The sequence below is a fragment of the Kitasatospora sp. NPDC048286 genome, from assembly GCF_043201735.1.
Classification (GTDB): Bacteria; Actinomycetota; Actinomycetes; order Streptomycetales; family Streptomycetaceae; genus Kitasatospora.
In genome coordinates this window covers 225160-281785 of the sequence record NZ_JBICZE010000012.1, presented here as the reverse complement: position 1 = coordinate 281785, position 56626 = coordinate 225160, and the positions used below count along the sequence as shown (strand labels likewise).

General features: G+C 72.7%; 51 protein-coding genes and 1 pseudogene (1 of these 52 cut by a window edge). 36 read left to right on the top strand and 16 right to left on the bottom strand.

What is annotated here, in order from left to right:
• A protein-coding gene (locus ACGF13_RS28235; protein ID WP_392880295.1) for an ArsR/SmtB family transcription factor crosses the window boundary here: on the bottom strand, nt 1-4 show its 5' end (the start). 659 nt of this gene lie to the left of the window's left edge; 4 of the gene's 663 nt are visible here — the first part of the coding sequence; the start codon lies at nt 2-4; the stop codon falls past the left edge of the window.
• Nucleotides 5-159: 155 nt separating this feature from the next.
• Between ACGF13_RS28235 and ACGF13_RS28230 the strand changes: the two genes are divergently transcribed.
• From ACGF13_RS28230 to ACGF13_RS28205, 6 genes are all read left to right on the top strand, one after another.
• Nucleotides 160-1434 carry an MFS transporter gene (locus tag ACGF13_RS28230; protein WP_392880228.1) on the top strand — a complete coding sequence of 425 codons (1275 nt, stop codon included), beginning with the start codon at nt 160-162 and terminating at the stop codon, nt 1432-1434.
• 107 nt (nt 1435-1541) lie between these two features.
• Nucleotides 1542-1703: a twin-arginine translocation signal domain-containing protein gene (locus tag ACGF13_RS28225; protein ID WP_392880226.1), complete on the top strand. Its 162-nt coding sequence runs from the start codon at nt 1542-1544 to the stop codon at nt 1701-1703.
• Entirely contained in the window at nt 1691-2824 is a 1134-nt protein-coding gene (locus ACGF13_RS28220; RefSeq protein ID WP_392880223.1) for a metallophosphoesterase, read from the top strand. The genes ACGF13_RS28225 and ACGF13_RS28220 overlap by 13 nt, the downstream gene beginning before the upstream one ends.
• Nucleotides 2825-2925: 101 nt before the next feature.
• On the top strand, nt 2926-3573 hold the full coding sequence (locus tag ACGF13_RS28215; protein ID WP_392880220.1) for a lysophospholipid acyltransferase family protein: 648 nt from the start codon (nt 2926-2928) through the stop codon (nt 3571-3573).
• A gap of 34 nt (nt 3574-3607) precedes the next feature.
• Nucleotides 3608-4528 carry a phosphorothioated DNA-binding restriction endonuclease gene (locus ACGF13_RS28210; RefSeq protein ID WP_392880218.1) on the top strand — a complete coding sequence of 307 codons (921 nt, stop codon included), beginning with the start codon at nt 3608-3610 and terminating at the stop codon, nt 4526-4528.
• Between the two features lie 55 nt (nt 4529-4583).
• Nucleotides 4584-5681, top strand: coding sequence for a tetratricopeptide repeat protein (locus ACGF13_RS28205; protein WP_392880216.1), 1098 nt, complete (start codon nt 4584-4586; stop codon nt 5679-5681).
• A gap of 29 nt (nt 5682-5710) precedes the next feature.
• On the opposite strand, the gene ACGF13_RS28200 is transcribed toward ACGF13_RS28205, so the two are convergent.
• A complete protein-coding gene (locus ACGF13_RS28200; RefSeq protein WP_392880213.1) occupies nt 5711-6064 on the bottom strand; it encodes a hypothetical protein in 354 nt (117 codons plus the stop codon).
• Nucleotides 6065-6252: 188 nt separating this feature from the next.
• On the opposite strand from ACGF13_RS28200, the gene ACGF13_RS28195 reads away from it, so the two are divergent.
• Both ACGF13_RS28195 and ACGF13_RS28190 read left to right on the top strand, forming a co-directional pair.
• Nucleotides 6253-7104, top strand: coding sequence for a helix-turn-helix domain-containing protein (locus ACGF13_RS28195; protein WP_392880211.1), 852 nt, complete (start codon nt 6253-6255; stop codon nt 7102-7104).
• Nucleotides 7105-7116: 12 nt separating this feature from the next.
• Nucleotides 7117-7314 carry a DUF397 domain-containing protein gene (locus ACGF13_RS28190; protein WP_392880208.1) on the top strand — a complete coding sequence of 66 codons (198 nt, stop codon included), beginning with the start codon at nt 7117-7119 and terminating at the stop codon, nt 7312-7314.
• Between the two features lie 9 nt (nt 7315-7323).
• On the opposite strand, the gene ACGF13_RS28185 is transcribed toward ACGF13_RS28190, so the two are convergent.
• Nucleotides 7324-7932 (bottom strand): TetR/AcrR family transcriptional regulator, encoded by a 609-nt coding sequence (locus tag ACGF13_RS28185; protein WP_392880206.1) that lies wholly within the window; start codon nt 7930-7932, stop codon nt 7324-7326.
• 59 nt (nt 7933-7991) lie between these two features.
• Between ACGF13_RS28185 and ACGF13_RS28180 the strand changes: the two genes are divergently transcribed.
• Nucleotides 7992-8894, top strand: a complete 903-nt coding sequence (locus tag ACGF13_RS28180) for an alpha/beta fold hydrolase (RefSeq protein ID WP_392880203.1) — start codon at nt 7992-7994, stop codon at nt 8892-8894.
• A gap of 68 nt (nt 8895-8962) precedes the next feature.
• Here the strand turns inward: ACGF13_RS28180 and ACGF13_RS28175 are convergent, their stop codons facing one another.
• Nucleotides 8963-9376, bottom strand: a complete 414-nt coding sequence (locus ACGF13_RS28175) for a peptidase inhibitor family I36 protein (protein ID WP_392880200.1) — start codon at nt 9374-9376, stop codon at nt 8963-8965.
• A 191-nt stretch (nt 9377-9567) separates the two neighbouring features.
• Entirely contained in the window at nt 9568-10908 is a 1341-nt protein-coding gene (locus ACGF13_RS28170) for an aspartate aminotransferase family protein (RefSeq protein WP_392880197.1), read from the bottom strand.
• A 90-nt stretch (nt 10909-10998) separates the two neighbouring features.
• Here ACGF13_RS28170 and ACGF13_RS28165 point away from each other — a divergent pair, with 90 nt between their 5' ends.
• Nucleotides 10999-11748: an SDR family oxidoreductase gene (locus ACGF13_RS28165; protein ID WP_392880194.1), complete on the top strand. Its 750-nt coding sequence runs from the start codon at nt 10999-11001 to the stop codon at nt 11746-11748.
• Nucleotides 11749-11960: 212 nt separating this feature from the next.
• On the opposite strand, the gene ACGF13_RS28160 is transcribed toward ACGF13_RS28165, so the two are convergent.
• The gene (locus ACGF13_RS28160) at nt 11961-12656 is read right to left on the bottom strand and encodes a sirohydrochlorin chelatase (protein ID WP_392880191.1); all 696 of its coding nucleotides are present in this window, start codon (nt 12654-12656) and stop codon (nt 11961-11963) included.
• Complete coding sequence (locus tag ACGF13_RS28155; RefSeq protein WP_392880189.1) at nt 12656-13795, bottom strand: uroporphyrinogen-III synthase; 1140 nt, start codon at nt 13793-13795, stop codon at nt 12656-12658. The genes ACGF13_RS28160 and ACGF13_RS28155 overlap by 1 nt, the downstream gene beginning before the upstream one ends.
• A gap of 191 nt (nt 13796-13986) precedes the next feature.
• Here ACGF13_RS28155 and ACGF13_RS28150 point away from each other — a divergent pair, with 191 nt between their 5' ends.
• The 9 genes from ACGF13_RS28150 (at nt 13987) to ACGF13_RS28110 (ending at nt 27458) form a co-directional block, all read left to right on the top strand.
• Complete coding sequence (locus ACGF13_RS28150; protein WP_392880186.1) at nt 13987-16155, top strand: molybdopterin oxidoreductase family protein; 2169 nt, start codon at nt 13987-13989, stop codon at nt 16153-16155.
• Nucleotides 16152-17390, top strand: coding sequence for an NAD(P)/FAD-dependent oxidoreductase (locus tag ACGF13_RS28145; RefSeq protein WP_392880184.1), 1239 nt, complete (start codon nt 16152-16154; stop codon nt 17388-17390). The genes ACGF13_RS28150 and ACGF13_RS28145 overlap by 4 nt, the downstream gene beginning before the upstream one ends.
• 65 nt (nt 17391-17455) lie before the next feature.
• A complete protein-coding gene (gene nirB, locus ACGF13_RS28140; protein ID WP_392880293.1) occupies nt 17456-20086 on the top strand; it encodes a nitrite reductase large subunit NirB in 2631 nt (876 codons plus the stop codon).
• The gene (gene nirD, locus ACGF13_RS28135; RefSeq protein WP_392880182.1) at nt 20083-20571 is read left to right on the top strand and encodes a nitrite reductase small subunit NirD; all 489 of its coding nucleotides are present in this window, start codon (nt 20083-20085) and stop codon (nt 20569-20571) included. The genes nirB and nirD overlap by 4 nt, the downstream gene beginning before the upstream one ends.
• Nucleotides 20568-21905 (top strand): nitrate/nitrite transporter, encoded by a 1338-nt coding sequence (locus ACGF13_RS28130; RefSeq protein ID WP_392880180.1) that lies wholly within the window; start codon nt 20568-20570, stop codon nt 21903-21905. The genes nirD and ACGF13_RS28130 overlap by 4 nt, the downstream gene beginning before the upstream one ends.
• Before the next feature lie 138 nt (nt 21906-22043).
• Nucleotides 22044-22481, top strand: a complete 438-nt coding sequence (locus ACGF13_RS28125) for a hypothetical protein (RefSeq protein WP_392880178.1) — start codon at nt 22044-22046, stop codon at nt 22479-22481.
• Entirely contained in the window at nt 22481-22909 is a 429-nt protein-coding gene (locus ACGF13_RS28120; RefSeq protein ID WP_392880177.1) for a cupredoxin domain-containing protein, read from the top strand. The genes ACGF13_RS28125 and ACGF13_RS28120 overlap by 1 nt, the downstream gene beginning before the upstream one ends.
• Before the next feature lie 49 nt (nt 22910-22958).
• Complete coding sequence (locus ACGF13_RS28115) at nt 22959-26741, top strand: ATP-binding protein (protein WP_392880175.1); 3783 nt, start codon at nt 22959-22961, stop codon at nt 26739-26741.
• A gap of 93 nt (nt 26742-26834) precedes the next feature.
• Complete coding sequence (locus tag ACGF13_RS28110) at nt 26835-27458, top strand: hypothetical protein (RefSeq protein WP_392880172.1); 624 nt, start codon at nt 26835-26837, stop codon at nt 27456-27458.
• Here the strand turns inward: ACGF13_RS28110 and ACGF13_RS28105 are convergent.
• Nucleotides 27446-27910, bottom strand: a complete 465-nt coding sequence (locus tag ACGF13_RS28105; RefSeq protein WP_392880170.1) for a hypothetical protein — start codon at nt 27908-27910, stop codon at nt 27446-27448. The genes ACGF13_RS28110 and ACGF13_RS28105 overlap by 13 nt on opposite strands.
• Before the next feature lie 431 nt (nt 27911-28341).
• On the opposite strand from ACGF13_RS28105, the gene ACGF13_RS28100 reads away from it, so the two are divergent.
• The gene (locus ACGF13_RS28100; protein ID WP_392880167.1) at nt 28342-29529 is read left to right on the top strand and encodes an alpha/beta hydrolase; all 1188 of its coding nucleotides are present in this window, start codon (nt 28342-28344) and stop codon (nt 29527-29529) included.
• Nucleotides 29530-29558: 29 nt separating this feature from the next.
• On the opposite strand, the gene ACGF13_RS28095 is transcribed toward ACGF13_RS28100, so the two are convergent.
• Nucleotides 29559-30359: an STAS domain-containing protein gene (locus tag ACGF13_RS28095; protein ID WP_392880164.1), complete on the bottom strand. Its 801-nt coding sequence runs from the start codon at nt 30357-30359 to the stop codon at nt 29559-29561.
• A 269-nt stretch (nt 30360-30628) separates the two neighbouring features.
• Here ACGF13_RS28095 and ACGF13_RS28090 point away from each other — a divergent pair, with 269 nt between their 5' ends.
• Nucleotides 30629-30829 (top strand): hypothetical protein, encoded by a 201-nt coding sequence (locus ACGF13_RS28090; protein WP_392880162.1) that lies wholly within the window; start codon nt 30629-30631, stop codon nt 30827-30829.
• Nucleotides 30830-30883: 54 nt separating this feature from the next.
• On the opposite strand, the gene ACGF13_RS28085 is transcribed toward ACGF13_RS28090, so the two are convergent.
• Nucleotides 30884-31369, bottom strand: coding sequence for a universal stress protein (locus ACGF13_RS28085; RefSeq protein WP_392880159.1), 486 nt, complete (start codon nt 31367-31369; stop codon nt 30884-30886).
• A gap of 215 nt (nt 31370-31584) precedes the next feature.
• On the bottom strand, nt 31585-33780 hold the full coding sequence (kdpB, locus tag ACGF13_RS28080) for a potassium-transporting ATPase subunit KdpB (protein ID WP_392880157.1): 2196 nt from the start codon (nt 33778-33780) through the stop codon (nt 31585-31587).
• Between the two features lie 302 nt (nt 33781-34082).
• Between kdpB and ACGF13_RS28075 the strand changes: the two genes are divergently transcribed.
• From ACGF13_RS28075 to ACGF13_RS28060, 4 genes are all read left to right on the top strand, one after another.
• Complete coding sequence (locus ACGF13_RS28075) at nt 34083-34274, top strand: hypothetical protein (protein ID WP_392880155.1); 192 nt, start codon at nt 34083-34085, stop codon at nt 34272-34274.
• 50 nt (nt 34275-34324) lie between these two features.
• Nucleotides 34325-35674, top strand: a complete 1350-nt coding sequence (gene lysA, locus ACGF13_RS28070) for a diaminopimelate decarboxylase (protein ID WP_392880153.1) — start codon at nt 34325-34327, stop codon at nt 35672-35674.
• Nucleotides 35675-35846: 172 nt separating this feature from the next.
• Nucleotides 35847-37403: a phosphatidylinositol-specific phospholipase C domain-containing protein gene (locus tag ACGF13_RS28065; protein WP_392880150.1), complete on the top strand. Its 1557-nt coding sequence runs from the start codon at nt 35847-35849 to the stop codon at nt 37401-37403.
• Nucleotides 37404-37533: 130 nt separating this feature from the next.
• A complete protein-coding gene (locus ACGF13_RS28060; RefSeq protein WP_392880148.1) occupies nt 37534-38325 on the top strand; it encodes a DUF2785 domain-containing protein in 792 nt (263 codons plus the stop codon).
• 25 nt (nt 38326-38350) lie between these two features.
• On the opposite strand, the gene ACGF13_RS28055 is transcribed toward ACGF13_RS28060, so the two are convergent.
• Nucleotides 38351-39142, bottom strand: a complete 792-nt coding sequence (locus ACGF13_RS28055; protein ID WP_392880146.1) for a class I SAM-dependent methyltransferase — start codon at nt 39140-39142, stop codon at nt 38351-38353.
• Nucleotides 39143-39517: 375 nt separating this feature from the next.
• Between ACGF13_RS28055 and ACGF13_RS28050 the strand changes: the two genes are divergently transcribed.
• From ACGF13_RS28050 to ACGF13_RS28020, 7 genes are all read left to right on the top strand, one after another.
• Nucleotides 39518-40252 carry a hypothetical protein gene (locus tag ACGF13_RS28050; RefSeq protein ID WP_392880143.1) on the top strand — a complete coding sequence of 245 codons (735 nt, stop codon included), beginning with the start codon at nt 39518-39520 and terminating at the stop codon, nt 40250-40252.
• 76 nt (nt 40253-40328) lie between these two features.
• A complete protein-coding gene (locus ACGF13_RS28045; RefSeq protein ID WP_392880141.1) occupies nt 40329-41555 on the top strand; it encodes a radical SAM protein in 1227 nt (408 codons plus the stop codon).
• A gap of 279 nt (nt 41556-41834) precedes the next feature.
• Nucleotides 41835-43181 carry an extracellular solute-binding protein gene (locus ACGF13_RS28040; protein ID WP_392880139.1) on the top strand — a complete coding sequence of 449 codons (1347 nt, stop codon included), beginning with the start codon at nt 41835-41837 and terminating at the stop codon, nt 43179-43181.
• The gene (locus ACGF13_RS28035; protein WP_392880136.1) at nt 43178-44125 is read left to right on the top strand and encodes a carbohydrate ABC transporter permease; all 948 of its coding nucleotides are present in this window, start codon (nt 43178-43180) and stop codon (nt 44123-44125) included. The genes ACGF13_RS28040 and ACGF13_RS28035 overlap by 4 nt, the downstream gene beginning before the upstream one ends.
• Nucleotides 44122-45057 carry a carbohydrate ABC transporter permease gene (locus ACGF13_RS28030; protein ID WP_392880134.1) on the top strand — a complete coding sequence of 312 codons (936 nt, stop codon included), beginning with the start codon at nt 44122-44124 and terminating at the stop codon, nt 45055-45057. Before ACGF13_RS28035 ends, ACGF13_RS28030 begins: the two co-directional genes overlap by 4 nt.
• 2 nt (nt 45058-45059) lie before the next feature.
• Nucleotides 45060-46805 (top strand): glycoside hydrolase family 36 protein, encoded by a 1746-nt coding sequence (locus ACGF13_RS28025; RefSeq protein ID WP_392880132.1) that lies wholly within the window; start codon nt 45060-45062, stop codon nt 46803-46805.
• A 100-nt stretch (nt 46806-46905) separates the two neighbouring features.
• Nucleotides 46906-48003, top strand: coding sequence for a LacI family DNA-binding transcriptional regulator (locus tag ACGF13_RS28020; RefSeq protein WP_392880130.1), 1098 nt, complete (start codon nt 46906-46908; stop codon nt 48001-48003).
• A gap of 39 nt (nt 48004-48042) precedes the next feature.
• On the opposite strand, the gene ACGF13_RS28015 is transcribed toward ACGF13_RS28020, so the two are convergent.
• Nucleotides 48043-48870, bottom strand: coding sequence for a DeoR/GlpR family DNA-binding transcription regulator (locus tag ACGF13_RS28015; RefSeq protein ID WP_392880128.1), 828 nt, complete (start codon nt 48868-48870; stop codon nt 48043-48045).
• 153 nt (nt 48871-49023) lie between these two features.
• Between ACGF13_RS28015 and galT the strand changes: the two genes are divergently transcribed.
• Together galT and galK are read left to right on the top strand one after the other, a co-directional pair.
• Complete coding sequence (gene galT, locus ACGF13_RS28010) at nt 49024-50136, top strand: galactose-1-phosphate uridylyltransferase (RefSeq protein WP_392880126.1); 1113 nt, start codon at nt 49024-49026, stop codon at nt 50134-50136.
• On the top strand, nt 50133-51260 hold the full coding sequence (gene galK, locus ACGF13_RS28005) for a galactokinase (RefSeq protein ID WP_392880124.1): 1128 nt from the start codon (nt 50133-50135) through the stop codon (nt 51258-51260). The genes galT and galK overlap by 4 nt, the downstream gene beginning before the upstream one ends.
• A gap of 96 nt (nt 51261-51356) precedes the next feature.
• Here the strand turns inward: galK and ACGF13_RS28000 are convergent, their stop codons facing one another.
• Nucleotides 51357-52019 carry an NADPH-dependent F420 reductase gene (locus ACGF13_RS28000; protein WP_392880122.1) on the bottom strand — a complete coding sequence of 221 codons (663 nt, stop codon included), beginning with the start codon at nt 52017-52019 and terminating at the stop codon, nt 51357-51359.
• Nucleotides 52020-52174: 155 nt separating this feature from the next.
• Between ACGF13_RS28000 and ACGF13_RS27995 the strand changes: the two genes are divergently transcribed.
• Both ACGF13_RS27995 and ACGF13_RS27990 read left to right on the top strand, forming a co-directional pair.
• Entirely contained in the window at nt 52175-52945 is a 771-nt protein-coding gene (locus ACGF13_RS27995) for an SDR family NAD(P)-dependent oxidoreductase (RefSeq protein ID WP_392880120.1), read from the top strand.
• Nucleotides 52946-53037: 92 nt separating this feature from the next.
• Nucleotides 53038-53877, top strand: a complete 840-nt coding sequence (locus ACGF13_RS27990) for a helix-turn-helix domain-containing protein (RefSeq protein ID WP_392880118.1) — start codon at nt 53038-53040, stop codon at nt 53875-53877.
• Here the strand turns inward: ACGF13_RS27990 and ACGF13_RS27985 are convergent.
• Both ACGF13_RS27985 and ACGF13_RS27980 read right to left on the bottom strand, forming a co-directional pair.
• On the bottom strand, nt 53805-55889 hold the full coding sequence (locus tag ACGF13_RS27985) for a tetratricopeptide repeat protein (protein WP_392880116.1): 2085 nt from the start codon (nt 55887-55889) through the stop codon (nt 53805-53807). The genes ACGF13_RS27990 and ACGF13_RS27985 overlap by 73 nt on opposite strands.
• Before the next feature lie 116 nt (nt 55890-56005).
• Nucleotides 56006-56626 (bottom strand): annotated as a pseudogene (locus ACGF13_RS27980) (hypothetical protein); the annotation flags it as partial.

Sequence of the window (56626 nt, the reverse complement as noted above, 5' to 3'; positions counted from 1 at the left end):
CCATCTTGGTCACCGCTTCCTCCAGAGTTCCATGGAGTATTGTACCGAGGCCTTTATCCATAAATCCATGGAATATTGTTGACGCTGCCGGTCGCTGCGACCGAGCACACGACGCACACCGGAAGCACCCGTCATCGACGGACTCACGCAGGAGAACCGATGAGCACCACGACCCCCGAAGCGCCCGCCCGGGTGGCCGCCCGACCGGTCCGGCTGGGCCTGCGGGAGAACCGGCTCCAGTTCTCCCTGCTGGTCGTGGTCACCGCCACCGTCGGCGGCCTGGTCGGGCTGGAGCGCACCACCGTGCCGCTGATCGGCTCCGAGGTCTTCCACCTCACCAGCGACCTCGCGGTCTTCTCCTTCATCATCGCGTTCGGCGTCACCAAGGCCCTCACCAACCTCGCCGCCGGCGCCCTGACCGCCCGCTTCCGCCGCAAGCAGCTGCTCGTCGCGGGCTGGCTCATCGGCGTCCCCGTCCCGTTCGCCCTCGCCTGGGCACCCTCCTGGGGCTGGATCGTGGCCGCCAACGTGCTGCTCGGCATCAACCAGGGCCTCACCTGGTCGATGACCGTCAACATGAAGATCGACCTGGTCGGCCCGGCCCGGCGCGGACTCGCCACCGGCCTCAACGAGGCGGCCGGCTACGCCTCGCTCGGCGCGACGGCCCTGGTCACCGGCTACCTCGCCACCTCGTACGGGCTGCGGCCGACGCCCGAGCTGATCGGCGCCGTCTTCGTCGTCGCCGGCCTCGCGCTCTCCCTGGCCGTCCGCGACACGGCGGCGCACGTCGCGCTGGAACTCGCCCGGCACCCCACGCCCGACGGTGACGGACCGCGCCCCGGCCTCTGGCAGACCTTCGCGCACACCTCCTGGCGGGACCGCTCGCTGCGCGGCGCCAGCCAGGCCGGCCTGGTCAACAACCTCAACGACGGCCTCACCTGGGGCGTCTTCCCGCTGCTGTTCACCGACCACGGGCTCGGCCTGGCCGCGGTCGGCCTGATCAAGGGGCTCTACCCGCTGCTCTGGGGCTTCGGCCAGATCCCCACCGGCCACCTGGCCGACCGGATCGGCCGCAAGCCGCTGATCGTCGCCGGCATGCTGGTGCAGGCCGCCGGCCTCGCCCTGGCCCTGGTGCTGCTCGACCGTCCGCTGCTGGCCGGCATCGTCTCGGCGGTGCTGCTCGGGCTCGGCACCGCCATGGTCTACCCGGCGCTGATCGCCGCCGTCTCCGACCACGCCCACCCGAGCCGCCGGGCCAACGCGCTCGGCACCTACCGGTTCTGGCGCGACATCGGCTACGCGGCCGGCGCCCTGCTCGCCGGAGTGCTCGCCGACGCGCTCGGCCTGAGCGCCACCATCGTGGCGGCGGCCGTCCTCACGGCGGCCTCCGGGCTGCTCGCCGCCCGGCTGATCCGCGAGCGGGCCGCACACTGATGCGCAATCCCGGGGCCAACTTCCGTTTGCCAAAAGCGAATTCGATCGCGAAATCGAGGACATCGGGCCTCTTGTCAAAGGTTAGGGAAGTTTCCTAACTTGATGTCATGTCCGAGACCGAGACTCCACGGCACTCCCGGCGTGACCTCCTCCGAGTCGGAGCGGCGGGCGGAGCGACCCTCGCGACCGGCGGCCTCCTGCTGCCAGGTACCGCCCTCGCCGCCCCGCCCGTCCCCGTCACCACCTGCACGCGCGGTTGGACCAGCTGATCCCGGACACCACCTACTACTACGTCGTGGGCCGCCAGGGCCACGACCCGGCCGGCCAGGGCACCCGCCTCGGCGACGTGGGGAGCTTCCGCACCGCGCCCGCTCCCGGCCGCGGCGCCGGGTTCACCTTCACCGCCTTCGGCGACCAGGGCATCGGCTACAACGCGGCCGCCACCGGCAACCTGATCGCCGGCCTCGACCCCGCCTTCCACCTCCACATGGGCGACCTCTCGTACGCCAACGCCGGTGGCAGCGGCAAGACCGGCGACGCGTACGACGCCCGGCTGTGGGACTCCTTCTTCGTGCAGAACGACCCCGTCGCCTCCCGGACCCCGTGGATGCCGGCGATCGGCAACCACGAGATGGAGCCGTGGTACGGGGCCGACGGCTACGGGGGCATGCGCGCCCGGTTCACGACTCCCGACAACGCCTGGAACCAGTCCACGGGCATCTACTCCTGGCGGTACCAGAACGTCGGCCTGATCAGCCTCGACGGCAACGACGTCTGCTACAACACCCCGGCCAACCTCGACTACACCAAGGGCAAGCAGAAGAAGTGGCTGGAGAGCCGGCTCGCCGCGCTCCGCGCCGACACCGGCATCGACTTCGTCGTCGTCTACCTGCACCAGTGCACCTACTCCACCTGCCACGACAACGGAGCCGAACTCGGCGCGCAGCAGGACTGGGCCCCCTTGTTCGACAAGTACCAGGTGGACCTGGTGCTCAGCGGCCACAACCACGTCTACGAGCGGACCGACCCCATCCGGGCCGGCAAGGCCACCCGCAAGGTCGCCTCCGGTGACACCGTCGACCCGGTGAAGGACGGCACCACCTACGTCGTCGCGGGCGGCGGTGGCGGCGGGCTCTACTCCTTCCCGGCGGCCGACACCTACCTCGGGCACGAGACCGCCAACGACAAGTCCGTCCCGATGGTGGTCTCCGACCGCAGCGGGCACAACCAGACCGTCAAGGTCACCTGGTCCAGGGTCCGCTACACCGGCTACTGCCTGGTCGCGGTCGACGTGACCCCCGCCGTCGCGGGCAGGCCCGCCCGGATGGAGGTGCGCTCCCTCATGGAGGACGGCACGGCGGTGGACCGGGTCACCGTGCAGCGGAGCTGACCGCCGGCCCGGACCGGTTGAGTACTCCTACTCAGGCGGCCGGCGGTGCTACCCGGCGAGCATGGAGGCGTCGCCTCGCCGAAGTCCACGAAGGAACCGCCATGCTCAGCCGGATCGCCGGCACCCTGGTGCCCGTCCTCGGCCGCCTGTCCGTCACCTCCGAGGTGCCGGGCCCGATCGCCCCGGGCAGCATCGTCGTCGCCAACCACAGCTCGCTCGCCGACCCGGGCGTCGTGCTGGCCGCCCTGCGCCGGCTGGGCACCGAACCGGTCGTGATGGCGACCGCCGGGCTGTGGCGGGTGCCGGTGCTCGGCGCGGTGCTGCGGGCCGGCGGGCACATCCCCGTCCACCGCGGGACGGCCCGGGCGGCCACCGCCCTCGACCCGGCCGCCGCGGCGCTCGCGGCCGGCCGGGTCGTCCTGATCTACGGCGAGGGTGGCCTGCCGCGGCGCCGGGACTCCGGCGACACGGCACCGGGCGCCTTCCGCACCGGCCTGGCCCGGCTCGCGGCGGCCGGCGGCGCCCCGGTCGTACCGCTCGGCCAGTGCGGCGCCCGCCGCCTCAGCTCCGGCGGCACCGCCAAACAGCTCGCCGGGTTCGTCACCGCCCCCCTGCGCCGCCCCGCCCTGCACGTCCACCTCGGCACCCCGCTCCACCTGCCCGCCGACATCGCCGACGCCATGGCCGCCGCCCACCGCGCCGTCACCGCCGCCTGGCACACCGCCCAGCAGCGGTGCGGCCGGCGCTGATCCCGGCGCCGGGGCGCCAACTACGCTGGCGGGCATGGACTGGCTCGATCGGGTGGCACGGCTGAGGCGCTGGACGAACAACGGTGTGCGGGCGCCGCACAAGCCGCTGCTGCTGCTCTACGCCCTCGGCAGCCACCAGCAGGACGCGGACGGTGAACTCCGGTACAGCGCCGTCGAGGAGGAGCTGAAGCGGCTGCTGGCGGAGTACGGGCCGTCGCATCCGACGACTCCCGCGTACCCGTTCCACCACCTGGTCAGCGACGGAGTGTGGGAGGTCCGGACCGACCAGGGGGCGGGAAGCCCCGGCAGCGGAGTCGGGATCCTCCGGTCGAGCGGGGCCACCGGCAGGCTCGCGCCCGCCCTTCGGGTGGCACTCGGGCAGGATCCGGCGCTGCTCGGACGGATGGCCAGGGTGTTGCTGGACGCGCACTTCCCGACCTCCCTGCACGCCGATCTCTGCGAGGCGGTCGGCCTCGACCTGGAGCAGGCCGAGGCCGGGACGGTGCGAGGGGCCGAGGCGGCGGCCAGGCGGCAACGGAACCGGCGGATGCGCGAACTGATACTCACCGCTTACGAGTTCCAGTGCGCGTTCTGCGGTTACGACGGTGCCCTCGGGGCGAGCGCGGTGGGACTGGAGGCCGCGCACGTCCGGTGGTGGTCGCACGACGGGCCGGACGAGGCCGACAACGGGCTGTGCCTGTGCTCGCTGCACCACAAGTTGTTCGACAAGGGGGTGTTGGGGCTGGGCGAGGGCCATCGCATCCTCGTCTCCGAACGCTTCGTCGGTCGCAGCGAGGCCAGCCGGCGGCAGGTGCTCGCGCTGTCCGGGCGTCCCGTCATCGGCCCGCAGCCGGGCCGCCCGCCGGTCGCGGACCGGCACCGGGAGTGGCACGCGCGGCAGGTGTTCCACGGCGCGCCGCGCCAACCGGCGGAAGGGCTTGTCGGTGCGGGGTGAGACGGTGGGGAACCCGGGTGCGCCACCCGGGGGACAGGCGACCGGGGAGGCGAATGTGAGCGGGGAACCGTCCATCGACTGGCAGCCGCAGTACCGGGGGAACGGCACGCGCCTCGAAGTCCTGGTGTGCTTCGAGCAGGTCATCAACGAACCGGACGGGGCGAAGCTGACCGCCCTGAGGGAGATGGTCCTGGCGGTCGACCCGCTGCCGGGGGACCTGCACGCGCTGGCGTCCGTCTACCTGCTGACCGGGCAATTCGCCGAGGCGGTACCGCTGTTGGAGGTCGTGGCCGACATGGGGCCGGAGGATCCGGCCGTGCGGTGCGACCTCGCCAGTGCCTACGTCCTGATCGGCAGCGTGGACCGGGCGGCGCGGGAGCTGGAGCGCATCCTCGCGGTCCACCCCGGATGTGTGCCGGCCGAGAGCCAACTCGCCGAGGCCCGGGCATGGTTGGAGTGGCACGAGGCCGGCGTGGGATTCCTGCGGCAGCAGGTCGGCCTGCTCTCCGGGCTGGCCGCCGACGCCACCGCCGGCCCGACCGAGCACCTCGCCCTGGCCAGGGTGCTGTACCAGCTGGCCGCCGTCCCGCGCAGCGGCGTGGACTGGCCGGACGTGGTGAGCGTCCTGGAGCGGGCCCACCACCTCGACCGCGGTCACGAGCAGGTGCTGGAACTCCTGGTGGCGGCGGCGCACAACGCGGGCGTCGAGGGGCCGTGGCGGTCGGCGCTGTTGGAGCTGGAGCGGGTCGCGCCGGGGTCCGAACACCTCGACCACTGGCGCTCGGCGCCGCCCGCGGTCGAGCCGAACCCCGACCGGCTGCTCGCCGTGGCCGCAGACCCGGAGGAGGTGCACGGCGCCGTCCGGGAGCTCCGGGCGCTGTACCGGAGGAGTCCCAACAACCTGGACGCGCTGCGCTGCGTGGTGCAGGCGGAGGTCGGCCTCGGGAACGTGGCCGAGGCGTTGTGGCTGGCCGAGAGCCTGGCCGCCGTCGAGGGGCTCGACTTCTACGGGCACGGCGCCCTGGCGATGGTCTACGGGTTGATTGGGGACGACCGGATGCGGCACCACATCGTCATGGCAATGGAGTTGGCTCCGGAGGAGGAGGAACGGGCCTATTTCCAGGATCAGTTGGACGGCCTGAATGAGGGCTGACGCCGATTGCGAGCAGTGCTGGGAGGGCGTCAGGCGGCTGCGGCCCGGTCCGTCGCGGCGGCGGTCGGCGGGGCGAGCCAGACCAGTCGTGCGGTGATGTCCGGCCGGCGGGAGAAGTGGCGGACGGCTCGCTCGGGGGAGGGGAGGGTCAGTCGCGTCCGCCCGTCGACGCCGATGACGTGCGTCGACCCGGCGGCGTCGGCGAATCCCCAGGCCGCGACCCACCCGTCGGCGTCCGCGAGACCGAGGCTGCACACCTGGACGACGGCGAACAGCCGGGGCGCGGTGTCGAGCACGAGGTCGCAGAGCTCCTGGTCGAAGGACGCGTCGGCCGACGGCAGAGGCGTGACCGGGCTGGAGTTTTGCAGGGGCGCAGCAGCCATGGAATTCTCCTACGTGAAGGGGAGTTGGACGCGGCGCTGCCATCACCACGGGCAGCGATCGGCCCTGACGCAGGATCAAAAATAGCCAGTCGGTAGTATGTAGTCCACCGCTCCTTGGGGATTCATTGCGCCTCCACCCCAACGAGTGAACGGCGCCGGCCACGACCGGCGAGGGAAGGAAGCAGCGGATGCCGCCCAGCAAGATTCCGCCGAGCATCCGGCAGCGGCGACTCGGCGCGGAGCTGCGCCGGCTGCGCGAGCAGGCGGGCCTGTCGGTCACGCGCGCCGGGGAACTACACGGCACGACGCAGTCCCGCATCAGCAATATCGAGTCCGGCGGGTATCCGGTGAGCGCCGATCGAGTTCGGGCCCTGGCGCGTCTCTACGGCTGCGCGGACGAGGCCCTGATCGAGGCGCTGACCCGCATGACCGGCGGCCGCGCGCGGGGCTGGTGGGAGGAGTACCGCGAGATCCTTCCGGCCGGCGCGCTCGACCTGGCAGAAGTCGAGCATCATGCGCGATCGATGCGGATCGCCTCGGTGGTTCACATCCCTGGTCTTCTCCAGACTCCTGAGCATGCTCGCGCGCTCTTTCGGGATGTAGTTCCACCCCTGTCGCCGCCCGAGGTGGAGCACCTTGTTTCTCATCGCATCAAGCGACAATCGGTGCTTTACGGCGAGCAGCCGATGCCGCTGTCGGCGATAGTCCATGAGACCGCCTTGCGCATGGGCTTCGGTGGTCCGGAGGTCGCCCGTGATCAGCTGGATTATCTGCTGACCATGAGCGCGCATCCTCACATCGACCTGCGGGTGATCCCGTTCGGTACCGGCAGCTACCCCAGCTCCGGCGCCGGAATCGTGTACATCCATGCCGAGGTTGCACGGTTGGACACTGTCCAGGTCGATGGGGATCGATTCGAGTTCATTGACGCCGAGCCGCAGCTGATCAAGTATCGAGCCGTGTTGGATCGGCTGGAGGCGACTGCGCTCGAGCCCGAGGCGTCCCGCGACGTCATCCGCTGTATCGCCCGAAGCATGTGAGACGGGGAGACCGTGATCGTTCAGACCTGGCAGAAGTCCTCATTCAGCGGCGACACCGCCAACTGCATCTACGTCGCGGCGGTGCCTGGTGAGGGCGTCAAGCTTCGCGAGAGTGATGACCCGGATGTCGTCATCACCATGCCGCCCGCTGTGCTCGGCGCCCTCCTGTGCGGCGTCAAGGCTGGAGAGTTCGACCAACTGGGAGGGTAGCCAGCTCCCTCACCCGCGGCCGGGAAGGATCCGGCCCAGGTGGTAGTGCAGCACGGCGGTCGCCTCCTCTGGCGTCCGCTGGTTGAGCAGCACGCTGAGGCCGAGGCCGGCGGAGACGGCCAGCAGCACGACGGCCTCCTGGCGGGGGTCCAGGCCGGGGGCGGCGTCCCCGGCCTGTTGGGCCGCCGTCAGCTGGGCGGCCAGGAAGGTCTCCATCTCGTTCGGCGCGGCCAGGAACGGCTGCCCGCCGAGCCCGGGATCGGTGACGGAGAGCACCGCGTACTCGGTGTAGATCAGGTGGAACGCCCGGCTCTCCTCATCGGTCGGCACCGCCTCCAGCAGCACCGTCTCGATGATGCCGCGCGGGTCACCGGCCGCCCCGCTCTCGCGTGCGCGGCGTTGGACGCGCTCGCCCATGCGGGTCGCCAGGCGGGTCATGGCGGCGAGCAGCAACTGTTCCTTGGTGTCGAAGTAGTACTGGACCAGCCGCACCGAGACACCGGCCTCGACCGCCACCGACCGCATGGTGACGGCGTGCAGTCCGCTGCTCGCCGCCGATCGCAGCAGGGCGTCGATGATGTGCGCCCGCCGTTCCTCGTGATCCACCAGCTTCGGCATCAGGTTCCTTCCGGATATTTTTGTGATACAACCGTACCATCATCAAAGGGAGGGCGATCATGACCAGGACCACCGTCGGACACTTCGTCACCGAGTCGGCCCGGGCGAAGTTCCTCGCGGCCTACGACCGGGCGATGGAACTCTGGCCGAGCCCGCGCCAGGAGCTGGACGTCGAGACCGCCTACGGCAGCGTCCACGTCCACCGCTACGGCCCGGCCACCGGCGACCCGATCGTGCTGCTGCACGGCCACGCCGGGCACCCGTCCAACTGGTACCCGCAGATCGCCGCCCTCGGCGAACACCACCCCGTCTACGCGATCGACACCCTGGACGACCCCGGCCGCAGCGTCCAGCGCGCCGTCGCGGCCGGATCGCCGGAGAACGCGGCCTGGCTGGGGGAGGTGCTGGCCGGACTCGCCTTGGAGCGGGTGCACCTGGTCGGAGCCTCGTACGGTGGCTGGCTGGCGCTCAACCAGGCCGTCCACGCCCCCGAGCGGCTGGCCTCCGTCGCGCCGCTCGACCCGGGCGGGATCGAGAAGGTGCCCGCACGCTTCTACGTCCACCTGGTCGCAGGCCTGTTCGGCATGCTCGCCCCGCGCCCGCTGCGTCCGGCGGTCGCCCGGCTGCTGGCCAACCCTGCGCTGAGCGCGCCGCGTGAGATGACCGCGCCGCTGATGCTCGCGCTGCGGAGCTACAAGCCGAGCGGCCGCCCGCCGGTCCGGACGTTCACGGACGAGGAGTTGGCGTCGATCCGGGTGCCGGTACTCGTCCTGGTGGGCAGGCGCAGTGCGCTGCTGCGGCCGCACCGGGTGGTGGAGCGGGTCACCCGGCTGATCCCCGGAGTGCGGGCCGAGATCCTGGAGCGGGCCGGCCACGGGCTCAACCTGGAGCAGCCCGAGACGGTGAACGAGCGGCTGCTGGGCTTCATCGGCGGGGTCGGGCGGGAGCGGCGGGCCGCGTAGCCGGGCGGTGCCCCGAAGGGCCCCGCCACCGGGCGGGGCCCTTCGAAGCGACCTGCGGCGCCGGTGTGTCAGGAGAACAGGCGGGCGTCGTTGTTCGCCGCGCTGTTGAGCGATCCCGCGTACCCCGCCGGGTAGGAGATCCAGAAGCCGTCGCTGATCTGGCTGACGTACACCGTGTGGCCGGTGTTGTTGACGATCGAGGCGGCGTTGCCGTACATCGTCACCCCGTACCCGGAGCCGTTCGCGTAGCGGGCGAACGTGTAGTTGTGCAGGTCGAGGTTCTGGTTCGGCGAGAAGTTGTCGAACGATCCCCAGCCGACTCCAGGCGAGTTGTAGTACAGGCAGACGCTGCCGCTGGGGCACGCCTCCGCCCCGCCCGGGCCCGCCGCATGGGCGCTCCCGGTGGCCATGGCCACCGTGCCCGCCGTCAACGCCGCCACCGCCGCGATCTTGGCCGCGCGCTGTCCGAACTTGATGCGCATTCCGTACTCCCGTCCCAGTCGACAGTGCAGGAAGGCCGGGCAGGCCGGGTCCCTTGTGGACCGTCGCCCCCGAGGCCTCGAACAGGCTGGCACGTCCGCCCCACCGGCGCCACGGTTTCGTGCCGTTCCGGTTGTGCATACATGTGAAGGTGCCGGTCCCGGTCCTGCGGCCCGCGCGACGCCGGCGCGGTTCAGCGGGACAGGGCGTCGAAGGACTGCTCGACGGCCTCGCAGGTGGCCGCCAGGTTGTCCGCGGTGACGGCGGCGGAGACGAACCAGCAGGCCAGGCCGTAGGCGTTGACGTGGACGCCCCGTTTGAGCAGTTCGTGCCGGAAGGCCGCGTAACGGGAGCTGTCGGCGTCGAGGAGGTCCCGGTACCGGGTGGTGGGCGTGGTCCGGTCCGTGAACACCACCTGGAACATGGCTCCGACGCCCTGGACCAGACAGGGCACGCGGCGGTCGTGGGCGGCCCGCCGGATGGCCTCCATGATCCGGCGGCCGGTCGCGTCGATGTGCTCGGTGACCTCCGGACGGCCCAGCTCCCGCAGGGTGGCGAGGGCCGCGGTCGCGCACAGCGGGGAGGAGTTGTAGGTGCCGCCGTGTTTGACGTGGCCTTCGGCGAGGGGTTCCATCACCTCGCGGCGGCCGGCGAAGGCGGCGATGGGCAGGCCGCCGCCCAGCGCCTTGGCGTAGGTGGCGAGGTCGGGGACCACCCCGAAGAGGCTCTGCGCGCCTCCCGGGCCGGTGCGGAATCCGGTGCAGATCTCGTCGAAGATCAGGACGATGCCGCGGTCCGTGCACTCCTGCCGCAGCGTCTCCAGGAAGCCGGGGACCGGCATGGTGCAGGCGTTGTTCGCGACGATCGGTTCGCAGATGACGGCGGCCAGTTCGCCGCGGTGGGCGTCGAGCACGGCCCGCAGGGCGTGCGGGTCGTTCCACGGGCAGACCACCACGTCCGAGACGACCCCGTCCGGGATGCCGGGGGAGTGCGGAACGCGGTTCGGCCGGTCGTAGGGTCCGGCCTCGCTCGCGTCGGGCCGGTTGGAGACCGCCAGGACGTCGGTCCAGCCGTGGTAGTGGCCCTCGAACTTGAGGACCTTGGTGCGTCCGGTGTGGCCACGGGCGGCGCGGACGGCGCCCTGGACGGCCTCGCTGCCGGAGTTGGCGAACCGCACGAGGTCCGCGCACGGGACCGACCGGCAGATGAGTTCCGCGAGTTCGACCTCGGCGGTGTTGCAGGTTCCGAACATGGTGCCGCCGTGCAGCACGGGAGTCAGTGCCTTGGTGAGGACGTCCGGCGCGTGTCCGAGGACGGCGCTGCCGTAGGCGGCGAGGTAGTCGAGGTACTCGTTGCCGTCGACGTCCCGGATCCGCGCGCCGGTGCCGGATGCCATGTAGAGCGGGTAGGGGTGCGGGCCGGTCGACGTGAGCCGGGCCGAGGAGCTGATGCCGCCGGCGAGGGACCGCCGCGCCCGCTCGTGCCACGCGCGGCTTCCGTCCGTCGCGCCCGGCGTGTCGATGTCGCCAATCATGTGCTGCTCCTGGTTCGAGGGTGGGTCGGAGGGGCACGCTCGGATGACGGGCGTGCCCGAGGTGGGCCGCGGGGCGGGAAAGGGGACCCGATGATCGAACGGACGGCGGTCGTGACGGGAGCGGGCAGCGGCATCGGGCGGGCCAGTGCGCTGGGCCTGCTGGCCGACGGCTGGACGGTGGTGCTCGTCGGTCGCCGGATCGAGTCGCTGGAGAAGACCGCAGCCCTCGCACCGGCCGATCTGCGCGACCGTGCCGTTCCCGTGCCCGCCGACATCACGGACCCCGCTGCGGTGGACGCCCTGTTCGGTGAGGTGGCGGACCGCTTCGGCCGGCTCGACCTGCTGTTCAACAACGCCGCCGACACCATGCCGTACGTCCCGGTCGAGGAGGTGGACGTGGCGGACTGGCACCGTGTCATGGAGTCGATCGCCACCGGCACCTTCCTGTGCTCCCAGGCCGCGTTCCGGCTGATGATGCGGCAGGAGCCGCGCGGGGGGCGGATCATCAACAACGGCGCCCCGTCCTCCCAGGCGCCCCGCCCGGACTCGATCGCATTCACCGCGGCCAAGCACGCGGTGGCCGGAATGACCCGCTCGCTGTCCCTCGACGGCCGGCGCTACGACATCTCCTGCGGGCAGATCGACATCGGCAACGTGACTCCCGAGGACCGGCCCCAGCCGGCGGTGCGGCAGGCGGACGGGTCACTGCGGGTGGAGCCGACCATGGACGTGCGGCACGTCGTGGACATGGTCCGGGCCATGGCCGCCCTCCCGCTCGGGGTGAACATCCAGTCGGTCCTGGTGATGCCGAGCTCCATGCCGTACGTCGGCCGCGGGTGACGGCTTCCCGTCGTGGCGCGGGACGGGAGGCACTCGCACCCGCACGTCGGCGGCCTGCAGGTCGGCGGCCTGGACCTCGATCACGGGCTGGACCACTCCTCGCGTTCACTCGGGCGACGCACCGCGGATACCACGGCGCAGGTGTGTGTCTGTCCAGCTGTCGAACGCGTCATGTCTGCCCGGGTGGCACCTGGCCGGAAACGGCCGTTCGTTCAGGCGGCGGAGCGCAGCGCGGTGGCCGCCCTCGCCTCGTCGTAGCGCCGCAGCACCAGGCGGGCGACGGCCGGGTGGGCGCCCAGTGGGGCGCTGGTCCAGGCGGCGGGAGCGGTGGCGGCGCGGCGGGCGAAGAAGCCGGGGGAGAGCAGGTAGGTGGCGAGGGCGACCTCGGGGTGGCCGGCGGCCTGCAGCTCGGCGACCGCCTGGTGCGGGGTGGGGGCGGCGGCCGAGAGGTGGGCGGGGGTGACCGTCCGTCCGAGGCGGGCGGCCAGCAGGGACGCCATCCGGGCGGTGTCGGCGAGGGCGGTGGGGTCGGAGGAGCCGGCGCCGGCCAGTACCACGGCGGCGTGCGGCGGGGCACCGGCCTCGGTGAGGCGGTCCGCGAGGGCCTCGGCGAGCAGCGGGTGCGGGCCGAGCGCGCGGGCGAGGTGGGATTCCGGGAGGCCGGCGGTGGCGAGTGCGGCGGGGAGGTCGACCCGCAGGTGGTAGCCGGTGCCGAGGAGGAGCGGCACCAGCACCGGTCGCCGGTCGGCGAATCGGGCGAGCGCCTGGCTGAGCGACGGGCGGGCGAGGTCCAGGAAGCAGCAGCGGACGGTCAGTTCGGGCCGCAGCAGGCGAACCGCCTTCACCAGGGCGCGAGTCGACGTGCTCGCCGCCTCGTCGCGACTCCCGTGCGCGAGGGCGAGCAGCATCAGCCCGCCGCCAGTCGGTAGCCGCGCTTGGGGACGGTCCTGATCAGTGCCGCGTGCGGCCCGAGCGCCGTCCGCAGCCGGCCGACCGCCGCCTCCACCGCGTGTTCGTCGGCGCTCGCGTCCGGCCAGGCGGCGCGCAGGAGTTCGGCGCGGCTGAGCACCCGGCCGGGTTGTTCGGCGAGTGCCCGTAGGACGGCGGCGCCGAGCGGACTGAGCCAGTGGCTCTCCCCGTCCACCACGGCGGCGTTTCCCTGGATCGTCAACGTCCCCAACGGTGACGGGACTTCGTGCCGGGAGCGGCCCGGCAGGGTGTCCTCCAGCAGTCGGACCAGGGTGCCGAGCCGGCCGCGTTCCGGGTAGCGGGCGGGCAGGCCGAGTTCGGTGAGCGGGCGGGCGCAGAGCGCGCCGACGCAGACCGCCAGGACGTCCCCGCGCAGGGCGTCGAGCAGTGCCTCGCGCAGGCCCTCGCTCTCCGCCGCGGCGAGCAGGGCGCTGATCGCGGGGGCGCTGGTGAAGGTGAGCGCGTGCACGTGGCGCCGTACGGTCTGGTCGAGCAGCCGGTGCACCGCCCCCCGGTCCTCCGGCGGTGCCCAGCGGTACACCGGGACGGAGATCACCTCGGCGCCGCGCTCGCGCAGCGCCGCCGCGAAGGCGTCCAGCCGGACCCCGTGCTCCTGGACGGCGATCCGCCGCCCGGCCAGCGGGCGGGCGAGCAGCCAGGCGAGCAGTCCGTCGGTGGTCTCGGTGGTGGGGGACCAGCCCTCGTCCAGTCCGCTGGCCCGGACCGCCCCGGTCGCCTTGGGGCCGCGGCTGAGCATCAGCGCGCCCCGGCAGGCCTCGGTGAGGGCGGCGCCCCGGCCCCAGCCCTCGGCGGCGCTCATCCAGCCGCGCCAGCCGACGCCGGTGGTGGCCACCACGTAGTCGAGCGGGGCGGCCAGGCAGCGGTCGGTGGCCTCGCGCAGGGCGTGGTCGTCGGCGAGCGGTAGGATCCGCAGCGTCGGTGCCTCGATGACCTGGGCGCCGCGTCGGGTGAGCAGAGCGGTCAGCTCCTCCCTGCGGCGCGCGGCGGTGACGCCGACGGTGTAGCCGGTCAGCGGCCCTGCGCCGGTGAGCGGCCGTGCTGGTGGAACGGTTGCCATGCCGGTCAGCCTCCGCCCAGCCTGTTACGGGAGTATTTCCCGGCCGTCACCCGCGGGTTAGCGAAACTGCCGTTGCGGTTACGCCGGATGTCCGACCGCGCACTTCACGGTACGGGCGGCGTGAGCGAGGTGTACCGCGCACGCAACATCGCCGACTCCGTCGCGAAACAGTGGGCCGCGAAGGTCCGTACATGACACCAACCGCTCTCGCGGCCGCCACCGACACGCACTGCCCCTACTGCTCCCTGCAGTGCGGGATGCGGCTTGTGCCGGGCACGGACCGGCCGGCCGAGGTGCTGGAGCGCCCGGACTTCCCGGTGAACCGCGGTGCCCTGTGCGGCAAGGGCCGCTCGGCGCCCGCGCTGCTCGCCCGGAACGTCCGGCTGACCGGCCCACTGCTGCGCGACCGCCCCGGCGGGCCGCTGCGCGCGGCCGACTGGCCGGAGGCACTGGACCGGGTGGCCACCGGGATGGCCCGGACGCGGGCGCGGCACGGGCCGGACGCGGTCGGCGTGTTCGGCGGCGGCGGGCTCACCAACGAGAAGGCCTACCTGCTGGGCAAGTTCGCCCGGGTCGTGCTGGGCACCGCCAACATCGACTACAACGGCCGGTTCTGCATGTCCTCGGCCGCCGCCGCGCACCGCCGGGCCTTCGGCCTGGACCGCGGACTGCCCTTCCCGCTCGCCGACATCCCGCACACCGGCTGCCTGATCCTGGTCGGCGGCAACCCGGCCGAGACGATGCCGCCCGCCGTCCGCTACTTCCGCGAACTGCGGGAGAACGGCGGTAAGTTGATCGTCGTGGACCCACGTCGCACCCGCACCGCCGAGCTGGCCGACCTGCACCTCCAGCCCCGCCCCGGCGGGGACCTGGCGCTCGCCCTCGGCCTGCTCCACCTGGTGATCGCCGACGGACTGGTCGACCAGGAGTTCGTCGCGCGGCGCACCTCGGGCTTCGAACAGGCGCGCGCGGCGGCGATGGCCCACTGGCCCGACCGGGTGGAGCGGATCACCGGCGTCCCCGTCCACCAACTACGGGAAGTGGCGGCGATGTTCGGCCGGGCGGCCACCGGCATGGTGCTCACCGCGCGCGGCCCGGAGCAGCAGAGCAAGGGCACCGACACCGTCGGCGCCTGGATCGACCTGTGCCTGGCCACCGGCAAGGCCGGCCGCCCCTACAGCGGTTACGGCTGCCTGACCGGCCAGGGCAACGGCCAGGGCGGACGCGAGCACGGCCAGAAGGCCGACCAACTGCCCGGCTACCGCTCGATCGAGGACCCGGTGGCACGCGAACACGTCGCCGCCGTCTGGGGCGTGGCGCCCGAGAGCCTCCCCGGCCCCGGCCGGTCCGCGTACGAGCTGCTGGACGGCCTCGGCCGCCCCGACGGCGTCCGGGCGCTGCTGCTGGCCGGCTCCAACCCGGCGGTTTCCGCGCCGAACGCCAATCACGTCACCGAACGGCTGCGCGCGCTGGACCTGCTGGTGGTCGCCGACGTGGTGCTCTCCGAGACCGCGCGGCTCGCCGACGTCGTGCTGCCGGTCACCCAGTGGGCCGAGGAGGACGGCACCACCACCAACCTGGAGGGCCGGGTGATCCTGCGCCGCCGCGCCCTCGACCCGCCGCCGGGCGTCCGCAGCGAGCTGTGGGTGCTGGGCGAACTGGCCGCCAGGCTGGGCGTGTCCACGGGATTCCCCGCCGGGGCCGAGCAGGTCTTCGAGGAACTGCGCCGGGCCTCGGCCGGCGGCGACGCCGACTACGCGGGCATCGGCTACGAGCGGATCGCCGCCGAGGACGGGGTGTTCTGGCCCTGCCCGACACCGGACCACCCGGGCACGCCCCGGCTGTTCCTCGACCGCTTCGCCACCCCCGACGGCCGGGCCCGGTTCGCCGCCGTCACCCACCGCCCGGCCGGCGAGGAGCCGGACGGCGACTACCCGCTGTACCTGACCACCGGCCGGGTGCTCGCCCAGTACCAGAGCGGCGCGCAGACCCGCCGGGTCGCCGAGCTGAACGCGGCCGCACCCGGACCGTACGTCGAACTGCACCCGAGGCTCGCCGGGCGGCTCGGGATCGCCGACGGCGAGCCGGTGGCCGTCACCAGCCGGCGCGGCCGGGCCGTCGCCCCGGCCAGGGTCACCGACGCGATCCGGCCGGACACCGTCTTCATGCCGTTCCACTGGGCGGGCGCCGGGCGGGCCAACAGTCTCACCAACCCGGCGCTCGACCCGGTCTCCGGGATGCCGGAGTTCAAGCTGTGCGCGGTCCGGGTGGAGCCGGTGGGGGTGGGGCTCGTCGGGTCGGAGCCCCTCGGGTCGGAGCCCCTCGGGTCCGAGGTCGCGAAGCCGGAGCCGGATCGGTGAGGGGCCGCGGGACGACCCCGAGGATCGCCGTGGTCGGCGGCGGCATGGCGGCCGCCCGCTTCGCCGAGCGGTACGGCGCCCTCGGCGGGCCGGGCGAGGTCACGGTGTACGGGGCCGAACCACGCGCCCCCTACAACCGGGTGCTGCTCACCGAGGTGCTGGCCGGGCGCTACGACGCCGAGTCGATCGCGCTGCCGCTCGGCGGGGCCGAGGTCAGACCGGGGTGCGAGGTGGTCGCGCTGGACCCCGCGGCGAGGAAGCTGTGGCTGGCCGACGGGGCCGCCGAACCCTGGGACGAGCTGGTGCTGGCCACCGGCGCCGGCCCGGTGCTACCGCCGGTGCGCGGACTGCGCGGGCCCGACGGCTCCGGCCTGGTCGAGGGCGTGCACACGCTGCGCACCCTGGACGACTGCGTCCGGCTGGCCGAGGAGGCCGTCGACGCGCGACACGCGGTGGTGATCGGCGGCGGGGTGCTCGGCGTGAGCGCCGCCGGGGCGCTCGCCGCGCTCGGCACGCTGGTCGAAATCATCCACCAGGCCTCATATCTGATCGAGCGCCAGCTGGATGCGGGAGCGTCCGGCGTGCTGCGGGAGCGGCTGCGGGCGGTCGGCGTCGACTGTCACACCGGCCACCGCGTCCGGGCCGTGCACGGCGGCGCCCGGGTCGAGGCCGTCGAACTGGCCGACGGCCGCCGGATCGACTGCGACCTCGTGGTGCTCGCCTGCGGCGCCCGCCCGCACACCGAACTCGCACGGACCGCCGGACTGCCCGCCGCCACCGGCGTACTGGTCGACGACGGGCTGACCGCGGCCCCGAACGTGCACGCGATCGGCGACTGCGCCGAACACCGCGGCACCGTCCACGGCCTGGCCGGCCCCGCCTGGGAACAGGCCGACGTGCTCGCCCGTCGGCTCTCCGGCGCCGAACCGGACGCCCGCTACCCCGGCACCGGCCCGCGCGCCCGGCTCAGCACCGGCGGTCTGGACTACGCGGCCTTCGGCACTGTGGACGAGACCCGCGAGCCCGGCCTCCACGCGCTGCTGCTCACCGACGCCACCCGCGGCAGCTACAAGAAGCTCGTCCTGCGCGGCGACCGCCTGGTCGGCGCCATCCTGCTCGGCGACCTGGCCGCCGTGGACGCGGTGGCCGGCGCCTTCGCCGACGGCGGTGCGATCGCCGGCCACCCCCTGCACCTGCTCACCGGAGGAACCGCCATGACTGGAGACGTGCGTTGACCACTGACCATCGCAGCACCCGAGGCCCCGGCGCCGTCCGCGACCTCGTCCTGGTCGGCCACGGCATGGTCGGCCAGCGCTTCCTGGAGGCCTGGACGGAGCAGCCCGCCGCCCGCGGATGGCGGGTCACCGTGCTGGCCGAGGAGGCCCGGCCCGCCTACGACCGCGTTCACCTCAGCTCGCTGTTCGCCGGGAGCACCGCCGAGGACCTCACGCTCTGCCCGACCGGCTTCCCGGCCGAGCACGGCATCGACCTGCGCCTGGGCGACCCGGCCACCGCGATCGACCGCTCCCGGCGTCTGGTGCGTACCGCCTCGGGTGCCGAACTCCACTACGACGTCCTGGTGTTGGCCACCGGATCGGTGCCCTTCGTGCCGCCGGTGCCGGGCACGGACGCCCCCGGCTGCCACGTCTACCGGACCATCGAGGACGTGGACGCCATCCGGACCGGCGCGGCGACGGCGCGGACCGGCGTGGTGGTCGGCGGCGGGCTGCTCGGCCTGGAAGCGGCCGGCGCGCTACGGGCCGGCGGACTGGACACCCACGTGGTGGAGTTCGCGCCCCGACTGATGGCCGTCCAGGTGGACGACGGCGGAGGCGCGGCGCTGCGCCGCAAGATCGAGGAACTGGGCGTCACCGTCCACACCGGCGCCGGGGCCGGCGGTGTGCTCACCGGCCCGGACGGCCGGGTCCGCGGCCTCGCGCTCTCCGACGGGCGCGAACTCCCCGCCGAGCTGGTGGTGTTCTCGGCCGGGGTGCGCGCCCGCGACCAGCTCGCCCGGGACTGCGGCCTGCCGGTCGGCGGACGCGGCGGCGTCGTGGTGGACGCCCACTGCCGCACCGAGGACCCGGCGATCCTCGCCATCGGCGAATGCGCCCAGGCCGTCGACGGCCGGGTCTACGGGCTGGTCGCCCCCGGCTACCAGATGGCCGAGACGGCGGCGCGCACGGTGGCGGGGCTTGCCGGGGCTGACGTTCCCGGGCCCGGTGGTTCTGTGTCCGACGGTTCTGTGCCCGGTGGTTCTGTGTCCGGTGGTTCTGTGCCCGACGGTGCGGGTTTCACCGGCGCCGACACCTCCACCAAGCTCAAGCTGCTCGGCGTCGACGTCGCCAGCTTCGGCGACCCGCACGGCACCGCCGAGGGCGCCCTCGACGTGCTCTACAGCGACAGCCGCGGCGGCGTCTACCGCAAGCTCGTCATCGGCACCGACGGCGCACTGCTCGGCGGCGTCCTGGTCGGCGACACCGAGGGGTACGACACCCTGCGCCCACTCGCCGTCGCCGGGCGCCCGCTCACGGTGGCGCCCGAACAGCTGGTGCTGCCCGCCGGATTTGCGGGGGCCGGGGGAGCGGTCGAGCTGCCCGACGACGCGGTGCTCTGCTCCTGCCACAACGTCACCCAGGGCGCCGTCCGCGCCGCCGTCCGCGACCAGGGCTGCGACAGCGTCGCCGCCGTCAAGAAGTGCACCCGGGCCGGCACCGGCTGCGGCAGCTGCCTCAAGCGGCTCGGCACCGTGGTGGGTGAGGAACTGGAAGCCGCCGGGGTCTCCACCTTCAAGGGCCTGTGCGAGCACTTCGCCCACACCCGGGCCGAGTTGTACGAGATCACCCGGGTGACCGGGGCGACGAGCTTCACCGAACTGCGCGACCGGTACGGCAGCGGCGAGGGCTGCGAGATCTGCAAGCCGACCGTCGCCTCCATCCTGGCCAGCCTCGGCAACGGCCACATCCTGGACGGCGAGCAGGGCACGCTCCAGGACTCCAACGACCACTTCCTCGCCAACCTCCAGCGCAACGGCTCGTACTCGGTCGTCCCCCGGGTGCCCGGCGGCGAGATCACCCCCGAGGGCCTGATCGCGATCGGCGAGATCGCCCGTGACCACGGCCTCTACACCAAGATCACCGGCGGCCAGCGGATCGACCTCTTCGGTGCCACGGTCGACGAACTCCCTGAAATATGGCGCAAGTTGGTGGACGCAGGCTTTGAGTCCGGACACGCCTACGGCAAGGCGCTGCGCACCGTGAAGTCCTGCGTCGGCCAGACCTGGTGCCGCTACGGCGTCCAGGACTCCACCACCCTCGCCATCGAACTGGAGCTCCGCTACCGGGGGTTGCGCTCCCCGCACAAGCTCAAGGCGGCTGTCTCCGGCTGCGCCCGGGAGTGCGCGGAGGCCCAGAGCAAGGACTTCGGCATCATCGCCACCTCCGCCGGCTGGAACCTCTACGTCGGCGGCAACGGCGGCACCACCCCGCGCCACGCCGACCTGCTCGCCGCCGACCTCGACCGCGAGACGCTGATCCGCACCATCGACCGCTACCTGATGTTCTACATCCGCACCGCCGACCGGCTGGAGCGCACCTCGGTCTGGCTGGAGCGCCTGGAGGGCGGCCTCGACCACCTGCGGGCCGTCGTCCTCGACGACTCGCTCGGCATCGCCGCCGAACTGGATGAACTGATGATCCGTCACATCGGCACCTACCGCGACGAATGGGCCGCGACCCTCGCCGACCCCGAGCGGCTTCGGCGCTTCTCCTCCTTCGTCAACGCCCCCGGCACCCCCGACCCCGCCGTGACCTTCGTCCCCGAACGCGGCCAGATCCGCCCGGCCCGCCCCGGCGAGGCCGGCCACACCCTCACCGCCCTCAGCTCCCCGGTGCTCGTCGCCGGGCCCCGACCGGAGGTGCTCACCCGTTGACCGCGACCCCGACCGTCGCCGTCGCCGTTGGCGTCGGCGCGACTGCGACTGCGACCGTGCAGATCCACGACGGCGCCCACTGGCAGCCGGTCTGCGCCCTCACCGACCTCCAACCCGGCCGAGGCGTCGCCGTGTTGCTCCCAGAAGCCGGGCAGGTCGCGCTGTTCCGCGACAGTTCCGACGGGCTGTACGCCGTCGACAACCTCGACCCGTTCAGCGGCGCCCCCGTCCTCGCCCGGGGCCTGCTCGGCAGTCGCGGTGACCGGCCGACGCTCACCTCGCCGATGTACAAGCAGGTCTACGACCTCACCGACGGCCGCTGCCTGGACGAGGACACCACCCCCGACGGCACGCCCGCCGTACTGCGGCGCTGGCCGGTGCGGGTCGCGGGCCCCGGAGGCGCGGCCTTCGGAGACGCGGACCTGGATGGTGCGGCTCTGGACGGTGCGGTCCGGGACGGTGCGGCCCTGGACAGTGCAGCATGAGCCTCGCCGTCCAGCCCAGGACGCCCGCCCCGCTGGTCGGTTGGGACCCGGAGGACGAGGAGTTCTGGGCGCGCAGCGGTGCCCGGATCGCCCGGCGGAACCTGGCGTTCTCCGTGCTCTCCGAACACATCGGCTTCTCGGTGTGGAGCCTCTGGTCGGTGCTGGTGCTGTTCCTCGGCCCCGAGTACCACATCGACACGGCCGGGAAGTTCACCCTCACCGCCTTGCCGACCGCCCTCGGCGCCCTGCTGCGGCTGCCGTACACCTTCGCCGTCGCCCGCTTCGGCGGACGCACCTGGACGGTGATCAGCGCGCTGCTGCTGCTCGTGCCCACCACGCTCGCCGCCCTGGTGCTGCACCCGGGCGTCCCGTACGGCACCCTGCTGGCCGTCGCCTGCGCGGCCGGCGTCGGCGGGGGCAACTTCGCCTCCTCGATGGCCAACATCAACGCCTTCTACCCGCACCGGCTGAAGGGCTGGGCACTCGGCGTCAACGCGGGCGGCGGCAACCTCGGCGTGCCCGCGGTGCAGCTGCTCGGGCTGCTGGTGCTGGCCACCGCCGGCGCCACCCACCCCCGGCTGCTGCCACTGCTCTACCTGCCGCTGATCCTCATGGCGGCGGCGGGCGCGTGGTGGCGGATGGACAACCTGCCTGCCAGTCAGGCCGGTTCGGGAGAGGGGCGGGCACTGCGCGAAGTCGCCCGCGACCCGTACGGCTGGGCCGTCTCCACCCTCTACGTCGGCACCTTCGGCTCCTTCATCGGCTTCGGCTTCGCCTTCGGCCAGGTACTCCAGGTGGAGTTCCACGAGCGCTTCGACACCCCGGTCAAGGCAGCCGCCCTCACCTTCCTCGGGCCGCTGCTCGGCTCGCTGCTGCGACCGGTCGGCGGCCGGCTCGCCGACCGGTACGGCGGCGCGCGGGTGACGCTCGGCACCTTCGCTGCCATGGCCGTCGGCACGACGGTGGTGCTCGTCGCCACCCGCGAGCACTCGCTGCCGCTGTTCCTGGCCGGCTTCGTCGCCCTGTTCATGCTCAGCGGCATCGGCAACGGCTCGACGTACAAGATGATCCCGGCCCACTTCCAGGCCGTGGCCCGCTCGGCGATCGCGGCCGGGGCCGACCCGGCCGCCACCGAGGCCGACTCCCGGCGCCGGTCCGCGGCACTGATCGGGCTCGCGGGAGCGATCGGGGCGTTCGGCGGGGTGCTGGTGAACCTGGCGTTCCGGCAGTCCTTCCTGGTCGGCGGCAACGGGGACGCGGCGTACGCGGGATTCCTGGTGGCGTACGCGGGCTGCTCCGCGCTGACCTGGGCGATCTGGCTCCGGCGGCGGTGACGGCGCTCCGGGCGGCGGGGGCTGGGCCGTTGGTATGACGGTCAGGACGGCCCGGCGCGCGGGTGGTTCTCCGGGCGGTTAGCGTCGGCCGCAACACGTCCTCGGACCCCGGAGGCTGCAGTGCAGCGGTGGATCATCATGACGGTACTCACCTCGGCTCTCACCGGCGTCACCTGCCTCACCGGCGCCGCCGTGCCCGCCTGGGCCGACGACGACCCGGTCGCCACCACCGTCACCCTCGGTGAGGCCAGGATCGACCCCAAGGCCGCCGGCCGGGTCCGGGTGGAGATCGGGTACGTCTGCGCGAACGCGGAGGAAGCCCGCTCGCTCACCGTCTCGGTGGAACAGAAGGACCCGGAGGACACCACCGTCACCGCCTTCGGCTCCAGCCGGGCGGAGGAAGCGGACATCGTCTGCGACGGGACGCCGCAGACCCGGGTGGTCATCGTCCAGTCCAAGACCTACAACTGGCTCCCGGGCGTCGACGCCATCCTGACCGCCACCGTCTCCGACCTCGGCGCCACCCCGCCCGCCGCCGCCGACGCCAAGCGGGTCACGCTGGTCACCGCTGAGTGATGCGGTCCCGCGTCTGGGCCGTCGCCCTGGCGCTGCTGCTCGCAGCCGGTCCCGTCCTGACCGGCTGCGTCAGCGCGCTGGTGGGGCCGGCGCCGGGGCCGGAGGAGACCAGCAGCCCCGCCGTCGTGTCGCCGTCCGTGGCGAACTCTCCGGTGGCCTCGCCCAGCCCGTCCGTTGCTGCTGGGACGGTGGCGGCGCGCGACTTCTCCTTCGAGCCGGCCGACTTCACCGCCAGCCCGGGTGCGACGGTGACCGTGACCAACACCGGCACCACCGCCCACACCCTCACCGCCCAGGACGGCACCTTCGACACCGGCCCCATCGCCCCGGGCGCCACGGCTATGGTGACGGCGCCCAGCCAGCCCGGCGCGTACGCGTACCTGTGCTCCTTCCACCACTTCATGCGCGGCATTCTGACCGTGTCCTGAGGGGCGATTGCCCTACGCTCGTGCCCTGCACCTGGGGAGGGCACGAGGGATGGCCGACAGCACGTGGAACGCGATCAACGGCACCGTGAACGGGCCGGTCGTGCAGGCCGAGACCGTCAATTTCGTGGGGGGCCTGCCCCAGGCGGTGCCGGACGAGGCCGACGACTGGGTGAAGCTCGTCGCGGGCTCGCGCGTCTGGACGCACATCCGGGAAGGCTCGGGCGTCGAGCCCTATCGGCGCGTCGTGCTGGAGGCCGTCGGCGAACTGGCCCGGCTGCGGGACGAGACGGTGCTCGCCGAGGACCCGTGGCAGGACCCCGGGATCGCGGAACGCTTCGCGCAGCGGGTCGACTGGCTGCTGGGGCGCCTGGACCTCTACCCGGCCGAGGCCGCGCTGCTGGCGGTGCTCCCGTTCCTCCACCGCGTCCGCTCACTGCGCCTGGCGGCTGCGCGGGTCTCCGTCGGCCCGACCGATCTTGCTCCGGCGCCCGAGCCCGACGCAGACCGCGCGGCGTACGAGCAGTTCGTCGAGTCCCACGACCTGCTCGTTGGCCGCACCCGGACGCGCCCCGCCTCCGCCGTCCCGCTCGGCTGGTGGCTCTTCCACCGCTGGCTCGACCAGCACGAGGACCTCGCCGACCCCGAGGGTGTGCAGGAGATCCTCGGCCGACTCCCGGTTCTTGCTGACCTCGGCGAGACCTTCGCACTCAAGCGGGTCTGCGCCCTGCTCCACGGCCTGCGCCGGGGCCCCGACGTCGGCAACCGTGACTACCTGGCAAGCCTCAGCGTGGACGACCACCTGCGGGCCCCGGGCGAGCAGCAGGTCCGGGAGCAATGGTTGGCCCTGCTGCTCGCTTTGGCGTACGGGACCGCCATCGAGATGACCGCCCTGCCGGAGATCGTGACCGAACACCTCGGCATCCCGGACGAGGTCGACCTCACCGACCTGCGCCGGACCTTGGAAGAGGCCGCATGGGGTGGCTCGTACGACCTGCCGGTACTGCGTGCCGAGTGCCGGCACGAGGCGGTGGTCGAGGGCCTGCGCGAGTACACGGCCCGGGCCGACGAACTCCTCCACGCCGTCCGCCGCGTCCTCACCGATCACCCGCTCCCCACCCGCCTCACCGCCGACCAGGCTGCCCCGGCGAGCGGAGTCTTCACCGGCTGGGCGCGCTTCCGCATGGACGAACGCCGGGTGCGCAGCCTGCTGATGGGCGTCGAGCTGTACCGTGACCGGGACTTGGCGGTTCGCGAGCTCTATCAGAACGCCCTCGACGCCTGCCGGTACCGCCGCGCCCGGACGGAGTACCTGGACCGCACGAATCCCATTGCCACCTTCGCCTATGAAGGCCGCATCGAGTTCCGCCAAGGGGTGGACGAGGACGGCCGCGCCTACCTGGACTGCCAGGACAACGGCGTCGGCATGGGCGAGGAGGAGTTGAAGGGAGTCTTCTCCAACGCCGGCGCCCGTTTTGCAGAGCAGTTGGACTTCAAGCTTGAACTCGTCGAGTGGCGCAAGGCCGACCCACCCGTCGAGCTCTTTCCCAACAGCCGTTTCGGCATAGGCGTGTTGAGTTACTTCATGCTCGCTGACGAGATCCGGGTGACCACCTGCCGCATGGACGCCTCGGGCCAGTTGGGCCCGCAGCTGGATGTTTCCATCTACGGTCCGACTCACCTCTTCCGCATCGCGAAGCGGTCGGAAAGGGGCCGCAAGCCGGGTACCACCGTGCGGTTGTACCTGCGGGACGACATCGAGATGGCCGGGTCGTGGTCGTGCGTGGATGTCCTCGAACGACTCCTGGCCGTCGCGGAGTTCCCCACGTCGGCGGTACACGGACACCGGGAGGCGGCCTGGGAGCCCGGGGTGCTCAAGTCCAGGGAGGCGCCCAAGAGCGAGACCTTCGGCTTCAGCGCCTGGGGCCCGATGACGTCCTGGGCCGGAGCTCCGGAGGGCGCGCAGGTGACGTGGTGCGAGCATGGTGGTGCCTTGCTGGTTGACGGCCTGGTGGCTGAGCCGGACGTCGTCCGTGGGGTCATCTCGCCGGGCGGGTTGTCCGGGGCCGTGGTGAACCTCAGCGGAGGGTTCTCGCCGGCAAAGCTGTCCGTGGATCGTCGCCGCGTCATCAGCGACCTGTCGGAGACGGTCCGGGGGCTGTTGGAGGCCGCGGTGGCCGAGTTCGTGAGCGGCGACACGACTGTGCTGAGCATGGAGTGGATCCATCAGATGACGGAGGGGAACTACCATCTCGCCGATTTGGTGGCCACCGAAGTCACTCGACAGGGGCGACGGCTGAAATTCGGCGGGATCGAGTACGACACCCGTCGTACTGGCTGCTTTCTCGCGGATGATGAAGTCCTCAAATTTCTCAATGGCGTTGATGAACCTCTCGGGGGGAAGATTGCGGGAAGCCTTCCTGATCACGTCGCGCTCTGGCGGGTACTGGCCCACGGGCTGGAGCGGCTGCCCTCAGAGCTGGAGCACCTCTGTGCTGAGTTGATGGGGCAACAGAAAGTTCGTCCGGCGATTCCGTCTGATATCGCTGTTCTGGCGCCGGTGGTAGAGCGCGGCATCAGGTCGTGGTCCTGGGCTCATCTGGGTGACGGTTGGGCTGCGAGGCTGTCTCGCGATCTCGGTGTCACGCCTGAGGAGGCTCGTGCGAGAGCCTCTGATTTCGGTATCCCTTTTGACCGAAGTTTTCACTCCCAGCGAGCGGGCGACCCGTGGTTTGCGACCGTTAACCACCTGCTGGTCATTGCTGATTCGAGGGGTACTTCGGTGGAAGCCGCGGCGGATGCCTGGGTCAGCGTGGGGCGGGAGGTCACTCGCGAGGTCGTAGATCTTGCGATCGCTGTGGACATGGATCCGATCTTTCTCTGGAATCGCTCCGGAGGTGGAACGTTCTGGGGCGGGCCGGATCCAGGAGGTGAGGTTCCGCCCGGATTTCTGGCCGAATCCGGTCGGGTGCTCGGGATCCCGGTGGATCAGGTCTGTGAGGCCATGGCGGGATACGGACTCGAGGCGGACTCAAAGGGTCTTCCGCCGTTTCCCCCTGAGGAGACCTTGGTGTTGCTGAGTCGTCGGCTCAATGGCACTGGACCATGGTTGAAGCGATCGGAAGGGGTGCCGGCGGATCATCTGTTGTGGGCGGCGCAGGATCTGGGGATCGCGCCAGATCGGGCTGCGGAGGTGCTCGGGGCCGTTGGATTCCGCGTGCCGCGCATGCCGGATGATGCCTGTGCTGCGGATCTGGAGCTGTTCAAGAACGGAGGACGTCGGAGCGACGTGGCCGACCTGACCTTCAGGCGACTCTTCGAGCTGTTCGAGTCGAGGAACTGCTCACTGCGTGACGTCATCGAGCGCTTCAGGGCCTTTGGCGTGGAGGTTCCGATCGTCCTGCCGCAACATCCCACACAGCTGGACGACAGGCTCTTCTCGTCCAACGGCGCGATGGATTGGGGCAATCTGCGGGTGGGAGAGACGGTGCCGTTCGCGCGTTTGGTTGCGGGGGCCGGCAAGCTACAGCGGCACCCCAGGGAGCTGGCTCGCCACCTGAGGGCCCGGGGGGTCGTGTCGTCCTGTGATGACCTGCCGATCGGGCTCACGACGGATGAGGCAGTTGATCTTCTCATGAGGGGCCGGTCTTGGTCGGCCGGAATGCTGTTGAACAAGGACATTGACCTGGTTGACCTCTTGAAACTGTCGATGAGGACAGGGCGTCCGATGGTGCAGATCGCCGAGTGGTACCGCGAGTGGGGCCTTGACGCCCCCGACCCCGCCCAGCTGATCCGCGACGCCCTCGCCCGGGTCCCCATGGCTGACCCCTCCTGAGCACCGAATCCACCCGTGAACAGGGCTGCTGCATCGCCTCTCCTTGTTCTACAGTTCTGTAGAACTACAACGGGGCGACGATCGGGGACGAGCATGGACAGGCCGCTTCGGCTGCCGCAGCAGGATTGGGCGGACTTCGAGACGGAGCTCGGGCGGGCGTTGGCCGCGCCGCAGGTGCGGGCCGCGCTGCGGGAGACGGGGGAGGACGCTCGGGGTGTGGAGCGGCTGCGGCGGGCAGCGCGGGAGAACGCGGAGTTCGTGCTGGCCGCGGCGGCGCCGGAGTACGAGCGGTATGCGGCGTTGCGGGCGGATGCGGACGCGGTGGCGCGGGGGCCGGTGGAGGTGCCGGCGCGGGAGCGGGCGTCGGGGTGGTGGGGGGTGTTGGGGGTGGTCGTGCCGATCATCGCGGGGGCGGCGGCGGTGATCTTCCTGGTGCTGGGCTCGGTGTTGGGGCTGGTCGAGGACCTGGGGGTGCTGGCGCGGGCGCTGGTGGAGGCCGGGTGGGTGTCGGCCGGGGTGGCGGCGGTGAGTCTGCTGGTCGGCGGCCTGGGGTTGCTGGGGACGGCCCGGTCGAGGGGGGCCGGGGCCGGGGAGGCGTCGGACGGGCCGGGGGAGTTGCCGCTGGCGCGGGAGGCCTGGCGGTCGGCGTTGGCGGAGCGCGGGCTGGTGCCGTACCTGGTGGCGCAGGCGGGTGCGGCGCCGGGTCAGCGGCGCTGATCGAGTCTCGCCGAGCGGGCGGCGTCGACCAGGAGTTGGGCGGCGTCCGGGGGGATGGCCAGGCGGCGGGCGATCCAGGGGGCCGGGCGGCCGGCCCGGGCGAGCATCCAGGCGGAGTACAGGTGGCCGAGCTGGGGCGCGTTCTCGGCGAGCAGCAGGGGGCGGACGGCCTCCATCGGGAAGCCCTCGAGGGCGCGGGCGCTGTACTCGCGGCCGTTGGGGCCGGGCGGGGGTAGCGGGAGCGGGCGGCGGAGGTCGAGCCAGCGGCTGAGCAGCACCGCGCCGACCACGAGCAGGCCGGTGCCGGAGGCGCCGATCAGGATGCCGCCGATGACGGGGCGGTCCTCCTCCTCGGCCATGCCGAGGGCGATCTCCTCCAGGACGAGCAGGCTGAGTGCGGTGAGCAGCACCGCGGCTTCTGTGGGGCGCGGGTGGGTCCGGGACGTCGTCATGCGGAACCTCTTCCTCGGCAGGGCGGCCGGGGGTTTCGGGCGGGCGCGGCGATTCACCTTCCGTACAACGGCGGTGGGCGGCCTGGGGCACGCGTCAAGGCTCAGGCGGTGAAATCGCGGATCTGAATTGACGATTCGTCAAGAAGTCGATGTGGGCGGCCTGTTGGTCGGTGGCCGGTTCTCGGAGGCTGGTGCCGCACCTCCTTCCGGTCGGGCGCGCCTGGGCGGCGCGTTCGTCGACGGGGTGAGGGGCCCGACTGCGGGTGGGCTTCGGGTCAGCATAGCCCGGGCATGCCAACTTCGACAGGATTGTCGAAGTTGCGGAGCCCGCGCTCGCGGCGGCGTGTCCGGAGGTGCCTGACCGGCTACTTTGAGTACGGAGCTCCGTTTCCACGACCGGCAGTCCACAGTGGTAGGGGAGGTCGGGACCGATGGGACTCACCAGCCACAAGCTGCTGGCCCTGACGGCGCTGCTCGCGGTGTTCACCGTGCTCGGCACGCTGTGGGTCTGGCCCCGGCTGGCCGTGCGGAGCTGGCCCGCGATGTTCCTGCGGCTCGGCACCATCGCCGTCACCCAACTGGTCCTGCTGGTGACGCTGGGGCTCGCCGTCAACGACTACTTCGTCTTCTACGACAGCTGGTCCGACCTGCTGGGACGCGAACACGGCGCGGGCGTGGTCCAGCAGGCGGGTGGAGGCTCCGGTGTCGGTGCCAGCCCCGGTGCCAGTGCCAGTGCCGGAGCCGGAGCCGGAGCCGGGGCCGGTGCGGCCGGAGTGCAGGTGCTCGGCTCCGCGGAGATCACCGGCGTGGGGACGGTCAGTCGCGATCCGGCTCAAATCGGGCGGATCGACCGGGTGCGGCTTCCGGGTGCGACCACCGGGCTGAGCACCGAGGGCTACGTCTACCTGCCGCCGCAGTACTTCCAACCCGGCGGCGCGGAACGGCACTTCCCGGCCGCGCTGGTGATGACCGGCTTCCCGGGCGACGCCACCAATCTGGTGACCAGGCTCCGCTACCCGGCCGCCGAACTCGACCTGCTGCGCAAGGGGGCGATGGAGCCGACCGTCCTGGTGCTGATGCGGCCCTCGCCGACCATGCCCAGGGACAGCGAGTGCGAGGACATCCCGAACGGGCCGCAGGCGCAGAGCTACTTCACCACCGACGTGCCCGCCGACCTGCGGGCCTCCTACCGGGTGCTGGACGGCACCGGCAGCCTGGGGATCGTCGGCGACTCGACCGGTGGCTACTGCGCGGTCAAACTGGGCATGGAGCATCCGCAGACCTTCTCGGTCGCGGTCTCGCTCTCCGGCTACTTCAAGGCGGCGGAGGACGCCACGACGGGCGACCTCTTCGCCGGCAGTCCGCAGCGCCGCGCCGAGGCCGACCTCGGCTGGCGCCTGGCCCACCTGCCGATGCCGCCCCTCGCGGTGCTGCTCGCGGACAGCAAGACGGACGGCAGCACCTACGCCGACTCCAGCGCCTTCGCGGCGGCGGCCCGCCCGCCGCTTGTGGTCGCCCAGGAGACGGTCGACACCGGCGGCCACAACTTCACCACCTGGGGGCGGCTGCTCCCGCCCGCCCTCACCTGGCTGAGCGCCCACCTGCGGGGCCCCGCGTAGCACCCGTGCCTTGGATGCTCCCGCGTACGTCAGTGTGTCGGAGTCGGCCGGGCCCCGTGGATCGCGGCGGACACCGACTCGTAGATCGGCACGTACATCGGCACGAACTCCTGGATCCTGGTGTTGGTCAGGAACCCGATGACGTGCCAGGCCCACTCGTTGCCGGTGGGGGACAGGACGAGTCGCAGGACCGTGCCCCGGGCCATCATCCGCCGGGAGGTGAAGATCAGCAGGCCGAGCCCGCCGCTGTCGACGAAGGAGCAGCCGCTCATGTCGATCACCAGGTGGAGTGGCTGCTGCTCGGTGTGGGGCTCGGCGAGCCCGTTGAGCAACTGGCGGAGCGCGGGGGCCCCGTAGCAGTCCAGTTCGCCGACCACCCGCACGACGGTCCACGACTCCAGGGTGCCGACCTCGACGTCCAGGGGGCTGGTCGTCGCAGTGCCCGCGTCCGGGGCGCCGGGCGGAACGACCTTCTCGAACACGAATCGCCGCGCCGGATCACCGGGCCCGGGAGGCGGCGGCTCGGTGATCACCACCCCCGTCCTGGCCGAGGTCCACCGTGCCCGGCACTCCGCCTCGACGGTCGGTCCCTCGTATCCGAGGACCCGCAGTACCCGAATGGCGTAGTCCAGTGGCATGAGGCTGACGCCGGACAGGCCGTCGTGCAGGGTGCTGCGCGGAATGGCCCAGCCGGAGCGGGCCGTTCTGCGCTGGAGTTCGCGATAGGACGGATCCCCCGCGGCGATCTTCATCCCCTGCAGCCACTTCGCGAACGCGGCGACCGGCGGCGCCGCCTGTCGTCGAGCGGTCTTCTCGGCCTGGACGGCCACGCTCCTGCTCCTCCCCGGCGCGGTCCTGCGCGCCGGTACGTAGCGTACGAGAACGACCGTGCCCCGTTGCGGTGTTCGCGGGGCGGAAGCTGTCCGGATACGTCCGGAGGGATGGCGGCCGACGGCCGGTAGCGGGCTGAATATGACCAGCCGGACACGTACCGGCTGTACCGGTCGCGCCCGGCCGCGTCCTGCCGTGAAGGTCGCACCGTGACGGTCACATCTGCCGTACCGGCCAGGCCGGTTGTTCCGAGCACCAGGGAGAAGACATGTCGACGCACACCCCCCGTTCCGGCCGCCGCACCCCGCGCGGGGGCTTCACGGTTCCGTACCGCTGGGCGGCCGGCGCGGTGGACGTCCTGCTGGTGGCGGGGCTGATCCGGTCCGGCCTCGGGGCCGTTCAGGCGGTGGCCATCGGGATCGGGCTCCTGCTCGTGCCCTGGCTGCTCACCAGGGACGTCCGCCGCTGAACGGCTCCTGCGGTCCGAACGGCCCGACCTCGGCCTCCCGTCGCCGAGGCCCCGTCAGCGGGCCAGCAGCGGGAGCGGTGCGCCGGTGCGGGCCGGGAGTTCGAGGCGGGTGAGCAGGGCCGAGGGCGAGACCTCGACCACCCGGCAGCCGGCCCGGTGGCGGCAGTGGCGGGCGACCGAGCCGTGCCGCAGGCGGTCCAGGCGGCGACGGGTGGCGGCGCCGAGCACGAGCAGGTCCTCCGGGCCGGTGACGGCGCCGACCAGGGCGGGGCCGGGCTCGGCGTTGACCACCAGCGGGTGGATGACCAGGTCGGACGGGTAACCGCCGTAGGCCTGCTCGAAGGCGATGTCGAGGCGCCGGCGGGCGGCGTGCTCCAACTCGGGGTGCGGGCGCAGGCCGTCGCGCTCGTTGGTGGCCCAGGCGGCCACGGGCACCAGCACCGCCCGGTGCCGGGCCGCCTCGCCGACGGCGTGGTAGAGGGCGGCCAGACTGCTCAGTGATCCGCTCAGGCCGACGATCACTCGGGTGGTCCCGGTCATGGCCGTTCGCCTCCGTCTCTCCGGCGGCTCTCTCCATCGGGCTCCGCCGGTTCGGCACTCCTTGCTTCGGATGACTCCAGTGAACCCCGGAACGGATCCTTCCGTACCGCTGCTGACACCTCCATGACGCGGGCCGCACACATCTTGACGGCCTTCTGACAGGGCCGCGGGGATCTCCCGGGCGGCGCGCCCCGCCCGGGGCCCCGGCCGGTCCGTCAGCCCAGCCCCGGCACGAACCGGATCAGCAGGTCGATCGCCTTGATGCCGAGGAACGGCAGCACCAGTCCGCCCAGCCCGTACACCCGCAGGTTGCGCCGCAGCAGGTCGGTCGCCGAGGCCGGCTGGTAGCGCACGCCGCGCAGGGCGAGCGGGATCAGGGCGATGATGATCAGCGCGTTGAAGATGATCGCGGAGGCGATCGCCGAGGTGGGGCTGTGCAGTTCCATGATGTTGAGGTGGTGCAGCCCGGGGTAGGCGTTCGCGAACATCGCGGGGATGATGGCGAAGAACTTGGCCACGTCGTTGGTGATCGAGAAGGTGGTCAACGCTCCTCGGGTGATGAGGAGTTGCTTGCCCACCCGGACGATCTCGATCAGCTTCGCCGGGTTGGAGTCGAGGTCGACCATGTTGCCGGCCTCCTTGGCGGCCGGGGTTCCGGAGTTCATCGCGACGCCGACGTCCGCCTGGGCGAGCGCGGGGGCGTCGTTGGTGCCGTCGCCGGTCATCGCGACCACGTTCCCGGCGGCCTGTTCGCGGCGCAGGTGGGCGAGCTTGTCCTCCGGGGTGGCCTCGGCGAGGACGTCGTCCACCCCGGCCTCGGCGGCGATGGCGCGCGCGGTCAGCGGGTTGTCCCCGGTGACCATGACCGTACGGATGCCCATCCGCCGCAGTTCGGCGAAGCGTTCGGCGATGCCCTCCTTCACCACGTCCTTGAGTTCGACCACGCCCAACGCCCGTGCGCCGTGCCGGTCGTGGACCGCGACCAGCAGCGGGGTGCCGCCGGACTCGGAGATCCGGTCCACCAGTGGCTCGGCTTCCATCGGAAGCCGCCCGCCGGAGTTCGCCACCCAGCGGGCGACGGCGCCGGCCGCCCCCTTGCGGATCAGGCAGGTGGTGCCGTCCGGCCAGGTGAGGTCGACGCCGCTCATCCGGCTCTGCGCGGTGAACGGAACGGGCTGTTGCTCGCCCAGTTCGCCCGGGGCCCTTGGCGGCAGCCAGTACTGACGATTCGTCAACTCGACCAGCGACCGCCCCTCCGGTGTCTCGTCCGCGACGGAGGCCAACTGGGCGGCCTCGGCGAGCTGTTCGGTGGTCGCGCCGGGCAGCGGGTGCAGGGCGACGGCCCGGCGGTTGCCGTGGGTGATGGTGCCGGTCTTGTCGAGCAGCAGCACGTCCACGTCCCCGGCGGCCTCCACCGCCCGGCCGGAGAGCGCGACCACGTTGCGCTGCACCAGCCGGTCCATGCCGGCGATGCCGATCGCCGAGAGCAGCGCGCCGATGGTGGTCGGGATGAGCGCGACCATCAACGCCACCAGCACGACCGTGGTTTGGGGTGCGTGGGCGTAGATCGCCATCGGTTGGAGCGAGACGACGGCCAGCAGGAAGACGATGGTCAGCGAGGCCAGCAGGATGTTGAGCGCGACCTCGTTCGGCGTCTTCTGCCGGTTGGCGCCCTCGACCAGGGAGATCATCCGGTCGACGAAGCTCTGCCCGGGGCGGGAGGTGACCCGGATGACGAGGTGGTCGGAGAGCACCCTGGTGCCGCCGGTGACACCGGTGCGGTCGCCGCCGGACTCCCGGATCACCGGTGCGGACTCCCCGGTGATCGCGGACTCGTCCACGGTCGCGACGCCCTCGACCACCTCGCCGTCCTGCGGGATCACCTCGCCGGCCGGGACGAGGACGATGTCGTGCAGCAGCAACTGCGTGGCGGGGATGACCTCGTGGCGGTGGTCGCGGGTGCCGACCCGCCAGTGCAGCAGCCGCCGCGCCGTGGTGGCGGACTGGGCGCGGCGCAGCGAGTCGGCCTGCGCCTTGCCGCGGCTCTCCGCGACGGCCTCGGCGAGGTTGGCGAACAGCACGGTCAGCCAGAGCCAGAAGGAGATCACCCAGGAGAAGACGCTCGGGTGGAGGACGGCGCTGATGGTGGTGAGCGCGGAGCCGGTCTCGACCACCAGCATCACCGGGTTGCGCGTCATGGTGCGCGGATGGATCTTGCGGACGGCGGCGGGCAGCGCCTCGGCGAGCTGACGGCGGGTGATCAGCCGGCGCCGCCCGCCCGGCGAGGTGGGCCGGTGGCTCGGTGGCGGTGTGGGCGCGGAGGCCGGGGAGGGCTCCGGGCGGCGGAACCAGTTCTGATCGGGCGAGGTGCCCGGGGTGGTGTCCGGGGTGCTGAGGGCCGAACGGCGCATCGTCTCGGGGCCTTCCGGGCCGCCCGGTTGACAGGGGCGGCGGGTTTCGGGGGAGCGGCGGGAACGCCGGACAGCCCACCATCCGTCCGGCGGGGAACATGCCGGTCTTGACACAGGCTTGGCGGCGGAACGGCGGTCCTTGACGGTTCCCTGACAGCCCCACCGGACCGCTGTCAGGAAGGCGTCAAGGACTGCGATCGCGCCGTACGCCCTGCGTCAAGGACGGGTGCGGTCGGTGTGCGGAGGGTCTCCACTGGAGGGGCACGGCCGTACGGGCCGCCGCCACCCGAAGGGACCCCGCCATGACCACTGCCACCGCCGTCATCGACATCGACCTCGACGCCGACGAGCCGCTGGAGCGGACGGTCCGCCCGGTGCCGGTCGCCTGGCGCCGGGACCGCCCCGAGCCGCCGGAACCGGCCCCGGCCCCGGTGGTCGACCGCGCCCGCACCCGCCCGGCGCACTGCCGGTTCGCGGCGCACTACGAGGACTGACGCCCGCAGGAGCGCCCCGCCGCCCACCCACCACCACCGGAGCAGCCGCCATGACCCAGCTCGTCGCCCCCGTCGTCCCCACCGCTCCCGCCCCCGCCGACGCGCTCGGCGGCCCCTGGCCGGACTCGGCGCGGCCCGGCCGGGGAGCCGAGCTGCTGGTCGGCGACGTGGGGCTGGCCGAGGCCGCCGAGCGGTTCGGCACCCCGCTGTACGTGCTGGACGAGGCCGAGGTCCGGGGCCGGGCCCGGGCCTACCGGCGGGCGCTGCCGCACGCCGAGGTGCTGTACGCGGCCAAGGCCTTCCTGTGCAGCGCGATGGCCGACTGGGTGGAGCAGGAAGGGCTGGGACTGGACGTCTGCTCGTCGGGCGAGCTGTGGCTGGCGGTCTCGGCCGGCTTTCCGGCCCAGCGGATCCTGCTGCACGGCAACGCCAAGTCCCCGGAGGAGCTGCGGCTGGCCCGTCGGCTGCGGGTCGGGCGGATCGTGATCGACGGCCCGGCGGAGATCGCGCGGCTGGCGGCGCTGGTGGCCGCCGACACGCCGCAGAAGGTGCTGGTCCGGGTGGTGCCGGGGATCTCCGCCGGGCACCACCCGGCGGTGCGGACGGGTGTCGGCGGGCAGAAGTTCGGCTTCCCGGTCGAGGGCGGTGACGCGGCGGACGCCATCGCCCGGGTGCTCGACCAGCCTGGGCTCGAACTGGCGGGTCTGCACTGCCACTTGGGCTCGCAGATCACCTCGGTGGAGCCCTACCTGCTCGCGGTGGACGCGCTGGTGCGGCTGCTCGCCGAGGTGCGGGAGCGGCACGGCGTGGAGCTGCCGGAGCTGGACCTGGGCGGCGGCCACGGCATCCGCTACCTGCCCGGGGACGCCGAACTGGACCTCGCCGAGTTCGCGGTGCGGGTGACCGACCGGCTGGCGGTGCGCTGCGCCGAGGCGGGGCTGGAGGTGCCGCGGCTGCTCGTCGAGCCCGGCCGCGCCGTCGCCGGACCGGCCGCGGTGGCGGTCTACCGGGTGCTGTCCGTCAAGCACACCGCCGACGGCCGCTGCTTCGTCGCGGTGGACGGCGGCATGAGCGACAACCCGCGCCCGGCCCTGTACGGATCGCCGTACACCGTGCGGCTGGTCGGCCGCCGCTCGGAGGCGGGGGAGGCGAGGGCGGACGTGGTCGGCCGCCACTGCGAGGCCGGCGACGTGCTCGTCCGGGACGCCGCGCTGCCCGCGGACCTGCGCCCGGGCGACCTGCTGGCCATGCCGGCGGCCGGCGCCTACCAGCTGTCCATGGCCTCCGGCTACAACCTGGTCGGCCGCCCGGCCGTGGTCGCGGTGAGGGACGGCCGGGCCCGTCTCCTGATCCGCCGGGAGACGGTCGAGGACTTCCGTCTGCGCGAGGTCGGCCGCTGAAGGGGGCGCGGGCCTGCGTGGGAAGTCGGCCGGGCCGACTTCCCACGCACTTCCGCACGCTCCCATGCACTTCCACGCACTCTCACGGACGCCCGAAACTCCGTTGAACCGGTGTGACCCGGAGGGCCGTTGACGAAGATGATCACCTTCCCCGCCGTCCGACAGGAACTCCATGCGTCACCCCTCCCCTCCCGATGCCCGCACCAGGCCCCGGCGGCGACTTCGCCGGCTGACCCACCTGGTGACGGCATGCGTCGCCGCGAGCGCGGCCCTGCTCGCGCCCGCCTCCGCCGAGGCGAGCGGGTCGAGCAACAGCGACGCCTACAACAACCTCGGGTCGACGTCCCGGGCGGACTGGATGCGGAACCTCGCCGGTGACACCTGGCTGGCGTCACTGTCCCTGCCCGGCACCCACGACACGCTCGCCATCCACGGGGGCGACCCTGTCCGGACCCAGCAGGACTTCGGCGACGGTGCCAACACCCTGAGCGCGCAACTGGATCGAGGGATCCGCGCCATCGACATCCGGGTCCGCGTCACCGAGAACAAGTACTTCACCGTCCACCACGGGTCGTTCTACCAGAACGCCAACTTCGACGACGTCCTGGGCAAGGCGAAGGACTTCCTCGGAAAGCACCCGGGCGAGACGATCGTGATGCGGCTGCGGGCCGAGTGCCCGCTCGGTGGCGGCGGCACGTTCGAGTGCGACGACGATCCGAAGACGGTCACCAACGACAGGCGCAGGGAGATCTTCGCGGACTACGTGTCCCGGTATCCCGGCCTGTTCTACGCCCCGTCGGTCGTCAACGGCACCAAGGCCTACGTTCCCCAGCTCTCAGACGTCCGCGGGAAGCTCGTGCTGGGCAGCTTCGACGGTCTCGACAGCGACAGCTACGGGATCGGGACCTTCAACGACCACCAGGAGGACCACTTCGACGTGCCCGACGCCCGCAGGAAGTGGGAGTACGTCAAGGCGAACATCGACCGGGCGGTCGCCGACGGCAGCGGCCACATGTTCGTGACGTACACGTCGGCGTCCAACGCCCCCCTCCTGAACCCGTACGCGTACGCGGGCGGACACGTGACCTACGTGGGCAGGGCGCCCGTCAACCTTCCGGGCGTCAACTTCCAGCTGATGAACTACCTCAACAACGGCGGGGGCAAGGGCCGCGTCGGCGTCGTCATGATGGACTTCCCGGGCTGGGCACTGGTGGAGAACATCATCGCCCGCAACCAGGACCACGTCGTCAAGGGCGCCCACCAGGCCGTCTGGCTGGTCAACGCCGACAAGACCTACGTCGACAGTAAGTACCACCGGTGCATGGTCCGGGGGCCGGAGTTCGACAGTTCCAACTCCGGTGGCCTGGTCACCCAGCGCGCGTGCCAGTCGGCGCCGCCCAGCAGCCACCAGTGGGGTGCCGAGAAGCCGTCGTACGACGGCCAGGGCTACTACTGGATCAAGGCCAACAACGGCAAGTGCCTGACCGTCCCCTACAACAACGGCACCCCGCCGGCGGCCGGGACCCAGTTGTACTGGTGGGGCTGTGAGACCCGCTGGTCCTCGGGCAACCAGCTGTGGAACGTCATCCCGACCCAGATCGAGGTCGGGGGCAAGCGCACGACGGCCTACAAGTTCATCAACCAGTGGACGGGCCTGTGCCTGTCGGTGGACCCGGCCACCGCGTCCACCGCGGGCGGCAAGGTGACCCAGGACACCTGCCCGGCCTGACGCGTACTGCCCTCCGGGGCCCCGGCTCCCCCGGCCGGCGCGAGAAGTCGGCCCGTCCGACTTCTCGCGCCGGCCGGTCGCGCATAAAAGCAGGTGAACGGGGGTGGCGGCCCCCGGTAGGGTCCGGCGGGTGACGAACTGGCGTGAGATCTACGAGAACGACTGCCCGCTGCCCGCGGGGCCCGGGCTGGACGAGCTGGTCGCGGAGCTGGCGGAGGCCCTGGGGGACCCGGACCCGGAGGTCCGGGACGGTTACCCGTACGCGGTGCTGGCGGCCTGGATCGGGCGCGGGGTGATCGACGGCGAGCGGTGCCTGGCGCTCGGCGATCTGATGGTGGAACGTTTCACCCATCCGCGGATCGAGGCCCGGACGTTCGCCCCGCTGGTCCTGGTGATGATCGTGAACCAGGGCCACCTCAGGCCCGAGTGGATCGACGCGTTCGCCGACTGGTACCGCTCGGAGGCCGACCTGCGCGGCCGTGACGAGACGCTCGGCTGGCTGCACGCCGTGGCGCACGGCGCGGACCTGCTCGGGGCCTGCGGTCGGCGGCCCGAGGTCGACCCCGGACCGCTGCTGGTGCTCGCCGCGGAGCGCCTGCTCGTACCGACCGACTACCTGTTCGCCGAGCGGGAGGACAACCGGCTCGCCAGGGCCCTCGCCCTCGTCCTCACCCGCCCCGACCTGACGCCGGAACGGTCGACCGCCTGGCTGTCGACGGTGGGAGACGCGTTCGTCGGGATGGAGCGCGGGCCGATGCCGGTCTGGGCCTCCAACACGGTCCGCACCCTGCTCGCCCTGTACGCCCTGGCGGACCTCGGGGTGCCCACGGAGCGCGGGGGGAACCCCGTCCCGCTGGCGCACGGCGCCGCGGTCAAGGCCCGGCTGGCCGAGGTCCTGCGCCCGGTGTTCCCGTACGCCTGAGACGGCGGATGGCGGCCCCGGTGGCCTACGAAGGGCGGCGCCCCCAGCAGGTGACCATCATCCAGGCGGTGTCGCTGAAGGCCGGGTCGTCCAGGTGGGCGACGGCCGCCGTGATCTGCTCGGCGGTCATGAGCCCGGTGGCGATGAGCCCGGGGGTGGCCTGGGCGAAGCACCGGCGCCAGAACGCGTCCTCCTTCTCGTCCGTGCCGCACACGGCGACGCGGATGGTCATGCCGATGTCGGTGAGGCCGGAACGGGCCATGGCCGCGGGGATGCGGCGGGCCCAGGAGTGGTCGGTGCCGTGGGTCCGGGCCGGCAACTGCTGGCAGGCATCGAACAGTTCGGCGAACCGCGGATAGGGGGAGGCGGCGGTCGGGAGGTAGGTGGGGTCCTCGACGACGAGCCGGCCCCCGGGCGCGAGCCAGCCGGCCATCCGGTCGAGGGCGAGCTGCGGGTCGGGGAGGTGGCCGAGCAGGGCCCGGGCGTGCACCAGGTCCTGGGAGCCCGCCGGGAAGTCGTCACGTGTCACGTCGTGCCGTGCGACCGTCAGGTTGGCCGGTGCGGGCGACGCGTCGAGGAGCGCGGTGTCGAGGTCGGTGGCCGTCACCCTGCCGTCGGGGCAGCGGGTGGCGAGCCAGCGGGCGATGGAACCGTGCCCGGCCCCGGCCTCGACGCAGTGCCAGTCCGCGGCGACGCCGAGCCGTTCCAGGACGATGGTGGTGGTCGGGTCGCAGAGCTCCTCCAGCAGCCGCAGGCGCTCGAGTTCGCCCCGCGTGCCGTGGGCGAGGACGCCCTCCTGGTAGGCCGGGGCGTTCATCCCTGTTCTCCGTTCAGGTGTCGGGCCGGCCGTGCCGGGCTGGAGGCGTGGACGTCAAATCACCTCGAAGATCATTTCGCCAGGGGGTCGTCGGCTCGCCGGAGGTCCGCCCGGCTCGCCGGGGTCCGCAGACCGCTCGGCCTGTGGCGGATGGTTCTCCATGAATCCCGATTGCTCCCAAGTGGCTGAATCGGAACGATTCTGTCCGGTCGTCAGCTGGTTGTGTGAGATCTGTGGTGCGAACTCGACCGTGTGTGGCGGGTCGCTGTTAGGCTGCGCGCCTGAATACGAACTCTCCACGATGTGACAGGACTTGGAAGAGAGGGTGAAGGGCTCCCGCCCTCTCACCACCGCCGCCGACACCCGAGGATGCGTGTGAGACCCGAAGACGTCCCCCTGCTGTTCCAGGAGTTGGCCCGCGAGTTCGCGGACGCGACCGGCATGTCGGTGGCGGCGACCGGGTCGTTGGCCCGCGGCGACCACCGCACCGGACCGGGCGGCGAGGTCCTCTCCAACCTCGACCTGGTCCACGTCGTGGCCGAGGACGCGGACGTGCTGGACGTCCGTGCCCTGGTGGGGCGGAGGATGCGGCGGATCGCCGACACCTTCCGGATCGAGACGACCTCCGTCATCGCCAGGCTGCCGGCGTTCCGGCAGGCGGGCCACGCCCACTACCGGATCAGCATGCGGCGCGAGTGGTTCTGCGACGGCCTCGGGCTCGGTCCTGAGGCCTTCGACGGCCCCGGCCGCGAGGAGGACGACCTGCGGACGGCGCTCGCCTGGATGATGCAGCCCGTCCCCTACTACCTGTCGAAGGCGACGGCCGTGGACCCGACGACCAACCTCGCCAAGGCCCGTAGGGCCGCGACGCGGCTGGCCGACCGGTTCGACCTGGCGGTTGTGCGCGACGGCCTCGACGACCTCCCGGGCACACTGCGCACCCTGATCGCCGAACACGGCGTCACCCCGCTGGAGTCCACGGCCCGTTACCTCGCGGCCCCCACCCACCCCGACATCGCGCAGCTCGTCCGCGACGCGGTCTTCGTCGAGAGCATGGGCCTGACCTCCGCCGACTCGATGGTCGTCCTGCTGCCGTCCGTCCCGAACTGACCAGCCCTTCCCGAACCGACCAGCCCCTCCCGAGCTGACTCGTCCGTCCCGAACTGACCCGTACCGGAGAACGCCCATGTCCACCCGGCAGCACGTGGAGATCCTGCCCCCGCACCCGCTGCGGGCCGGCTACGACCGGTCCCTGACCCGCGGCTCGATCGCCGACGACTTCCAACGGCGCCTGGAGCCAGGCAACTTCAACCCCGGCTACCTCGGCGCCCTGACCGAGCGGGTCGAGCGGGCGCTGGGCGAGGATCCGGCGGACGAGACCATGCGGTGGCGCCTGGCGTTCCTGCTGCTCCAGAACGACGCCACCGCGGCCGCCGTCGAGCGGGCCGAGGCCCTGCTCGCCGGAGCCACCCTCCCGCAGGCCGTCCGCCTCGCCCACCTGGTGGCCGGCATCCGCGGCCGGGCCGAGCTGCCGCGCACCGGCCGTCGGGTCCGGCGGGTCAACTGGTCGATCAACAACCGCTGTCCAATGTCCTGCCAGGGCTGCTACAACCCGTTCGCCGCGGAGCAGATCGACCTGGCCCAGGCGGACCTGATCATCGGGAAGCTGGCCGCGCACGGCACCACCGACCTGGTCCTGGCCGGCGGGGACCCGCTGCTCTGGCCGCCGATCTTCGACGTGGTCGACCACGCCGTCGAGGCCGGCCTCAAGGTCGGCCTCGACACCACCGGCTACACCCTCACCGCAGGGAAGCTCGCCCGGCTGCGCGGGCTGTCCTCGCTGCGGCTGCCGTTGGACGCCGTCACCGCGGACGTGCAGCGCGCCTTCCGGCGCAGCCCGGACGGCAACCTCCTGCGGGCGCTGCTGGACTCCCTCGACCTCTGCGACGCCGAGGGCTTCGACCGGGTGCGGGTGCACACCGTGGCGAGCGCCGAGAACCTCCACCAGCTGCCGGAGCTCGCGGCCGAGGTGATGTCCCACCCGTCGGTGGCCCAGTGGGTGATCTTCCAGTGGTGGGGCCGACGGGCCTCGCCGGCCACGGTCCGCCGGCTCGGGGTGGCGGTCGAGGAGGTCCGCGAGGTCGTGGAGGCGATCCGCCGGGACCACCCCGGCCGGGAGATCCACCTCGCGGAGAGCAGCCAGCGGGAGCTGCTGAACTGGATGATCCAGTCGAGCGGGCAGGTCGTCACCTTCGGGTCGGGCGCGGAGGAGGAGTTCATCCTGGGCAACCTGCTGACGGACGAGGTGGCGGAGATCCTGACCCACCCGATCCTGGACTTCGAGGCGATGTCCCGGGGGATCCCGGTCACCCCGGGGACCGTGTTCGGCCCGGCGGACGCCGTGCGGGGCTGACGCTCCCGACTGCCAGGCTGATAACGGAACGGTTGCGGAGCCCGCCATTCCCGTGCCCGGGGCTTGACGGCACGGGGAGGGCGGGCGTTTGCTGTGTCCGCTCGTTGGAACCTGTTTGGTTCTGGTTTGTTTTGTGTGTTTGAACGTTCAAAACAGTCGAGCTACCCCCGCTGCGCCCCCGTCACGCCCCACCACCCCCTCTGTACCACCCACCCCCTCCGCGCCACCCACCTCCTTCGCACCACAGCCTTCCGGCGCCACCCCACCGAGAGGAATGCAATGTCACACCTTTCCCGACGCGACCTTCTCCGCGCCTCCGGAGCCGGCCTGCTGGCCGTCGCCGCCGGCGGCACCCTCGCGGCCTGCGGCGGCGGCTCCGGCTCGGGAGGCGCCGCCGGCGGGGATGCCGACACCGGCACGATCACCGTCTGGTCCTGGGCCACCGCCGCCGACGCGCTGCGCGGGATCGTCCCGGCGTTCGAGAAGGACAACCCGGGGATCAAGGTCGACGTCCAGGACATCGGTGAGCCCGCCATCTGGGACAAGATCACCGTCGGCCTGGCGGCCGGCGGCCAGGGCCTCGGCGACGTCCTGCACATCGGCTGTGACTACCTGCCCGGCTACCAGGAGAAGTTCCCCGGCGGCCTGGCCGACCTCTCCGCGCTCGGCGCGGACGCCCACAAGGACAAGTTCGCCAAGGGCCTGTGGCCGGTCGTCAGCGGCAAGGACGGCCACGCCTACGCGCTGCCCTGGGAGGTCAACCCGCTCGGCTTCTTCTACCGCAAGGACTACTTCGACAAGGCGGGCATCGACCCCGAGACCCTCGCCACCTGGGACGACCTGATCGCCGTCGCGGACCGCTTCAAGGCAGCCAACCCCGGCGTCGCCCTGATCGGCGTGAACAAGGCCGCCAACCCCACCCCCGACCTGGACTTCCTCCAGGCGCTGATGCAGCTCCAGGGCGCCTTCTACTTCGACCTCCAGGGGAAGATCACCGTCGGCTCGGAGCCGGCCGTGCGCGCGATGACCATCATCAAGCGGCTGGACGAGGCCGGGCTGATCGGCGACACCCCCGGCGTCCAGAGCTGGCCGCCCGTGATGAAGACCGGCAAGCTCGCGGTGGCCGCGATGCCCGCCTGGGTCGCGCACTACCTGGAGAAGAAGTTCCCCGACCAGAGCGGCAACTGGCGCCTCACCAAGCCCCCGGCGGTCACCCCCGGCGGCAGGCGCACCGCCCTGGTCAACTCCACCCACCTGGCCGTCGCCGCCTCCAGCCCGCGCCGCCGGGCCGCCTGGAAGTTCGTCGAGTACGCCGTCACCCGCCCCGCCTCGGTGAACGCCATGTTCAACGCGGGCGGCGTCTTCCCCGCTCTCACCGAGGCCTACACCGACCCGCTGTACGCGGCGCCGAGCGCCTTCTACGGCGGCCAGCCGGTGCTCAGGACCTTCGCCGACCTCGCCACCGAGGGCGGCGACCCCACCAACTACTCCGGCGACTACGCCCGCGCCCTCAAGCTCGTCAGCGACGCCCAGACCAAGGTCCTGCTCAAGGGCGCCGACCCGGCCGCCGTCCTCCAGGACGCCGCCAAGCAGCTCGCCCAGCAGACGGGGCGCGGTATCGTATGAGTGCCGCCAGCCCGACCGCCTCCGGCGTCAACAGAAAGTCCGGCCCGACCGCCTCCGGCCTCAACGGAAAGCCCAGGCCGAGTCGTTGGCGCCGCCGCGCGGTGCCGTACCTGCTGCTCGCCCCGGCCCTGATCACCTTCGCCGTGTTCAAGGTCTACCCGATCGTCGACTCGCTGCTGCTGTCCTTCACCACCGGCGCCGGCAACGCCACCCGTAACGCCGGCCTCGCCAACTACCAGCGTCTGGTGGACGATCCGCTGTTCTGGACGGCCCTGCGCAACACCGGCGTGATCCTCGTCGTGCAGGTCCCGCTGATGCTCGGACTGGCCCTGCTGATGGCCGTCGGCATCAACTCCGCCCTGGTGCGCTGGCGTACGGTGTGGCGGCTCGGCGTCTTCATGCCCTCCGTCACCGGCCTGGTCGCCACCGGCGTGATCTTCGCCTACCTGCTCAAGGCCGACGACGGCGCGGTCAACTGGCTGCTGAACGCGGTCGGTCTGCCCTCCGTCGACTGGCTGGGCCAGCCCGTCTGGGCCCGGATGGCCGTCGTCGTCGTGCTCACCTGGCACTACACCGGCTACAACGCCGTCATCTACCTCGCCGGACTCCAGTCCATCCCAAGGGAGTTGTACGAGGCCGCGATGGTCGACGGCGCCGGCCCGATCCGCCGGTTCACCTCGATCACCGTCCCCGCGCTGCGCCCGGTGCTGCTGTTCACCGTCGTGCTCTCCACCATCGGCACGCTCCAGCTCTTCGACGAGCCGTACGTGCTGACCGGCGGCGGGCCCGACAACGCCACCCTGACCGTCTCCATGTACCTGTACCAGAACGGCTTCCGGTTCTTCGACTTCGGCTACGCCTCAGCCATCGCCTACGCGCTCACCCTGCTGGTGTCGGTGCTCGGTGCCGTCCAGATGCGCCTGATGGGAGAGCGCGAGAAGTGACCCCCAAGACCGTTACCCCCACCGGTGCCGCCCCCGAGGGCGCGACCCCCGAGGGCGCGACCCCCGGGAGCGCGACCCCCCGGAGCGCGGCCCGCAGGAACCCGAACCCCCTCAAGAAGCTGCGCGGCTGGCCGCTGACCTTCCTCCTCGCCGGCGTCACCGGGCTGTCGATCGCCCCCTTCTACTGGCTGGTGGTCTCCTCCACCCGCAGGGACACCGAGGTCTTCGACTGGCCGCCCAAGCTGCTGCCCGGCGGGAGCCTCGGCGAGAACCTGAGCCACCTGGAGCAGAAGATCGGCCTGCTCCGGGTGGTCGGGAACTCCCTGCTGGTGGCGGGAGTCCAGACGATCGGCGCGCTGGTCGTGGCGCTGCTCGCGGGCTACGCCTTCGCCAAGTTCCGCTTCCGCGGCCGCACCCTGCTGTTCGCGCTGCTGCTCTCCACCCTCGTGGTGCCCGAACAGGTGCTGCTGGTACCGCTGTTCAAGATGATGATGAACTTCGGCCTGCTGGACACCTACCAGGCGCTGATCCTGCCGGGCCTGTGCGTGCCGTTCGCCATCTTCCTGATGCGGCAGTCACTGAGCAGCCTGCCGGACGAACTCCTGGACGCCGCCCGGGTCGACGGCGCGGGCGAACTGCGGGTGCTGTTCAGCGTGGTGGTGCCGGTCATGCGGCCGGTGCTGGCGGCCCTGTCGATCTTCCTCTTCCTGGGCTCCTGGAACCAGTTCGTCTGGCCGCTGATCGCCCTGCGCAGCCCCGAGATGCACACCCTGCCGGTCGCCCTGGCGACGCTGCACGGCAACAAGTCCAACACCGACTACGGCGCGATCCTCTCCGGCACCGCGCTGTCCACCCTGCCGATGATGGTCCTCTTCCTGGTCCTCCAGCGGCAGTTCATCTCCGGCCTGCTGGCCGGCGCCACGAAGGGCTGAGCATGACCGAGACGAACGACGTCGCGGCCGAGGTCTGGGAGCCGCACGCCCCCACCGCCGCCGGGACCCCGCGACCGCTGGACGCCGAAGGGCTGGACCTGCGGGTGAGCGGCACGGGCACGGTGCGCAGGATCGCCGACGGGGTGGTGGAGGTCAGCGCCGAGGGCACGGGCGAGGTGCGGATCGAGTGGCGGGTGCCCTGCGTCGACGCCACCGCCCTCTGGACCCCCGAGCCGCGCGGCACCGGGTGGCTGCCCGCGGCCTGGAGCGCCCCGCGCCGCACCTCGCTGGCCAACGGCGCGCCGATCGCCGCGCTGGTCGGCACCGGGGACGTCGCCCTGTGCGCCTTCGCCGCCTGGCGCCCGGACGTGCTGGCCGGGGCCGGCGTGGTCGAGGAGACCGGGGAGTTCCGGTTCTGGGCCCAGGCCGCCGACCGGCTCACCGTCCGGATCGACACCTCGCGCCGCCACTTCGGCCGCGCCCTGGCCGACCTCGCCGCCTGGTGGGGCGAGGGCCGCACCTCCGACATCCCGGAGGCCGCCCGCCGCCCCGCGTACTCCACCTGGTACTCGATGCACCAGGACATCACGCCCGAGGGCGTCGAGACCCAGGCCGCGCTCGGCAAGGAACTGGGCCTGGACGTGATCATCGTGGACGACGGCTGGATGACCGCCGACCGCACCCGTGGCTACGCCCACTGCGGCGACTGGGAGCCGGTCTCGCTGCCCGACACCGCCGACCACGTCCGGCGGGTGCACGACCTCGGCGTGCGTTACATGCTCTGGTACGCGCTGCCGTTCATCGGCAAGGACAGCGCCGCGTACAAGGAGATCGGCCACCTCGCGCTGGCCGACGTCGCCCACATGGGCGCGATCGTCGCCGACCCGCGCCACCCCGAGGTCCGGGCATTCCTCACCGACCGGCTCGCCCGGGCCGTCGAGGAGTGGGGCATGGACGGCCTCAAGGTGGACTTCGTCGACTGGTTCGCCCGTGCCGCCGAGAGCGCCGACGCCCCGCCGGCCCGCCCCGGTGCGGACTGCGCGAGCGTCGAGGAGGGCGTGGAACGGCTGCTCGCCGCGATCCGCGGCCGGATCACCGCCGCGAACCCGGAGGCGATGATCGAGCACCGCCAGCCGTACGTCAGCCCCGGCCTGTGGCCGTACGCCACCATGATCCGCGCCACCGACTGCCCGCTCAGCCCGCAGGAGAACCGGCAGCGGACCATCGACGTGCGGCTGGCCGCCGGGCCCGTCCCGGTCCACGCCGACATGCTGATGTGGCACTCCGGCGAGCCGGCCGAGCAGGTCGCCTGCCACCTGATCAACGTGCTGTTCTCGGTGCCGCAGGTCTCCGTGGACCTCGCCGCGCAGAGCGAGGGCCAGCGCGAGGCGATCGCCTTCTGGCTGGGCGTCTTCCGCGAGCACACCGCCACCCTCCAGCTCGGCGAACTGCTCCCGGCCCGCCCGGACCTCGGCTACCCGATGGTCACCGCGCGCGGCACCGACACCGTCGCCGTGGCCCGGTACGCCGCGCTGCCGGTGGACGCCTCCGGCGAGGACTGGCGCACCCTGCTGGTGGCCAACGCCGACGCCGACCCGGACGTCCGGCTCACCGGCGGCCGCGGGCAGGTGGCGGTGACGGTGCGGGACGCCCGGGGGCGTATCGTCCGGCAGGGCGAGGTCGAGCTGGACCGGGCGGACACGATCCCCGTGCCGCGCGGCGGGCTGCTGACCCTGCGCCGGGCCTGACGCCGTGTCGGGCCTGCCTCCGCGCCGAGCCCGACCCGTTCGGGGCCCGGGCGGGGCACCGGCGCCCGTCCCGAGCCCCCGACCACCCCTGGAGAACCGCATGCCCGACGGACCGCACCGGCCGCGCCGCGGCGCCACCACGATCGAGGAGGTGGCCCGGGCGGCCGGGGTCTCCCGGCAGACCGTCTCCAACACGCTCAACGCGCCGCACCGGGTCCGCCCGGAGACGCTGGAGCGGGTGAACACGGCGATCCGCGAACTCGGCTACCAGCCCGACCAGTCGGCGCGCTCGCTGCGCAGCGGCGCCCGGCGCACCATCGGCTACCTCGCCCCGGTGGACGACCCGCTCGACCCCAACCCGCTGATGGCCGGCTTCCTGGAGGCCCTGGTCGACGCGGCCGGGGCGGCCGGGCAGCGGGTGCTGCTGTTCCGCCCCGGGCAGGGCACGGCCGACCCGGTGGCCGCGATCGACGAACTGGTCGCGGCCCGCCAGGTGGACGGGCTGGTGCTGGCCGACGTGCTGCGCGAGGACGTCCGGATCGCCCATGTGGCCCGGCTCGGCGTCCCGTTCGTCAGCTTCGGACGGACGGGTCCCGCGCAGCCGCAGTGCTGGGTGGACATCGGCAACGAGGCGGCGATGGCCGACGTGGTGCGGCACCTCGCGGCGCTCGGCCACCGCCGGATCGGCTACCTCGGGGCCGCCGAGGAACTGCCCTGGATGGCGGCGCGGCGGGCCGGCTTCCTGGCCGAGGCGCACCGGCTGGGCCTGTCCGCGGTGGCGACGGGTGCCGCCGAGGCGGGGTTCTCCGGGACGGCCGCGGGCTCGGCGGTGGCCTCCGTACGGGCGCTGCTGCGCGGGCCCGACCGGCCCACCGCCTTCGCGGCCGGCGACGACCTGCTGGCGCTGGACGTCTACGAGGCCGTCCGGGCGGAGGGGTTGGTGGTCGGGCCCGGCGGGGTGGCGGTCACCGGCTTCCACGACACGCCGCTCTGCCGGCACCTCCACCCGGCGCTGACCTCGGTCCGGCTGCCGCTGCGGGCGATCGCCACCGCGATGGTCGGCCGGCTGCTGGACCGGGTGCGCGGGGAGGCGGCACCGGCCGAGGGGCTGGAGCTGCCCACCGAGCTGGTGGTGCGGGGGAGTTCGGGCCGGTCCGGCGGGGCGGAACCGTCCGGCTGGTCGGGCTGGTTCGGTTAGCGGGTCGGTCGGCCGGTTCGGTCGGCCGGTCCGGTTCGGTCAGCTGGGCCGGTCCGTGCGCTCGGCCGTCGCCGCCACGATCAGCTCGCCGACCAGTCCGGCGGCGGCCGCCCGCTGCTCGGCGGGCAGGCCGTCGTCGGTGACCAGGACGTCCAGCTGGTCCAGGTCGGCGAAGGATGCCAGGCCGACCGCGTTCCACTTGGTGTGGTCGGCCACCACGACCACCCGGCGGGCCGAGCGCAGGAAGGTGCGGTTGGTCTCCGCCTCGGCCAGGTTCGGGGTGGTCAGTCCGGCCTCGGAGGAGAGGCCGTGGCAGCCCAGGATCAGCAGGTTGACGTGCAGGGAGCGGATCGCCTGGTCGGCCACCGGCCCGACCAGGGCGTCCGAGGGGGTCCGCACCCCGCCGGTGCGGATCACCGTGGCGGTGGCCGGGGTCCCGTCCTCGGCGGGCTGCTCCAGCAGCTCGGCGATCCGCAGCGAGTTGGTCACCACGGTGAGGCCCTCGACGGCGCGCAGGTGCCGGGCGACCGCGAAGGTGGTCGTCCCGCCGGCCAGCCCGACCGCCGAACCCGGTGGGACCAGCGCGGCGGCGGCCCGGGCGATCGCGTCCTTGGCGGGCAGCTCCCAGTGCGCCTTGGTCTCGAACCCGGGTTCGCCGGTGGCCGGCGCCTCGACCCGGACGGCGCCGCCGTGCACCTTGTGCACCAGGCCGCGGCGGGCCAGCGCGTCCAGGTCGCGGCGCACGGTCATGTCGGAGACCCCGAGGTCGCGGACCAGTTCGGTGACCCGGACCCCGCCGCGCGCGCGGATCTGCTCCAGGATCAGCACGCGGCGCTGTCCGGCGAGCGGTTGGGCGCTGTCAGCCATCGGGAGGCCTCCTTCGTCCACTGCTGATGAGTGGTACTGGTGGATAATGTTTGAGATTGTAGCTTTCTGTTGATTCCCCATCGATCCCGGGGATCCTCATCGATCCCCGTCGATCCCACGATTCCAATGGCTTCACTCGGAGGAAGAAGGGCCATGCCCGGGACGTCCCTGACCCAGCCCACCACCGTCAGGACCGTGACCACGCTCGCGGACGGTCGGCAGCTGATCTACTACGACAGCGGCGCCGCCGACCCCCGGGGCGCGGTGGACGAACGGCCGCTCGACCCGCAGGTCCCCGGCTCCGAGGTCCGGCTGGACCCGGCCACCGGCGACTGGGTCACCATCGCGGCCCACCGCCAGGCGCGCACCTACCAGCCGCCGGCCGAGGAGTGCCCGCTCTGCCCGTCCCGGGACGGGCGGCTCAGCGAGATCCCGGCCGGGGACTACCAGGTGGCCGTCTTCGAGAACCGCTTCCCCTCGCTCGCCGGCGAGCCCGCGGAGCCCGTCCGGGCGGCCGAGGGCCTGTGGACCAGCGGTCCGGGCACCGGACGCTGCGAGGTGGTCTGCTTCACCGCCGACCACGACGCCTCCTTCGCCGACCTCACCCCCGAACGCGCCCGGCTGGTCCTGGACGCCTGGACCGACCGCACCGCCGAACTCTCCGCCCTGCCCGGCGTGCGGCAGGTCTACTGCTTCGAGAACCGGGGCGCCGAGATCGGCGTCACCCTCGCCCACCCGCACGGCCAGATCTACGCCCTGCCCTTCACCACCCCGCGCACCGCCCGGATGGCCGCCCGCGCCGCCGAACACCGCGCCGGAACCGGCCGCAACCTCTTCGAGGACCTGCTCGCCGCCGAACGCGCCCACGGCGAGCGCGTCGTGCTCGCCGGGACGCACTGGACGGCCTTCGTCCCCTTCGCCGCCCGCTGGCCGTACGAGGTCCACCTGTACCCGCACCGCAGGGTGCCCGACCTGACCGCCCTGGATGCCGACCAGCGGGACGAATTCCCCTCCCTCTACCTGGAGTTGCTGCGCCGCTTCGACCGGCTCTTCGGTGCCGGCCGCACCCCGTACATCTCCGCCTGGCACCAGGCCCCCGCCGGGCAGCGGGACGAACTCGCCCTGCACCTGGAGCTGTTCACCATCCGCCGCACCGCCGACAAGCTCAAGTACCTGGCCGGGGTGGAGTCCGGCATGGACGCCTTCGTCAACGACGTCACCCCCGAGGACGCGGCCCGCCGGCTGCGGGAGGTCGCTGGAGCATGAGTACCTTCACGGAGCTGTACGGCCGACCTGCCGAGGGGGAGTGGGCCGCCCCCGGCCGGGTCAACCTGATCGGCGAACACACCGACTACAACCTGGGGTTCGTCCTCCCGATCGCCCTGCCGCAGACCGTCCGCGCCCAGGCCGCCCGCCGGGAGGACGGGCTGCTGCGGCTCTGGTCCGCCCAGGGCGGTGAGCTCGTCACACTCCCGGTCGACGACCTCGCCCCCGGCTCGGTGTCAGGCTGGGCCGGCTACCCGGCCGGGGTGGTGTGGGCGCTGCGCGAGGCCGGGCACCCGGTCGGCGGGGCGGACCTCCGGCTGGACAGCGACGTGCCCAGCGGCGCCGGGCTCTCCTCCTCGGCCGCACTGGAGTGCGTCGTCGCCGCCGCCTACAACGACCTGTACGGGCTGGGGATCCCGGCCGCGGAACTGGCGGTGCTGGCCCAGCGCGCCGAGAACGCCTTCGTCGGCGTGCCCTGCGGGATCATGGACCAGATGGCCTCGACCTGCTGCCGCCCCGGGGCCGCGCTGTTCCTGGACAGCCGCGACCTGACGATGCGTCAGGTGCCGTTCGACCTCGCAGGCGCCGGCCTCGCCCTGCTGGTCCTGGACACCCGGGTGAAGCACGACCTCGGCGACGGCGCCTACGCCGCGCTGCGGGCCGGCTGCGAACGGGCGGCCGCCCTGCTCGGGCTGCCCGCGCTGCGCTCGCTCCAGCCGTCCGCACTGGCCGACGCGCTCACCCGACTGCCCTCGGAGCTGGTTCCGCTGGTACGGCACGTGATCACCGAGAACGCCCGGGTGGAGGCCGCCGTCGCCCACCTGGACGCCGGCGACCTCGCCGCGCTCGGCCCGATCCTCACCGCCGGGCACGCCTCGCTGCGCGACGACTACCGGGTCTCCTGCCCGGAGACCGACCTCGCCGTCGAGGCCGCCCTGGCCGCCGGCGCCCACGGCGCGCGGATGACCGGCGGCGGGTTCGGCGGCTCGGTCATCGCCCTGGTGGACGCGGCCGCGGCGGAGCGCGTCGCCGCCGAGGTCACCGCCGCGTTCCGCGACGCCGGGTACGCCGAGCCACGCACCCTCACCGCCGTCCCGGCGGAGGGGGCGCGCCGGGTCGGCTGAGCCACGCCTGGTGGGCGCGCCGGCTCGGCTGAGTCAGGCCTGGTGGGCAGCGGGCTCGACTGAGCCACGCCCGGTGGGCGCGCCGGTTCGGCCGAGTCAGGCCCGGTGGGCGGCCGGGCGCTCCGGGGAGGCCTCCGCGAGCGCCCGGGTGACGGCGTCGACGCCCGCGCGCAGCCCGTACACCGGGGTGGCCGGCTGCTGCCGCCAGGACTCGTCGATCCCGCCCGCGTCCACGGTGTCGAAGCCCAACTCGGCGACCAGCGCCCGGACCACCCGCTTGGCCGCCTCGTCGTCCGAGGCGACCGGCACGGCGAGCCGCTCGGGGTCGCCCGCCGGGCGCGGGCGCTCCAGCAGGTCCTGGGCGTACGTGCCGTTGAACACCTTCACCACCCCGTGCCCGAGGTGCTGCTCCGTCCAGCGGCTCTCGGTCAGCCCGCCGTCCTCGATCGCGTCGATCCGGCCGTCGCGCTCCTTCGGGTAGTAGTTGCCGGTGTCGATCACCGCGACGCCCTCGGCCGCGCCGTCCAGCAGCCCGGCGGGCAGGTCCGGCACGTTCTTCAGCGGCACCGTCACCACCACGACCTGGGCGCCCCGCGCGGCCTCGGAGACCGTCACCGCCGTCGCCCCGGTCTCCTCGACCAGCGCCTTGAGCGTCTCCGGGCCACGCGAGTTGGCCACCGAGACCTCGTGCCCCAGCGTCGTCAGCCGCCGCGTCAGGTTGCCGCCGATGTTGCCCGCGCCGATAATGCCGATCTTCATGGGAAGTCCTTCTTCGCGAGTGCTGTTTGGGACGTTCGCCTTGGCCCAACCACCCGGAGACCGCCCCGGATTCCCGATCGGCAGGGTGGTTTTCCCGGACCCACGGTCGAGGCGGGCCTGGTGCCGCCCCGGCGCCCGCCGCGAGGGTGGACGCCATGAACAGCACTCCGTCCCACTCCACCGTCCTCGTCACCGGCGGCACCAGCGGCATGGGCTTCGCCACCGCCCGCCACCTCCTCGCCGCCGGCGCCAGGGTCGTCATCACCGGCCGTGACGACACCCGGCTCGCCCGCGCCGCGGCGCGGCTCGACGCCGGCGACCGCCTGCTCACCGTCCGCGCCGACGCCTCCGTCCCCGCGGACCTCGCCCGGCTGGCCGACACCGTGCGGGAGCGCCACGGCCGGCTCGACGGCGTGTTCGCCAACGCGGGTGTGGCCGGCTTCCAGCCGGCCGGCGAGGTGACGGAGGCCGAGTTCGACCGGATGGTCGCCACCAACCTCAAGGGCGTCTTCTTCACCGTCCAGCACGCCCTGCCGCTGCTGGACGCCGCCGGCGGCGGATCCGTCGTCCTGAACGCCTCCTGGACCCCGCACCGCGGCCTGCCCGGCGCCGCCGTCTACGCCGCCACCAAGGCCGCCGTGCTCAGCCTCGCCCGCACCCTCGGCAGCGAACTCGCCGGGCGCGGCATCCGGGTCAACTCGGTCAGCCCCGGCTACATCGTCACCGAGATGTTCCACGCCGCCGTCCCGGACCCGGCCGACCACGAGCCGATCCGCGACCAGGTCCCGCTCGGGCGGCTGGGCACCGCCGAGGACATCGCCGAGACCGTCGCCTTCCTGCTCTCCGACCGCTCCTCGTACATCACCGGGCAGGACATCGTGATCGACGGCGGCCTCGTCCCGGCCTTCCCGTCGCTGACCGGCTGATCGGCTGATCGGCTGATCGGCCGGGCGCCCCGCCGTGCCTGGTCCTGACAGGGCCAGGCACGGCGCCGCCCGTCCGGGTGAGAATCACCCGTGTGAACCCGAGCAGCGCCCTGAGCGAATTCCTCCGCACCCGTCGCGCCGGCCTGCGGCCCGAGGACGTCGACCTCCCCGACTACGGCGGCCGCCGCCGGGTCGCCGGACTGCGCCGCGAGGAACTCGCCCACCTCGCCGGGGTCAGCGTCGACTACTACACCCGCCTCGAACAGGGCCGCGTCGGCAACCCGTCCGACGCCGTCCTCGACGCCGTCGCCCGCGCCCTGCGCCTGGCCCCCGACGAGTCCGGCCACCTCCACCGCCTCGCCCGCCCCACGGCCCGGCCCCGCCGCCGCCCTGCCGTCCGCCAGCAGCCGCGCCCCTCACTGCTGCACCTGCTGCGGCAGCTCCACGACACCCCGGCCGTGGTGATGGGCCACCGGATGGACGTCCTGGCCTGGAACCCCGCCGCCGTCGCCCTGTTCGGCGACTACGGCGCCCTGCCCGTCGAGGACCGCAACATCGCCCGCATCACCTTCCTCGACCCGGCCTCCCGCGAGCTCTACGCCGACTGGGCCGCCTGCGCCCGCGAGAACGTCGCCTTCCTCCACCTGGAGGCCGGCCGCCGCCCCGAGGACCCGCTGCTCGCCGAACTGATCGGCCGACTCTGCCTGGGCAGCGAGGAGTTCCAGCGGATGTGGGCCGAACACCCGGTCGCCGACAAGACCTCGGGCCGCAAGTCCTTCCGCCACCCGTTCGCGGGGACCCTGGACCTCGCCTACGACACCCTCCGGCCGGCCGACGACCCGGGCCAGGCCCTGGTCACCTACACGGCGGACCCGGGCTCGGCCTCGGACGACGGGCTGCGGCTGCTGCTGTCCTGGGCGGCGTCGGGCTGAGGTTCCGGGGTCAGAGCACGCAGGTTGCCCATGGCCAGCACGGTGTCCGGATGGTCCGGGCCGAGGACCCGGTCCAGATCCGCCACGGCCTGCCGGAGCATCTCCAGCGCCTGGTCCCGGAGTCCGACCTCCCAGTACATGGTGGCGAGGTTGTTGCGGGCCATGAGGGTTTCGGGGTGGTCCACGTCGAGGATGCGTCGGCGGTCCGCGAGTACCTGTTCCAGGAGGTTGATGGCGACGTCGACGTGGCCGGTCTCCGACCTGATGACGGCGACGTTCTGGCGGGCGACGAGGGTGTCGGGATGGTCGTTGCCGAGGACGCGCCGACGGTCGGCGAGGACCTGTTCCAGGAGGTTGACGGCGTCGTCGGTACGTCCGGCGTCCCGGTAGGCAGTGGCGAGGTTGTTGCGGGTGGTGAGGGTGCTGGGGTGGTCGGGGCCGAGGATGCGTTGGCGATCTGCGAGGACCTGTTCCTGGAGGCGAATAGCGTCGTCGGTGTGTCCGGCGTCCGAGTAGGCGGCGGCGAGGTTGTTACGGGACGTAAGGGTGTTTCGGTGGTCGATCCCGAGGACCCGCTCGCTCGCGGCGGCAAGACCGCTCCAGTACTGAACGCTACTGGTGTACAGGCCTGCCTCGATGAGGCTGATTCCGAAACTGAACAGCAGCTGGTGAATTCCCGTCAACGGCTGAACCAGGTCGGCGCCACTGTGCCCGGCGAGGACATCGGTGTTGGCCCGGAGCGTCGCGGCCAAGTCCGGCGCAGTGTAATCCGCACTCGGCCACAGTTCGACGAGGGCATCGGCAGCCGCGAGGCCGGCTTCCGGCGTACCGGGACCGATGTCCAGGGCGGCACGCGCCGTGAGCGCGTGCAGCGTCACCTCCCGGTCGGCCGTCTCGGTGAGCGTGACGAGGCTGTAGTTGTGCAGCACGGCGAGCGCGTCCAGCGCGTCGTCGGCCGTGACCGGCCCGCCGCGAACCCTGCCGAGGTGCTCCAGCACCGCCTCCGTGCTCCACAGCTCCTGCGGATGCCCGGCCGGGTCGAGCAGCGCCGCCAACCCGAGGACCGGCCCCGCCAGCCCGACCGGTTCCTCCTGCTGCGCCTCGTCGAGGGCCAGCAGCAGCGCCGCCGTCACCGGTCCCCGGTAGCCGTCCGCGCCGGAACGGGCGGGCAGGACGGTGTCCAGGCTGCGGCTGCGGTCGCGGAACAGCTCCAGGTAACGGCCGCAGCCGCGCCGGGTGTTGACCATGTAGGCGGCCGCGTGGGCGAGCGCGAGCGGCAGGTTGCCCAGCTCCTCGGCGAGCTCGCCCGCGTGCTCGTCCAGGAACCGGGAGCACTTCGCGCGCTCCAGCCGCTCGCTCAGGTAGGCAAGGGACTCGGCTTCGGAGTACGTACTGACCTCGACGAGCCGCCGGTCGCCACCCGTACTGGCGGCGCCCCGGTGCCGGGTGGTCGCGATGACCCGGCCGCGCCCGCCCCGGCTGGTGACCGGCCACAGCTCCTCGGGGGTGTGCTCGGTGGTGTTGTCGAGGACGACCAGCCAGCCCCGCTCCGTGGCCGCGAGCCAGGACAGGAACCGCTCCGCGTCCTGCTCCGCCGCCTCCCCACTCGCCCCGGGAACCTGAACCGCCACGGCGGCCCGCGCGTACAGGTCGGTCACGGCGGACGGCTCGGCCGCGTCGGCCCACAGCACCAGGTCGGTGCCCGCCTCGACGGCCTCCCGCGCGTAGTGCGCCGCGAGCTGCGACTTCCCGACACCGCCACCGCCCGCCAGCACCTGGCTGAGCACGACCGTCCCGTACTCCCCGCGCGCCTCGTCGATCGCCTGCCGCAGCTCCGCCCGCGGCTGGAAGGCGGTCGCCTTCGGTGGGATCCGCCCGACCACCACCGGCCACCGCACCTTGGCACCGGCCGGCGCCGCGTACTGGTGGACGGTCATCTCCCCGGCCTGGAAGGCGCTGCCGTGCACGGTGGCACTGCCGTCGATCCCGTTCCTGACCTGCCAGCCCTGCACCTGCTCGCCCCCACCGCCCGACCCGCCGAACCGGCCTCCATTATGGGAGCCGAAACGGCAGCGCCGTGCCGCCCGAACTCCGGGCGGCACGGCGGTACTGGGGGACCCGTTCGGAGTCAGGCCGTGAAGTAGCCGTTCAGGTCGGCGATCACGTGGGTGTCACCCGAGTAGTTGTAGAACGTCACCCGGCCGTCCACGACGGGGACGACGACCAGGTTGGCCCTGGTCTGCCCGGCCGTGAAGTTGAGGTTCGACACGCCCGGGCGGGCGGTGCCGTGCGGGTAGACGGTCAGGTGGCTGCCCGCCGTCGGCCCCGTGACGGTGACGTTGAGGACCACGGCGGTGACGCCGGTGGCCGGCACGCCCTCCAGGCCCGTCACGGGCACGCTGACGACGTTGCCGCCGCCCACCGTCCCGGCCCGGGCGCCGACACCGTCGCGGGTGTCCAGCAGACGGACCGGGGTGGTCGGGGAGAAGGCCGAGCCGGTGGCCGCGTCGGTGTAGTAGCCGTTGACGTCTGCGATCAGGTCGACCTCGCCCGCGCTGTTGCGCAGGTTCACCTTGCCGTTCACCACCGGCACCGTCACCAGGTTGGCGACGGTCTGTCCGGCCTGGTAGTTGAGGTTGGAGACGTTCGGCAGGGGCCGGCCGTCGGGGTGGACGGTGATGTGGCCGGAGCCGGTGGGGCTGACGGCGGTGACGTTCATGACGACGGCGGTGACGCCGGTCGCCGGGAC

Bases quoted from the DNA above. Each gene is read 5' to 3' on its own strand.
- ACGF13_RS28230 (WP_392880228.1), top strand. From the start codon at position 160: ATGAGCACCACGACCCCCGAAGCGCCCGCCCGGGTGGCCGCCCGACCG.
- ACGF13_RS28225 (WP_392880226.1), top strand. From the start codon at position 1,542: ATGTCCGAGACCGAGACTCCACGGCACTCCCGGCGTGACCTCCTCCGA.
- ACGF13_RS28215 (WP_392880220.1), top strand. From the start codon at position 2,926: ATGCTCAGCCGGATCGCCGGCACCCTGGTGCCCGTCCTCGGCCGCCTG.
- ACGF13_RS28210 (WP_392880218.1), top strand. From the start codon at position 3,608: ATGGACTGGCTCGATCGGGTGGCACGGCTGAGGCGCTGGACGAACAAC.
- ACGF13_RS28200 (WP_392880213.1), bottom strand. From the start codon at position 6,064: ATGGCTGCTGCGCCCCTGCAAAACTCCAGCCCGGTCACGCCTCTGCCG.
- ACGF13_RS28195 (WP_392880211.1), top strand. From the start codon at position 6,253: ATGCCGCCCAGCAAGATTCCGCCGAGCATCCGGCAGCGGCGACTCGGC.
- ACGF13_RS28185 (WP_392880206.1), bottom strand. From the start codon at position 7,932: ATGCCGAAGCTGGTGGATCACGAGGAACGGCGGGCGCACATCATCGAC.
- ACGF13_RS28180 (WP_392880203.1), top strand. From the start codon at position 7,992: ATGACCAGGACCACCGTCGGACACTTCGTCACCGAGTCGGCCCGGGCG.
- ACGF13_RS28175 (WP_392880200.1), bottom strand. From the start codon at position 9,376: ATGCGCATCAAGTTCGGACAGCGCGCGGCCAAGATCGCGGCGGTGGCG.
- ACGF13_RS28170 (WP_392880197.1), bottom strand. From the start codon at position 10,908: ATGATTGGCGACATCGACACGCCGGGCGCGACGGACGGAAGCCGCGCG.
- ACGF13_RS28165 (WP_392880194.1), top strand. From the start codon at position 10,999: ATGATCGAACGGACGGCGGTCGTGACGGGAGCGGGCAGCGGCATCGGG.
- ACGF13_RS28160 (WP_392880191.1), bottom strand. From the start codon at position 12,656: ATGCTGCTCGCCCTCGCGCACGGGAGTCGCGACGAGGCGGCGAGCACG.
- ACGF13_RS28155 (WP_392880189.1), bottom strand. From the start codon at position 13,795: ATGGCAACCGTTCCACCAGCACGGCCGCTCACCGGCGCAGGGCCGCTG.
- ACGF13_RS28150 (WP_392880186.1), top strand. From the start codon at position 13,987: ATGACACCAACCGCTCTCGCGGCCGCCACCGACACGCACTGCCCCTAC.
- nirB (WP_392880293.1), top strand. From the start codon at position 17,456: ATGGTCGGCCAGCGCTTCCTGGAGGCCTGGACGGAGCAGCCCGCCGCC.
- ACGF13_RS28130 (WP_392880180.1), top strand. From the start codon at position 20,568: ATGAGCCTCGCCGTCCAGCCCAGGACGCCCGCCCCGCTGGTCGGTTGG.
- ACGF13_RS28125 (WP_392880178.1), top strand. From the start codon at position 22,044: ATGACGGTACTCACCTCGGCTCTCACCGGCGTCACCTGCCTCACCGGC.
- ACGF13_RS28120 (WP_392880177.1), top strand. From the start codon at position 22,481: ATGCGGTCCCGCGTCTGGGCCGTCGCCCTGGCGCTGCTGCTCGCAGCC.
- ACGF13_RS28115 (WP_392880175.1), top strand. From the start codon at position 22,959: ATGGCCGACAGCACGTGGAACGCGATCAACGGCACCGTGAACGGGCCG.
- ACGF13_RS28110 (WP_392880172.1), top strand. From the start codon at position 26,835: ATGGACAGGCCGCTTCGGCTGCCGCAGCAGGATTGGGCGGACTTCGAG.
- ACGF13_RS28105 (WP_392880170.1), bottom strand. From the start codon at position 27,910: ATGACGACGTCCCGGACCCACCCGCGCCCCACAGAAGCCGCGGTGCTG.
- ACGF13_RS28100 (WP_392880167.1), top strand. From the start codon at position 28,342: ATGGGACTCACCAGCCACAAGCTGCTGGCCCTGACGGCGCTGCTCGCG.
- ACGF13_RS28090 (WP_392880162.1), top strand. From the start codon at position 30,629: ATGTCGACGCACACCCCCCGTTCCGGCCGCCGCACCCCGCGCGGGGGC.
- ACGF13_RS28085 (WP_392880159.1), bottom strand. From the start codon at position 31,369: ATGACCGGGACCACCCGAGTGATCGTCGGCCTGAGCGGATCACTGAGC.
- kdpB (WP_392880157.1), bottom strand. From the start codon at position 33,780: ATGCGCCGTTCGGCCCTCAGCACCCCGGACACCACCCCGGGCACCTCG.
- ACGF13_RS28075 (WP_392880155.1), top strand. From the start codon at position 34,083: ATGACCACTGCCACCGCCGTCATCGACATCGACCTCGACGCCGACGAG.
- lysA (WP_392880153.1), top strand. From the start codon at position 34,325: ATGACCCAGCTCGTCGCCCCCGTCGTCCCCACCGCTCCCGCCCCCGCC.
- ACGF13_RS28065 (WP_392880150.1), top strand. From the start codon at position 35,847: ATGCGTCACCCCTCCCCTCCCGATGCCCGCACCAGGCCCCGGCGGCGA.
- ACGF13_RS28055 (WP_392880146.1), bottom strand. From the start codon at position 39,142: ATGAACGCCCCGGCCTACCAGGAGGGCGTCCTCGCCCACGGCACGCGG.
- ACGF13_RS28045 (WP_392880141.1), top strand. From the start codon at position 40,329: ATGTCCACCCGGCAGCACGTGGAGATCCTGCCCCCGCACCCGCTGCGG.
- ACGF13_RS28040 (WP_392880139.1), top strand. From the start codon at position 41,835: ATGTCACACCTTTCCCGACGCGACCTTCTCCGCGCCTCCGGAGCCGGC.
- ACGF13_RS28035 (WP_392880136.1), top strand. From the start codon at position 43,178: ATGAGTGCCGCCAGCCCGACCGCCTCCGGCGTCAACAGAAAGTCCGGC.
- ACGF13_RS28025 (WP_392880132.1), top strand. From the start codon at position 45,060: ATGACCGAGACGAACGACGTCGCGGCCGAGGTCTGGGAGCCGCACGCC.
- ACGF13_RS28020 (WP_392880130.1), top strand. From the start codon at position 46,906: ATGCCCGACGGACCGCACCGGCCGCGCCGCGGCGCCACCACGATCGAG.
- ACGF13_RS28015 (WP_392880128.1), bottom strand. From the start codon at position 48,870: ATGGCTGACAGCGCCCAACCGCTCGCCGGACAGCGCCGCGTGCTGATC.
- galT (WP_392880126.1), top strand. From the start codon at position 49,024: ATGCCCGGGACGTCCCTGACCCAGCCCACCACCGTCAGGACCGTGACC.
- galK (WP_392880124.1), top strand. From the start codon at position 50,133: ATGAGTACCTTCACGGAGCTGTACGGCCGACCTGCCGAGGGGGAGTGG.
- ACGF13_RS28000 (WP_392880122.1), bottom strand. From the start codon at position 52,019: ATGAAGATCGGCATTATCGGCGCGGGCAACATCGGCGGCAACCTGACG.
- ACGF13_RS27995 (WP_392880120.1), top strand. From the start codon at position 52,175: ATGAACAGCACTCCGTCCCACTCCACCGTCCTCGTCACCGGCGGCACC.